The following is a 57,671-nucleotide window of genomic DNA, read 5'->3' on the forward strand; positions in this document are numbered from 1 at the left end:
TGTCATGGATCCAATAAAGGTCGCGCCGGTAAGAAAAATAACCCCGCCAACGCCCAGGGAAATCATCGTCAATAAGGTTTTTTTGCGATTCCTTTGGGCACTCATCATTGCCAGATGCAACGGCGTCATTTTTCGCTTGATGTTTTTGGACTCTTTTTTTTGGCTCTGGCGGTACTGTGAAAAAAGCGATGCCTCAATCGACGTAACAGAGGCTGCCAGTTTTGCCGGTTTTCGGATCGAGATCAACACAGTGAGTAAATCAGCCAGCAGGATGATCAAACTGACAATCAGAGTACGCTCCCAATCCCAGCCGCCCGGCTTAATAGAATAGGCGATCGGCCAGGCAAACAAAAATCCTACCATCGACCCGATCATACACAGTAGAATCCCTTCCCGGGTGACTAAGGCTTTAATCTGTTTTTTCGTTGCTCCCAGTGTTCGCAGCTGCCCAAACTGACGAATTCTGCCGACCACTGAAAGATAGAACACGCTGTAAATAACCAATACACTGACCAGCAGGATGCCGATGCCAACGCCGACAACCACCCCAATATTCATGGCCGACATCGTCAGTGAACTGGAAAAATTATTGTTTTCGTTGATGTTTTTTCGTTCGACTCCGGCCTCTGCGCCAATGCTACGAATGGTATCCAGAAATTCCTGCTCAGACATACCCTCGGCCCCCTGAATTCGACACAGTGCATGAAAGGCGACATTCTTTAATTGTGGTCCGTTCTCGGCATATTCCCGGGAAAAGATTAGCGGATAGACCTTGGTAACCTCCGCTTCTTCTAAAAACCCACTAACAATAAAGGTTTCTGTTTCCCCATCCAGAAAGGTCAACGAAACCGTCTCCCCGATCGTGACCGGCACACCCAGTACCTTCATCAAGGATTTGTTAACCGCAATTTCATTGAATTGATGGGGATAGCTGCCCTCGATAACCGCAGTTGTTTTAATCGGCGCCGTCATTTCCTCATAATAAGCTGGCCGGATCATTTCTCCATTTAATTCAAAACCCTGACCCAATTTATCCAGAGTCATAAATTCAATCTGTTCTTCACTTTCCAGTGCGGCAATCTGCGCCGCATTCACATTCATATAGGTGACATGCTGCATCATCGCTACCTGTCTTTTTTGTTCAATACCCTGGGCCGAGGTGAACAGCGCCATCACCCCCAGCAAACTGACGGACAGGGCAATGGTCATGAGGATAAAGAGATTTCTTGTTCTACTGGTTTTGATACTGCGCATGGCCAGATGACGAATAATGGCCTGATTGTTGTTTCTGATTTTTTTTGCCGTTTTCATCGATCTACAATCTTTCCATCCTCAATGCGAATGATGCGGTCCGCAAGTTGAGCAATTTCATTGTTGTGAGTGATCATCACCAGCGTCTGTCCGAATTTTTTGATGCTCATTTTTAAAAGACCCAGTACTTCCTGGCTGGTTTTGCTGTCTAAATTTCCCGTCGGTTCATCCGCCAGCACAATTGAAGGTTTTGATGCCAGCGCCCTGGCCAGGGCGACCCGCTGTTGCTGTCCCCCGGATAGATTATTAGGGAAGCGCTGCGTCATCGTCTGCAAGTGTAGTAGCTCAATGATTGCACGGATATAGTTGTGGTCCGGCTTGTTACCATCGAGTTCCAGGGGCAAGACGATGTTCTCATAGACATTCAGCATCGAAACCAGATTGTAGTTTTGAAACACAAAGCCAATTTGTCGCCGTCGAAAAATAGTCAACTGCTCATCGGACATTTTCGAAATTTCTTTTCCACCGATTGTTACATTTCCGGCGGTAGGAACGTCTAGTCCGCCCAACATATGGAGCAGTGTCGATTTTCCGCTGCCTGATGTCCCGACAATCGCTAAAAACTCGCCTTTCTCAACTGCGAGTTCGATGCCATCAAGGGCTTTGACGCAATTGTCTTCTGTCCCATAATATTTTTTTAGATTTTTCGTTTCCAGTATTTTCATCAAATTGATTCCTCCTGTTTGCGCCAGTATAGCAAGAGAAACTAACCAAAATATAACAGTTTTCATGAAATTAATACGAAATAAACTAAAAAAGAGCGTCAATTCTAACAAACCGGTTAGGATTAACGCTCTTTTAAACATTTTAAAAGGCATTGGGCAAAAACACCGAAAAGGTTGAGCCCTCGCCAACAGCCGAGCGCACCATCATATAGCCATTCTGCTTTTGAATGATTTCACGAGCCAGATAAAGACCGATCCCGATTCCCTCAATTTCCAGATTAGTTTCTTCCCGATAAAAGCGCTGGAAAATCTTCCCGTAATGGGCTTCCGGAATCCCTTTGCCCTGATCGGTGACAGTGATTCGGGTATACATTTCGCATCGTTTGACATCAACGGTGATAAAACTGTACTCCGGTGAGTACTTCACCGCATTCTCCAGCACATTAAACAAGGCTTCCGCCGTCCATTTTAAATCATGATTTAAGCGGTATTCCTCTGGACAATTAACAGTGATCTGGATCTGCTTTTTTTCGGCCGGAACGGTGATGTCCGACAAGGCTTCGGCCAGCGTATCAAACAAATTGCCTGACTTCTTTTTTAGTTGAATCAGGCCCGCTTCCAATCGTGACGCTTTTACCATGAAGGATAATAAAAATTCCAACTTTTCAAGCTGAGTTCCCATTAATTTGAGCAGTTCATTTCTGGTCTGCTCCGGCAGATCCCGGTCCTGGATGGTTTCGTGCAGCATTTTTAAATTGGTCATTGGCGTTTTTACTTGATGGGATATATCTGAAATAAAACCCTCCAGCACCTTCTTTTCAGTGGTTGATTTTTCTGTCGCTATTTTTAATACATCGGCGATGTCGACAATTTTCTGGTTAATCTTTGAAATCAGGGTTTCATCTAATAAATCCAGGGCATTGACGTTTTGATAATCATTATTAAACAACAACTCCAAATTATCGCTGATTTCATCCGTGATCGCGCTGATTAATTTTTCATTCCTGCGTTTCTCAAAATAGCCACCCAAAATAAAAAAAAGACAAAATAGCACCGAAACTGCGGTTGCCAGGGGATGACGGAATAGCAAAAAAATAATAATACAGTAGGCAACGCTAAGTAAGATGGTCACAGCTCCCCAATGCTCACTTCTCATCGGACACTCCCATCCATTGATAACCCATCCCATAAATGGTTTTGAGATGTTTTTTGTCCCGGGTATCAATTTTTGATCTGATCCGGCTGATCATCATGGTCAGGGCATTTTCATCGACAAAGTTCTCGTTGTAATCCCACAACTTTTCCAACAGTAACCGTCTTGTCAGCACCATCTGGCTGTTTTTAATAAAAATGTCAAGCAGCTTGTATTCGTTGTTACTGAGCTCAATGGCATTTCCACCAAGACTAGCTTTTCGCTCTGAGAAATCAATAATCAGATTGCCGTCGTTATAAATATGCTTCTCCGTACTACCGCTATTTCTTTTGATAATCACAGCGATCTTTTTCAGCATGACGCTGGTCAGAAACGGCTTGGTGATGTAGTCCTCGGCCCCCAGTTCAAAACCCTTTAAAATATCACTTTCGAGATCGTTGGCGGTTAAAAAAATAATTGGTGTATCGATTTGGTCATGCCATTTTCTACATAAATCAAAACCATTGCCATCGGGCAGATTCACATCTAGAACAATCAGATCAACCTGACCTTGTTCAAGCGCACTGTCAGCTTCGTTTAAATTGTAGGTCGAAATCACCTGGTATCCCGCTGAAATAAGATTATAGGCCAAGGTGTGATTCAACACCTTGTCATCTTCGACTATCAATACCTTTATCATACCATTCCCATCCCTTTAATGCATTTACATTTAATTCACTTGCCATTATTGGTCTGCACTCTGATCATTATTCTTTGTTATTTGATCAGTGCTATGCTTTTTAAGCTATCATTTTCCAAGCGCAATTGCAAGTTATCTTTTCTGCGTTCTTTTTTTACTGTCGTGGGAGAAAGCGGGATGGTTCTCCCCGATACAGCAGTGTCAGTCGGTGCATCGCTCGCGTTGCAGCGATATAAAGTAGCCTTCGGTCATCTTCGCTCTGGTATGTATCACTGTTCGCAGTAGGAATAATCACCTCGTCGAACTCCAGGCCTTTCGACATCTGAATCGAGGTGACCGAGATGCCATTGGTAAAGCTGGTGCTATCAGGCGAAATTAACTTGATTTGATAATCTTCTGCGAGTAACTTATGAAAGACCAGCGCCGCACTGTTTGTTTTCAAAATGATTCCCAGCGATGCATTTCCGCTTTGGAGAAAGGCATCAAGCATCACTTTGATTTTAGCTATCTCATCCTCTTTGTCACGGCATGCTATCATTACCGGTGCATCCCCATGTCGTTCCACCGGTTCTAAACGATCCACCGGCTGGATTCCCTTGGCGAAAGAGATGATTTCGTAGGTTGAACGGTAGCTCTTTGTCAATTCCACCAACCGTACATCGCTGTAAAGCTGCTGTATATCTGCTATCGTATGCCGATGATTGGGGTTGATCAGCTGTCCATAATCTCCTAATATTGTTTTTTGACAGGGAAAGAGGCGGTTGATAACGGCGTATTGTATGGGCGTATAATCCTGCATTTCATCAATGACCAAATGCTTGATGACTTTGCTTTGCGACAAGCCCTCAAATGCCGCATGGAGATACATAAACGGGTATACATCTGACCATTCCAGGGTTTTCCTGGCCGGCAATACAAACATCTCCGGCAACCCCAGCCACTGGTAAAAACCCCGGCATAATGACAGGCTGTTTTTGATTTTCAGCATCGCCATCAAGCTTTTCAGAATAACTCTTGGTCGGGGTATTTCCTCATCCCTGAAGTTGTCGGCTTCAAAATGGTCATGGATATCCTTGGCAATCAGACACAGCCGCTTCTTGATGGGATAATCTTGATAGCCATAAAAGCGCCTCTGTATCGAATCCGCCGTTGCTACAAAGTTCCCGCAAGAATAATCGACAAACTCAAAAATCATGGCAGGAAGTTCCTGTACATATCGATCCATCTGCTTTACAAAATCCAGTGTTGACTTAAAACCCACCCGTGCTGTCCATTTTGCATCCTCCGTTTCAAACGGGTCTTTATCTGCTTCAAAGGCAATGATGCCTTCCAAATAATCTTTGGCAATGTCCACAAAACTCTGTTCATCAATGGGCTCCTCACCCAGCTCCGGTAAAACGGTGGATATGTAATCGCTAAAGACCTTGTTGGGTGAAAGAATCATTACGTTTCTTGCTTCCAGTTTACCCTTGAAACGATAGAGTAAAAAAGCTATTCGATGTAGGGCAATAGCAGTTTTACCGGAACCAGCCACACCTTGAATAATGATAGTACCGGTTTTTTCATTGCGGATGATTTTATTCTGCTCTTTTTGAATGGTGGCGATAATGGATTTCATCTTTTCATCTGAGGTATGGGAAAGTTCACGCTGTAAAACATCGTCGTGAATGTTAACCGAGCTTTCCAGAGCATATTCCAAAATCCCGTTTTTTACTTTGAACTGGCGCTTGCGCGTCAACTTTCCCTCAATTCTACCCATTGGGGCATCATATCCTGCCAAACCAACCTCACAGTCATAGAACATGCTGGCAAAGGGGGCGCGCCAGTCAATGATTAAAAGTTCGTTCTCATGGCTAAATGCGAAACGACCAATGTAATGCTTTGTTGCGACTGGGCTTTCACATGTCTGAAAATCGATGCGGGCAAAATAGGGGGACTCTTTCAGCTTGGTTAACTTCTCCCATCTTCCGACCGAAAAAGCGCCAGTTCTGTCGATTTGCTTTAACGCCAATTCATTTTGAAACATTTCATGGGGATCAATCTCGCCACGATAGTCCGCCATATACCGTTTTGCATCCATATACTCTTTGTCGATACGGTCAACGTTCGCATTTGCTTGTTGCAAAGCAGTGTCGATTTTATTGTTGATGAGCTTAAGATGCGCAATTTCATCAGGAAATGGGATCAAGTCAATGGTGTCTGAGATCTTTTCTTTGTGCCTGGTGTTTTGTTTTTGATTTGTCATCTGCAACCTCCCTTGTTAAAACAAAGCGTTGTGTCGGATAATCAAACTCCGTAAGCAGCTCCGCTTCCATAAAGCCTAAGCTTTTAATGGCACTGCGATGTCCGGTATCCGCTTTATCTCCCGCTCTGTAGGTAGTAATACTAATTTCATTTCTACTAATCAGCTCTCTCATCACCTTATCAAGAAATGCCTTGGGTATCCCTTTATTCCGATAAAACGGATGTGTGCCCATAAAATCAATGTTGCCGGTTTCAGAAGAGAACAACATGACTCCCACCGCAATATCATCATCTTTTAAGATCAGCGCCTGCTTACTTCTGATCCGCAGTTTTAATTCCATGGCGTACTCCTCCTCATCTAAATAAGGAAAGCCATCTATAATAAGCCGGACTAAATTCATCCAACAAGCAATATCGTCTTCGGTTGCAAGGGTAATGTGCCATTTGGGTAGCTCTTTGCTGTGGAGTATTCCATAATTACCTTCTACTCTGAATCTTAATTGCAAGGGGTAAAATTTTTCGTTTTCCCGATATTTATTAGGTGATTGCTTATACATTGCGGTAAAAATATGTGTAAAGGCCTGCTGACTTTCATATCCGCCCACTGCGGCAATATCAATAATTGGTTTACTAGAAAAAACCAATAACCATGCTGCTTCCGTCAGCCGGCGGCGCTGAACATAATCATGGATCGTTAAGCCCACCATACTCGCAAATACCCGATGCAGATGATATTTTGAATAATGGACAGCCGTTGCGACACGATTTAAATCCATTTTCTCCATTAAATGCGTTTCGATAAATTGAATTACTGCTGAAATTTTTGCGACACTGTTCTTATCCACATCACCCTCCTTATTTTGCTTAGATATTTTATCAGATTTTGTACGTTTTGTTTTGACCATTCTTGCTATCTTTTATCACTGATTGTTCTCACCCATCGTTTTCATTGCGAATACAATGTGACGACGTTGCATAAAGCAACCAAAGCTGACATTTTTTGCACCATTATGTTAACATCAATTGATGGATGTCGTTGCGCAAAACTGGTAGAATAAGCTCAGGTGGTGAAAATATGAAAAATATGATTAGTATGAATTTACAGACCCTGCGAAAAACCCATCAGTACACGCAAGAAGATGTGGCTGAGAAGATCGCCGTTTCCCGACAATCAGTTGCCAAATGGGAAAATGGCGAGAGCTTACCGGATATGAATAAATGCATTGCCCTGGCAGCGCTTTATAACATTTCCCTTGATACCCTTGTCAACGGTACCGAAACGGTTGGCGTACCCTTACCGCCAAAAGGCAAGCACGTTTTTGGCACGGTGATTGTCGGTGAACGCGGACAAATCGTCATACCCAAAAAAGCCAGGGACGTCTTCCAAATCAACCCCGGTGACAGCCTGATGATTTTAGGTGATGAAAATCAGGGCGGTCTGGCCCTGATTGATACCAATCAATTCATCAGTCAGTTTGAATTTGTAAAACAAAGTTTGAGCAATGCCGATCAAACCGCGAAGGACAACGAAAGTGAAGATTAAAAAAATGCAACTAGCCCTGATTGTTCTGGTATTTGTGGTAATCGGCATTGCCGTTGCCCTTGGTTATTTTTTTTACAGCAACTTACATCCGATCGATGATCACTATCTCAAACAAACCCTTGCCGCCGGCTTTACCGAGCAAACAGTCACGCTTGATAGTGGTTCGGTTATTAATTATGGTGAGGGCCCAGATAACGGCCCCGCTCTGCTGTTAATCCACGGTCAAGGCGTATCCTGGGAGGATTATGCGGCAGTTCTGCCTAAATTGTCGAAGAACTATCATGTCTTTGCAGTGGATTGCTTTGGCCACGGTCAATCCAGTCATGATCCGGCGCTTTATTCCTGCGCGGTAAATGGCCAAGCGCTAATCTGGTTTATGGATCATGTCATCGGTGAAAAATGCTTCGTATCCGGTCATTCTTCTGGCGGTATTCTGGCGGCCTGGCTAGGCGCCAACGCACCCACACGGGTTAGCGGCCTGGTCCTTGAAGATCCCCCGCTCTTTTCCGTCACGCCAGCGGAAATGCAAGAAGGTGCTGGCTGCTTCGCCTGGAAAGATACCTTTATGACCATTCACAGCTTTCTAAACCAGACAGAGGAAACCGATTTTGTTGTATACTATTTTAAAAATGGTTACATGACGTCCCTTTTTGGTGGTCTGAAAGAACGGGTGGTTCTAGCCGTCGAAACATTCCGCCAAGAGCACCCCGACCAGGGGCCCCGAATTTTCTGGATTCCCTATTCCTGGATGCGGTTGATGAACACCATTGATCATTATGATCTGGCCTTTGGCGAAGCCTTTTACGACGGTTCATGGATGCATGGGATCGATCAGGAAACCCTGCTAAAAGCGATTCCAAGTCCGACGATTTATCTCAAAGCCGAAACGAATTATGGTCAGGACGGCGTTTTGTATGCCGCCAATAGCGATGCCGATGCCGAAAAGGTTCAGACTTGCCTCGCCAATTACGAAACCATGACCATTAAATCCGGTCATGACATCCACTATGAACATCCCGACTTTTTTGTTTCTGCATTAAAAAAACTGCAGGACAAAACAAAATAATTTGCCCTCCTAACCAACCTGATGGCTGGCTTAAAAAATTCAGAACTTCTTGTTGCTTAAAAACCGGCGATTGTCATTGACAATCGCTATTTATGTTGTTTAAAATATAATTGTCTAAAATATTGTCTGTTTTGTATTTCAGGCAATGACGAACGTACTGCAAATGCTGCATTCCGTTTGTCAAACGCCAATGGATCATTATTCGAAGGAGAATCATCATGAAGATTAAATTTCCAGTTGAAGAAACCGTAAAAAAACGCTATAGCGTCCGAAATTATCAGGAACGAGTCATTGAAGCGGATAAAATAAGCGCCATTGCTGCTTTTATTAAGACGTTGAATAATCCTTTTGGCCCAACTGTCACCTTTCACACCCTTGATATTAAAGCCAACCAAACCAGCCAAAAGCTTGGCACCTACGGGGTCATCAAGGGTGCCAGTCACTATATTGGTGTAACAATTACCCCGGAACCCATGGCACTGGAAGCGCTGGGGTATGAATTTGAAGCCCTGGTTCTTTATCTGGCTGATCAGGGTCTTGGCAGCTGCTGGTTAGGGGGCACCTTTGACCGCCGCAGTTTTTCTACGGCAATGCATATCGATGACGATGAACTTTTTCCGATTATCAGCCCCTATGGCTACGCTGCCGAACACAAACATTTTAAAGAAAAAGCAATGCGTAAACTAATCAAGGCCGATCAACGTAAAAACTGGTCGCAATTGTTTTTTAAGGACGATTTTCAGACCCCACTGGCCGAAGCAACCGCTGGCGATCTGTCCTTTGCTCTGGAAATGGTCCGGTTAGGGCCATCGGCCTCCAATAAACAGCCCTGGCGGATTGTCTTACTCGATGGTAACTGTCATTTTTATGAGGCAAAAGAACCAGGCTACAGTAAGGCCTTTGCCTACGATATCCAGCGGGTTGACCTGGGCATTGCTGCGGCCCACTTTGATTTTGCCACCCAGGAAGGCAACATCAACGGGCATTTTGTCACCACTGCCGCGCCGGAACTGACCTTGCCGCAGCACCTGGAATACGTCTTTTCGTGGATCCGGGAATAGTGGGACCGCTGCAAACCTGTTTTAGCATCATCGGATCAGCTCGGTTTCGCTGTCGTAAAAAGCCTTTTTTAGGGCCTCAACCCGTTTTTTAAGACTTTGTCTGACAATCGCACTATCTTCAGCGATTTCAAAGCCGTGAATGGTGCCTTTGGTCTGGTGCAATTCTGCTGTAATTCCGTTTTCCTTTAGGGTCTCAGCAAAAAGAATGCCCTCATCTCTAAGACAATCAAACTCTGCCACTTCCACGTAGGTTGGCGGTAAATTAACAAACGAAGCAGCTTCCATCGGCGATGCATAGCCCCGTTCCAATGAACAACCATCCTTTAAATAGAGTTTCCACATCTTTTCGTTCTGCCTGGCATTCCATAGTGGGGTATCGATGTATTCTTTCATCGAATGGGTATTAAGCCGGGCGTCCGTAACCGGATAAATCAGCATCTGAAAACAAAGCTCCGGCGCCCTTCGATCTCGGGCCATCAAACACAGACCGGCGGCCAGAGCGCCACCGGCACTGTCCCCGCCAACCCCAATCCGCCGCGGGTCGATACCAATTTCAGGGGCATTCTGGTAGACCCAGTGAAGGGCAGCATAACAATCCTCTAGCGCAACCGGAAACGGATGCTGGGGCGCCAGCCGGTAATCCACAAAGACCACCTTACAGGGGGTGTGGCTGGCGTAATCGCAGATCAGCCGCTTATGAAAAGCGGCTGATTTCAATACAAAGGCACCACCATGAAGATAAATCAGACAGGGTAGCCGCTCCTCTGACGCTTCCGGCTCATAAATAATCAGCTCCACCGGTTCATTTTGATAGCCGTTGATTACTTTTCGGGTTTCACGAACCCCTGGCTCCGGCGGCCGTTTATTGAAACTTCGTTCAATCACCCCATTCATTAACGGCAACAATCTTTCGGGAATTGGCGTTTTTATTTTTTCATATTTTTTAAAATCCGGATGGATTGGGTATTTGGTCACGTTTTCTCCCCCCTGGGTTAATACAATACTGCAAACTTCATCGCTTTTTCTAACTCATCGTAGCCTTTATCATTTCATTTTCAACTACTCACTGCCACTAAGGCCGGACCACTTTAAATCGTCAGTGGCCGATAAGCCGCTGGCAGTTCTTCTTCAGCCAGAAATTTAAAGCCATCGTCCCGCAAAATCGGCAGAAAAAAGGCGTAGGGAATCCGGGAAAATTCGCAGTCATAGTTACTGGCCCCAAACCACATCCCGGTTTTTCCACTTACATTTAACCCTCTGGCAAACTTGGTATCATTTGAGCAATCATGAACCACCAGATCCCAGTTTTCGTTATCGGCAATGGCCATCAATTTCAGGGTCAACTCACGACTCCAGATTGGGGAGATATAACCCCGGCGGGCAATATACATCAACTCACCCATATAGTTGTCAATATTATTTGGATTCAGGTGCAGCTCGGCGCAATTGATAAAATCAAGTCCGGTTTTTAGAATAGCAGCTTTTTTCTGGAAAAAGGCGTCAAAAAATTCGGGGGTCATCGGAGTTTCGATCCCCACCTTGGCAATGTGTTTTTTAGCCGTCGCAATCATTTCAATCACCTTATCGGAGCAGTTGGAGGCTCCCAAATTAAAGCGGATCTCGCTTAAACCGGCAGCGCCCAGAGCCTTTAAGGTTTCTTCGGTGGCCAGGGTTCCATTGGTGTAAAGATGCTGATAAATGCCGGCCGCTCTGAATTTTTTAATCACCGGATAATACAATTCAATTTCCATAAATGGCTCTAAAAAGACGTAAGCAATCCCCGTCGGGTGTTGTTGGATTGAAAGCAGCAGGTCGAGATCTTTTTCATAGAATTTAGTGCCGCCAATTTCCCACAAGCCTTCACCCACCGGGGCAATATCGTCAAGTTGGCCGTAGTTATAACAAAATTTACATTCGATATTGCATTTATTGGTTTTGCGGATCGCACTTAAACCCGTCCCCAGCAGGCAGGAACGGCAGCCCGGAGGAAACTTGCTTTCCTCCCCAACATAAAGGGTTCGTTGCTCCAGAGATTTCAGGTTTTTTATGTCTTTTTTCAGTTTGGCGTTACGGTGATCGATGGCCGCCTCAATCTGGGCAAAGGTCGCATATACAATTTCCTGCTGATTAGCCATCAGTTCTTCATCTTCCGGCAGCATCGCAAAAAATTCAAACCACATCAACGCATCTTTTTTTGATATTTTCAAACTATTCTCCTAATCATTGGCTTCTTCTTGTTTTTCAATGGTTCTGAGGGCATTGCGCAATGCATCCCGAACCGACTCTTCGATATGGTTGGGAATTACCATCACCGCATCAATGGCATCGATCAAAATTCGTATTTTATCTTCCTTGCTCATTCTCATGTGTTTGTTTCCTCTCATTTTTCCACAAATATTTTCATTATCCCTATTCTATTGGTTTATCCTGAAAAAATCAACCCTTGGGCTTAACCCAAATAACTGCGCCATCGCCATTGCTTATCAGCCGGTTGGTGGCGCTATAAATTATTGCTGTTCTTCAATATATTCACCATATCAAGGATAATCCCACACCGACTTCTCGGACGGGAATCTTCTCATTTATTTTTGCTTTCACCGCAAAAGAAACACAATGACAGGGGTAAAGGCTTTTGACCCGATTTTCGGCAAAATAAGCCAGGGTTTTAAAGAGCTGTTCATCAAGTTCAAAAAGATGAAAGCCACCAATCACCCCATTAATCCGATGATCCTGACAGATTTCTTTGGCATACTCAATAATATTGCAGATACCGCTGTGGGAACAGCCGGTGATAATATATAGTCCCGTCTCACTCTGATAGACCAGCGCTGAATCATCCAAAACCGCATCTGCAACCCATTGATCATTTTCACAGCGCATCCCAATTGGCTGCTGTCCTTCAAAATCAAACCGCCGGGGAATTTCCCCCAGAAACAGAAGCTTCTCACTCAGCCAGGTAGGCTGACTTGTCAATGACAACTGGCAGAACTGATCGAGCTGCTCCCGTGATAGTGGTGAACCAATTACTTCGCCTTCATCCTGTTTTTGATTAAAACACTGGGGATGGGCTACGAGCTTTGTGTTTTGGAGACTCATCTGATTCACCAAATATGCTAATCCACCAGTATGATCATTGTGCCCATGGGACAATACAATGGTATCCAGCTGATTCAAATCAATTCCCAATTTTTTAGCATTGTGAATCAAAACGTCGGAATATCCGGTATCAAACAGAATTTTCTGCCCTCCCTCCTCAATATAAAAACTCAAAGCCGGTTCACCCAGAAAATACTGATCAATATAAGTATTGTTATCAACTAATACTGTTAATTTCATCTTTTTCTCCCGATTCACTTACACAAGCCCTCCCGTTTGGAAGTGCTTTTATTTCTAATGATCACCATGCCACTATTGATGATGATCCGTTTGCCTCACCGCTACCAGTGCGAAGGCCGCACCAATTTTTTTGGTAGCTTTGTTTTTGAATTTCCGCTGGCTGCGTTAATCTGCATCTGGGTTAAAAACAGACTCTTGCTTAAATCCGTATTTTTGATATTTGCATCACGAAGATCTGCACCCAAAAAATTGCTTCCGCACAGGCTGGCCCCTTCCAGATTGGCCGCGATCATCAACGCCATACTGAAATCGCTGCCATCAAAATTCTTCCCGCTCAAATTTTTACCGAGAAAATTTTTGCTCGCCTTTTTATCCGCGGACATTACCGCCACCTGACTGCTGATCTGTTTAAGCACACCATTAACCTTTTCCCGGTAAGCTGCGACATCCGTGTTTAAAATTGCATCCGCTGCTTTCGCGGTCAGCTGTTCATTCTCCACAATCAGCGCCGTAATCTCTGTTTGTTGCTTCTGATCAGAGCTTAGCGCCCAGGCTTCAAGCAGGTACCAGGCCATTTGATGGAGCTGAAACACCACCGTAAAGGTCTGAAACAGCTCCTTCGCTTTTTGAGGATTGGTTTTCCAATTCCCATTTTTACCCATCTTTTGTGTCACCTTCTGACCAGCACCAAAGCAGTCGTAGCCCAAACACCCTTTCATTTTTTGCTCTGCCAAACGGTCATGGATATCACAACGAAAATCTGAACGCAGATACCGACAGGGCACCCCCGCTGCTTTATTGTCCGGGAATCCATCGGTTTTCATGCAATATAAAGCGACACAACACAAACCGCAACATTTTTCACAGTCAATGTTAAGGGATTTCTGTAAGTCGGCTAATTGATCCATCATTTTTCTGTTTGTCATTCTTTCACCACCGGTTCATTATTTTTTTATGCCTTGATGAATTCATCAAGTTTCGGCCATCTCAAACTGCCTGAAAACTATGGTAACCGTTGATCCGCCTCGTCTGCTTTACTTTTCTATCCTACCACAGCTAAAAAAATCGCTCAACAGCGGATTTAACACCGCTGGCATTCGCAGAGGAAAATCATGTCGCCCCCCTTTTAAAAAAAGCGTCTGACAATTATGATTGCGGTTGCCCAGCTCAACAACCGACGTTTTAATCTCACTGAATTCTTTTTCGCCACAAACTGCCAGCATGGGAATTTTCACCTTCGCATAATTTGCTTGTTCATCAAGAAAAATTCGATCCTTAAACCAGGCCACATACTGTTCGGGGGTAATTTTTTTTGTGTAGTCAACCAGAAAATCCTCCTGCACCTTGGACAAATGCCAATATTTTGCCTGTAGCCGCAGCAGTCCTGACAGCCTCGACGTCCGTTGTGTCCAGATCCCCAGCCGCACAAAGCGATCAATGGATTTTTGGGTAGCGCACACCCAGGGACTTAAAAACACGGCCCGCTCAAAAAGCTCCTGATACTGTGATACCAGAGCCACGGCCAGTTCACCGCCCAACGAGTGACCAACGAGTATAACCGGTTTTTTATTTAAAGATCGGATTAAATCAACTAAGGCCGCAATTGTCTTTTGCGGTTCATAACTTTCTTCTACTTCCCGCCCCGACCCATAAAGATGGGGAACAACCAGATGATAGTCCTGCTGAAAAACATACTGGTTACTGAAGGTATCGGTTAACGCCGCCCCGTGTAAAAAAATAATGGTTGCCTTTTCTCTGTTGCCATATTCGTCAAAATACAATTGCTTGCTCCTTTATTTAAATTAGTCTTCTATTTGCTTTGCTATTTTCCCAGTCACTCAAAAAAAACGGGCCAGGTATCAATTGGACGCGACAGGCACCGAAATTGATGCGCTGCACTATATCAGCAAACCGTTTGTCAAATCCATCGACGGACACACCATAAAACGGCGAAGTGGTTTGGCTATTACTTCTTTCCCCAACCGTCGCTTTTTAAAGACTATCATATCACGCTTTTTGCTATAAGACCAGATCACACTTTGTCATTGCCAACCAAAACCATCCGGCATTTACAGCTATTGTTGTGATTATCATATTTATTACCTATAAATTAATATTATCAATTTAATAATTAATTATTTTAACTTTTTCATTGACATATTTAATTATTCGCTGTATATTATAATCAAATAAATCAGAGGATTGGTGAAACTTATGAAGTACAAAGCTCCGGGCAAATGCCCTGTCTGCGGTGAAAAACTTTCGATAACCAAATTAAACTGCCCAAAATGCACCACCACCATCGAAGGCGATTTTCACCCCTGCGAATTCTGTCGCCTACCCGATGACGATCTGGAATTTATCAAGGTATTTATCAAGTGTCGGGGGAACATCAAGGATGTTGAAAAGGAACTGGGAATTTCCTATCCGACAGTTCGTGGTAAATTAGACGCGGTGATTAAGGGTCTCGGCTATGAGGTGCCCTCAAAAGAATTGATTAAAGAGAAGGCGGCCATTACTGCGACCCGAAACGAAATTCTCGATCAACTGTCAAAAGGTGAGATTTCTTCAAAAGAAGCAACGGAACGTCTTAAAAATTTATGAAGAAAAGGGAGATTTAATAATGAGTGAACAACAACGTATCCTAGAAATGATTGAAAAAGGGCAGATTACCGCTGCCGAAGCGATGGAGCTGCTTGAAGCACTGAATACGACGAATGAGGTAATCCCGGTACAAGCTGTTGTCGGCCTCAAACACGATTACAAATTTTTTAGAATCAAAGTGACCTCAGACAATAATACGGTCAATGTCAACGTCAATATCCCGATCCGGCTACTGACCACCATCGGTGAAATGGCCGACCGCATGACTGCCATGGTACCTCCGGATGCCCGCAAGGACATGGAAGCCAAGGGGATCGATTTTTCCAGCATTGACTTTGCCAAAATCATTGAAGAGATCATTAATGGCACCCTTGACGAACCCAACATCATTGATGTCGAAGCCTGGGATGAAAGCAGTCAGTCGATGATCAAGGTACGGGTCTATGTCGACTAGGGGATTTCGCTGCTTATGGATTCGCCTTCAGCTAAAGGACAAACGGTTCATAAAAATGCCCTTCCCCATCCAACTGTATATTATTGAAGAATTACTCGACTGCTGTCTTGATCTTTTGTCGATTGCCTGTTTATTTATCCCCCAACGATCACCTAGCGGTTCATCCGAAATCTCTGTCCACTCAATAAAAGAACTGGTGCTCGATGTGATGGCGCTTTTACGGGCCTTAAACGATGATGAACCCTATGATCTGATTGATATCCGCACCGATGAAGTCCAGCTTTCAATCCGAGTCAAATAGTTATTAAGGAGGTTACGATGACAAAACTGTTTCTTAAATATCTGTCTATTATCCTAACTATTTATTTGCTGTCACTGGTTTTTCCGGCTATTTGGGTCGGCAGCATCCCAGCGCTGCTGGCGATGGGCCTGGTGCTGCTGATCGTCAATCTGATCTTAAAGCCGATCCTTTTGCTGATCACGCTGCCTTTGAATCTCCTGACTCTGGGCTTATTCAGCCTGATTGTCAATGCCTGGACAATCATGATTGCCGACTCTTTTGTCGCCAATATCCGTATCGATGGCTTTCTTTATTCATTCCTCGCCGCATTCATCATTGTTTGCTTTAATCAGGTATTCACCGGAATGATGGTAAAAAATGCCGGTTATACTAAATAAAAGAAAGGGTCTGAAGCGATCACAAAGATGTTTGTGATCGCTTCAGACCCGTGTTTACTACCCGCTGCCGGTTTCGAAAGCGTCGCTCTACTAAGAACTGATCACTCCGTGCTGCCACCCTCACCGATGGCAATTTTTTTGTTAAAGTAAGTATGTCTGATCTCTGCCGCCTGCTCAACCCAATTGTCGAGACCAATTTTTTTCATCTGGCAGAGGTTATATAGTTTGATATTCTGGGGAAATTTTCCCGCCCCATCAGCCAGCGGCATCAGATACTGACACGGAAAATCAGAACAGTTAAAGCAATAATCAATGCCTTTTTGTTTAACACAATCCAGGGTTTTGCAGCTTTTCCCCTGCATCTTCAAAAGCAGACAGATATTCCCATCCGTACAGCCTGCACAAGTTATTTTTTCAGCTGGTATCTTCGTTGTCCCTGACAGTCTTTCCTGAAATTCAGGGGTAACATTCTCTGCGTACATTTCACAATTAAAGCAATCAATCCCGCATGGTGCAACAATTTTTTCATTCATAAATCGATATCCTCCAAATAATTTTTTTCGCAATTCTTTTTAAATTGCTCTATATTAGTTTAGATACCGGTTTTAAAAAAAGGTTACATAATATTTGCCGCAATTTTTTTTATTTTGTCAGAAATTTCTTTTTGATCATATTTTTGATCAACTGTATACAAGTAGTCGATTTTCTCCAATAATGACAAATTCTTAAAATGGGTTTTTCGCAGTTCATCAGTTTTTATCTGCTGATAGCCAGTTGGAAGGGGAAGACTGTGATCCTTCATGAACTTTATCCAGAGCTGGCATTTACATGGCTTTTCGGGGTCAATCAGGCTGCACCGCATTTCAAATAATTCCTGCAGTTGCTTTCTTCCTCTGAACAGAGTCACCTTGACGTTTTCAACCGACATATTAAGGATCTCGGCAATTTCTTTGTATTTGAGACCAGTACAGGTTTTTAATAAAAAACAGACCCGCTGGTTCTTGGGCAGGCATTTTAAAAACGCCTGCAGACATTTTTCTCGCAATTCGTCGATAACCAGATCATCGTCAAAATTATCCGTGTATTCGATGCTGTCAAAAAATTCTTGTTCGGTAACACCTAAATCCTCAGTAATTTTAACTAAGGGCAGTTTGTTTATATAATTGAAATGCTTGTAGCACTCATTGATAACAATCCGGTATAACCAGGTGAATAATTTTGCTTCGCTTCTGAACGTGCTTAGGTTTTTATATGCCAGTAAAAACGAATTCTGCAGCACATCCTCGGTATCCTGATGATTGCCGATCATTCTGAATGCGCAGGAATATAGCTTATGATAATCCTGTATGATCAGGTTTTCCAGTTCCATTTGCAGATTATTGTCATAAGAATTGTTACTCATCATGATCACACTGTTTCCGTCGGAAACAAACCTCCTGTATTTTTACTGATCCACTATTAAATACGTCTGCAACAAGCCGACTGTTTTACAATAGCGCCTAATTTATATGCTACCTGAAACGTGGGAATATTTTGTTTATCCGAGGTTAATCACCTCAACCGAATTGCTGTGAGACCTGATCAGTTCGATCAGATTCTCTGTTTTCAGCCACAACGTCATTGTGTTTTCATTTGGATGAATCCCAATTAAACGATTGCTGAAGCGTTCATCAATAAATACTTTAACTCTTTTGTCCCGGTCATTTAAAACCCCTAAGGGTGTTACCGAACCTTTCTGTAATCCCAAAATTTCATTCAAATCCTTTTCGGAAGCAAAACTAAGCCGCCGGGAACCAATCGTCTGCTGTAGATTCTTAAGGTTAACCAGCTTTTCTTCACAAACAGAAATCAAATAAAAGTGCTTCTTCTTATCATCCCGGATAAACAAATTCTTCGCAATGCAATCGGCATGCGGTAAATTTATTTTCTTCATTTCCTCGATTGTATATACCGCCTCATGCTCAACGGATTCATAAATAATTCCAGAATCATCCAATAATTTCAGTACATCTTGCTTATTAACAGACATTAACGGTCACCGTCCCTATTTTCAAGACTGATGGTAAGCGCATCCATCTCACCATCAAAATATTTATCCAGCACTGCTTTAAATACCGGATTGCCACTTACAAGATAAAACAGGGTCATGGATGATTTAAGTTTCAGATCATCAGGTCGGCCAAAGACCGCATGGGCATCACTGGTATCAAGCTTTAGCAATTCACCGCAAATTTCCAGCAAACGGGATCCCAACACCGGATGCGCCAGGTATGCCGCAGCTTCCGCCCGATTTTCTATTCCATAATACGTTGCGGTTTCACTCCGACCCAACCCTTTAAGCTGGGGAAAAATATACCACATCCAATGACTGCGCTTGTGGCCATTTTTTATTTCCTGCAATGCGTAGCCATAGTCATGTTCCTGGGCTTTTACAAAACGTTCTAATCCATCCATTATACCTGCCTCCATTTCTGTTTTATGCATTCTTAAGAGCATAAACCTTGTCCTGGTAATCCTTTACAAAATACTTTTTCCCCTTCTGTACAATGGTGTGGCCTTCCGCCTCAAGTCGACATCTTTGACCGGCTATTCCTCCCGGATATTTCTCATTCAGCTCACCATCTTTTTTCAGTGTCCGCCAGTAGGGTGTTTCGTCTTCTTCCCGCTCTTCAGAAGCCTTCGCAACGATGTTTATAAAAATCCCAGCCGTGAGTGGGCAGGTATTATCCGCACCATACACCTTAGCCAAATAGGCTCTGATATAGTCTGATGTAACAATTTTTCCCTCAGGAATTTTTTTCATGATTTCATCATAGGCAAGGGCCGGCGCAATCAGTAATTTTGTTCCCCCATACCTTGAGATTGCTTTTGGATCCGTGAGTTCTGATATTTTTGGCAGATCTTTGCTGTCTTGTAGTTTTTGATTAAATGTTTCCGTTGCCATACCAATCATCTCCTCTGTTTTTAGTCAGTATACCACTGAACCAGTGGAATCACAATCGATGCTTGAGTTTAAGCGTCGATTCGATGTATAATGAAAACGATTCATCATGATAAGGAGATATGATTACAATGGCTAATAGACCGTATACCAAAAAAACGATTTTCCTGAAACTATCAACATTGTTCATAACCGGGATTCTCATGGGCGGATTGCTGCTGGGGTGCAGCACCCCAAAAACAGAGAGCAAGACCGAATCCCCTTCCACTCCAAATTACACCCTCATTACCCTGCCAGATGATGGCTATCAGAAGATTTATGATTTTATCGATTCCGCCAATAAAAGCATTGATATGACCATGTATGCATTGATCGATTCCAATGCTGAAGCGGCTTTGATTGCAGCGGCGCAGCGGGGAGTTAATGTCCGGGTCCTGCTGAATTCCAATGCATCGGATGGTGGCACTGTGGGAATGAATCAGCCGGCCTACGATAATTTATCGGCTAACGGGGTTCACGTTGTCTATTCCTGGGACGGTGTTTTGTGGCATCAGAAAAGCATCGTAGTGGACAATCAGAAAGTGGCCATCATGAACTGCAATCTGGTCGCTCAATATTATCCGATTCTGAGGGACTACGTGGTGATCACCGACAATCCAGCCACCGTGGCAGGGGTTTCCACTACCTTTGAGGCGGATTATACCAATAACACCGTCGCTCCTGTGGCCGGCGATGTCCCGGAAGGCTCTGAACTGGTCTGGTCCCCCGGCGCCGAGAAGCAATTTACCGAGCTGATTGATGCTGCCCGAGCTGGCACCACCCTCTATGTTGAAACCGAGCAACTTGATAGCACAGTTCTGGAGAACGCCCTCATCAATGCGGTCAAGCGGGGCGTAACGGTTAATTTTACCATGACCAATACCGGTGAGTTTACCGACGGGTTCAATACCCTAAAGGCTGGTGGCGTCAATGTCCATCTCTATCCACAAAATGCGTCCATCTACATTCAATCCAAGGCCATTTCAGTGAATAATGAAACGGTCTATATTGGCAGCACCAATTTTACCACGACCAGTACCAATGCGGATCGAAATGTGGGCATCATCACCCAAAAGAAGGACATCATCGATGGTCTGACCGCCACACTGATCCAAGATTTTGAAGAAGCCACTGCATACTAAAAATTCACCAGAAAAGCCGGATCTTTTTAGATCCGGCCTTTCTGGTTAAGCACTCAATAACGATTAACAAACCGCCTACTTTTTGCCAATATAGGGGTCATTGCTACTGCCATATGACCACAGTTTCTGATCAGCTTTATCCATTCTCTCTACGCTATTGCTTTATCACCCAACAATCAATCCTGATGTTTACGCATTTTATTGCGTTGCAATTCGGTCAGCGTTGATCATTGGTTTTTAATGACCAGATCGCCAACAATAACGCCAGCCCGAGAAAGCCGGCTAGCACGAACAAACTTAAGCGCCACTTTCTCCTGAATTTTTTTGTTAATCCCTTCGCTTCAATTAAATTCATGGTTTTCTCCTTATTATTAATTGTTTATTCAATGTTGAGTATATCGGTATTTTTTCTCCCTTAATATACAGAAATCGGGACATGGTTTTTCAAGTAACCTTGAATCCATGTCCCGTTCTTTATTGATCGCTCTTCATTTTAACGTCGATCAGGCTGCTGTGTCATAAAAAGCAGCGCTACCAGTGTCAAAGGCCGTGCCTTTTTCCACGATTACAATTTCAATCCCTTCCAGTCGGTATCCGTATCCGGCCGTACCGGACTCTGCGCCATTTGACGCCCAGCCCAACCAGCCCAGATTCTCAACCTGAACCCGGTAATAGACATCATATTCATCAGCTTGTGTCCCGGTTAACTCGATTTTAATGGCTTCCAGTCTTAAACTCTGGCCTTCCGTTCCAGACACTGCTCCATCCGCAACATAATCCTGCCAACCAATATTCTGGACATGGGTGGCATATTCAATCCCCAGCCCGTCAATCCCGCTTTCAATGGTAATACCTTCCAGTCTCAAACTCTGGCCGACGGTTCCTGACAGAGCGCCGTCAGATACTGCATTTTGCCAGCCGACATTCTGGACATGGGTGGCATAATTAACATTCCCGGTCGCCTCCAAATCGCCATCATAGGCTACACCGTTAATATACAAGGTATAACCATTTGTGTCCAGACCGCTTGCATCGCCGTCAAATTCGGTGATGTATGAATCCCCTGTGAGCTTCCAGGTACTGCCCTTTTCCACGGTCACCTTCAGGGTTGCAGCAGTGGTTTTATCACTGTTAATTGAACCCGTGAACGTCGAACTATCCTGAAGGGTCAAATCCAAGGTGGAGATGGCATCCACAACGATATCCCCGGTGAGCGTCTGCTTTGATGCGGTCAAGCTGCATTTCCCACCGTTTGAACCAGCCGTTCCCCAACCCCGGCTGCCATCATTTCCGGCAACGGTTAAGAGATTACTGTTTTCCGCCAGAGTCAGATCAACATTGCTTAGTGTGATTTGGGATTCCGTATTGGTGACGTAGAACATATCACCACTATTGGCTGTCAGTGAGCCATCGGTCATCTCAAAGCTGCTGTTTCCAACTTCGGCATCCCCGGACATACTCTGATACAGCATCACGTTATGGATGTTATCTGCATCGGAGCTCCCGGTGGAGCCGGTCATATTTCCGCTGACGATACAATTGTTCAATGTAACTGAGTTTAGCCCCTCCACCACAATGGCTTCGGATGTTTCAGCATTCAAGGTGGCGTCATTGACAGTGATATCCGCTGTGCTGTAGACGGCCGGAGCGCCGGTGCTGCCGCTGGTAGTGTAGGTACCGCCATCAACAACCATGGTTCCGCCCCCACGGTCACTTCGGATCGCCGCTTTAACGGTTGAATTAACAGTCAGGTTGCTGGCATAAAGATTACCTCCGCCAGCTACTTCGATGCCGCCGGCATTTCCACCGGTGACATTAATGGTGGTATCTTTAATATTAATGGTGGCCCCGTTATAGGCAAAAACCCCATTTGCTCCTTCGGCCGTTGCGGTCACACTGCCTCCGGTAATATTCAGGATTGCATTGTCGAGGGCCAGAATGGCAGCATTGAGGCCGTAGAAGCTGCTGGCATCACTGCTTGAAGCGGTGCCAGCAGTTTTTTCAACGCTCACCCCATTCAGATTGGCGGTGATGGCTCCTTCAGCCCGCAGGGCATTTTCATCATCGTTGGTTGAACTGTAGGTACCGCCACTTAAGGTTTCACCATCAGCCAGCAGGTATGCCCCGGCGCCGGTAGAAACCGTGGAACCGCCGCCACCCCCAGGAGCCGCCCCGGGAGCTCCCGAGCCTGACAGAATTTCAATGGCAGCAATGGTATCAGTGCCAGTGGTATAGGTGATTTTAAGCACCGCTCCCACCACAATGTCAGCCTCCGTGGCATCTGTGCTTGTAGCTAATGTTTCGGCCGCTGTAGCAGAGCTACTGGTGGTGCCTGCTTCTGGCGGCTGTCCCGGTGACGACTTCGTCATTGCAATATCATCCGTCAGAGTGAAAGTTGCGCTTTCACCGGTCAGGGTCAGCATTTCTGGCATTGTACCCGGCGTTTCTCCCGGTGTTCCCGAATTCTGATTCAGTGTCCCGATGGCGATGGTTACTTCTTTTCCATCCACCTTCGTTACCTTGCCATAAACAACATCATCTGAAGCGGCACTGACCGGAAAGGCCGTTAATGCCAGACAGGCCGTCACGATTAAACTGGTTAATAAACACTTTGACTTCTTCATTTTTATCTCCTTTATCGATGAATGAATTGTCTCTTTAGCATTTATTGTAATCAGCCAACGTGATGATCAGGTGATTAATCTGTCAAAAATACGTGATTTTTCGTAAAGCCATTTCATGTTTAATGACACCGTCTATATCAGCAGCACCAATGACGATTGGCACGTGGAGATTATCACTCAAAACAGCGATATCGTCAAGGATCTGACCACCACACTAGCGAGGATTTAAAGGTGCCACCACTTACTAAAAACTACGAAAAAGGCTTGATCCTTGCGCAGTGCGATGCAACGATCAGGCCCTTTTTCTTGATGACCGGGTAATCGGCGCCAAGTCCCTTTGCATAAGAAAACCAACCTTCTTAGTTCAACAGATTCAGCCAAGTTCCAGAAAAAACTTGAAACTAACGGTTAAAAGCATTAGAATAAAAATGTACAAACAATGAGATAAACAGCTTTTGATCAGCACCTTGTAAAAAATTCACTCTGACAAATACTCTGTTTATCATCCTGTTTATTTGCATTTATCGTCAGATTGAAAGGAGTTTTTATGTTAAAACAAAATAAAGCAGAGAGTGTGGCAGACCGGGAGGTTTGCAAAATCTAATCTCTGCAAAACCTCCCGTATCGTATCCAACATACTTTCAGGAGGAAAAATAATGAAATATTCAAATAGAGAAAAAAACGTTTATCAGCATCAACCCTGTCAGGAGAGCTTCTTCTGCCAAAATTGTGGCCGTGTCGTTTCATTTACCGGTGCCGGAACCAAACACCGTAATCATTGTCCCCATTGCCTATTCAGCCTTCACGTTGATGTATTACCTGGCGACCGCTCCGCCAATTGCAGTGGTTTGATGGAACCGATTGGCGTCTGGATTCGCAAGAATCAGGAATGGGCGATTATTCATCGCTGCCGCCGTTGTGGGCAGCTTAGCTCCAATCGGATTGCCGCCGATGACAACCCCCTTAAGCTGATGTCCATCGCCGTCGCCCCTTTGGCCAGCCCACCCTTCCCACTCGAAAAAATGACCCAGGCTCTAAACGATACCACTGGTGACAACAATGAACAGGATTGATCTGAGCACATACGGTTTAAGCCCTTCATTGGGTTTGGAAGCCTCTCACTATCCGGAACTTTTTGTCGCCCGCATTCTTTCCCAGTCCAAGGGAATCTACCGGGTTATTTCCGAACAGGGCGAGTTTTTCGCTGAATTGTCGGGCCGGCTGCGCTACGAAACGATTGAGGCCGCCAATTTTCCGGCTGTTGGCGATTTTGTGATGCTTGATCGTCCCACCGGAGAACAGGGCAATGGCATTATTCACCATCTGCTGACCCGCAAAAGCGTCTTTATCCGCAAAGCGGCCGGTTCATCCAGTCAGGCACAGGTGATCGCGGCTAATATCGATTCCGTCTTTATCTGCATGTCCGTCAACAACGATTTTAATCTGCGTCGGCTGGAGCGCTATTTAAGTCTGGTCTGGGAAAGCGGCGCAACCCCGGTAGTCGTGCTGACCAAAATCGACTTGACTGAGGATCTGCTGGCCAAATGCCGGGCGGCAGCAGCAATCGCCATCGGCGTTGATATCCTTGGTATTTCAACCCTGCAAAATGAAGGCTTTTGGGATCTCATAGCCTATTTGTCTGCAGGTCAGACCGTGGCTCTGCTCGGCTCATCCGGAGTTGGAAAATCAACCCTGATCAATTGGCTAAGTGGCGCCCCACTCTTTGATACCCAGATGATCCGAAATGATGACCGGGGCCGTCATACCACTACACGACGAGAATTGATCCGTCTAGCCGATGGTGGCATGCTGATCGATACCCCTGGCATGCGTGAAATTGGCATGCTTGATGTTAACACCGGCTTTGATCGAACGTTTCGTGATGTGGAAGCTCACCTCGATTCCTGCCGCTTTCGCAACTGTACGCACACAAACGAGCCCGGCTGCGGAATCGCAACTGCCATTAAAGCAGGACAGTTATCTGCCCAACGCTGGCAGGCTTATCAGAAGCTGACTGGCGAAAACGACTATTTCCAAAACAAAGCAGCCTTCTTAAAAAAGAAGAAGGAAAAATTTTATCAGATCGCCCGGATAAACCGAAACAATAAAAAACAGTGATCGCATCAAGAATTAAACCACCACGCTGGCGGCGGATTTTGACGATGTCACAGCATACTAAAAATTACGATAAAGGCCTGATCCTTGCGCATTGCGACGCAACGATCAGGCCCTTTTTCTTGGAGACCGGGTAGTTCTTTAATTTAAATCATATTTCAGCGTTTCTTTCTTGCCGGAGCTTAAAGCATCTCGTCTTTTAGAATATCATGGTCTCTTAATACTTTTTCAATCACGGTTCCCTTGGTAAAATGAATGATTGGTTTTTTTAATAACTCCAGAGGCCCCGGCAATTTAATTTCCAATGGTGATTTTCCATCCATCAGTTTAACACTGCTGTCAAGCAGCTCTCTGATATCATAGACACTCCCCCAAACTTCCGGAACACCTCGATCAACGCCAAGCAGGCCATAGACCGATTCCATTGCGGTTCTTACCGAATACTCGGTTGTAAAAACGGTATCTCTGGGGGTTTCGGCAAACTGACCCAGAAAAGCAAAATTAACACAGCCTTCCGGAATGACATCGGGTCGATCCCCTTTGGTTCGTGGCATGAAAAAGGCGGTAATATAAGGCATCATGGTTGGTACACAAATGGCACTATTTTCAGCCAGTTCATCAATTTGATTGACTGGCACACCCAAATGATACAACCATTCTTTAGTAATTTCTTTGCCGGTACACTCTTTCATTGGTTTTTTTACGTAATCTCCCGGTACATCTGAGAATAGACCATAGACCCATACACACACTTTGTTTTTATCCTGATCTTTAAACTGCCCCTGTCTGTTAATGGTCCAGCTGAGCAGCCATGACGAATCCATACAGCTGACAATCCCACCGGTTACGACTTTGCCGCTTTTCGGATCGCGCTTACAGATATTTGTGAGATATGGCATTATTTTATCGTCTAATGTTGTGATCGTTGCGGATTCCCAATTTGTTTTGTTGATATCCGAGCAGAATTTTTCCGGATGTCCAAATGCCGGATCCTGCTGGGCGATGTTTTTCCACAAGCTCCAGCTGCCACTGGTTCTCACTTCGGCATCCCCGTTTGGCGCATGATTCTGATCCCCATAAATGGTGCCCTCGGTACAGCTTCCGTTTGTCACAAAAACCAGATCATTTTCTGTCAGCACCAGCCCTTTCTCTATCCCATTTACGTTATATTCAATGGCCTTGGCGACCTTTTTATTTTCAGCGATCTCAAAGATGACATTGGTTACCTCGGTATTAAATTCAAATTTAACGCCGGCTGCTTCCAGATATTTCTGCATCGGTAGAATCAATGATTCGTACTGGTTATATTTCGTAAATTTCAAGGCGCTAAAATCGGGCAATCCGGCAATGTGATGAATAAAACGTTGAAAATACAGTTTCATCTCCAGCGCACTGTGCCAGTTCTCAAAGGCAAACATCGTTCGCCAGTAAAGCCAAAACGTCGAATCGAACACCTCTTCATCAAAGACATCCTCAATGGTTTTGTCATATAAATCTTCATCCTTTGTCATGAAGAGTTTCATGATTTCCATGCAGCCCTTCTGACTTAAGTTGAATTTCCCGTCTGTATGTGCATCGACGCCCTGGTTTCTGGTGGCACGGCACAACGAATAATTGGGATCTTCTTTGTTTAGCCAATAAAATTCATCCAACACTGAGGCCCCCGGTGTTTCAAGCGACGGAATACTGCGAAACAAGTCCCACAGACACTCGAAATGGTTTTCCATTTCCCGGCCTCCCCGCATTACATAGCCTCTGGTCGGATCTTCAATGCCATCACAAGCCCCGCCGGCGATGTCCATTGCCTCCAGAATATGAATGTGCGAGCCCGGCATTTGTCCATCCCGAACAAGAAAGCAGGCCGTTGCCAATGCTGCTAAGCCACTGCCGACAATGTAGGCGTTCTTTTCATCGACACCTTCCGGTTTTCGGGGTGTTGCAAACGCTTCGTAGTTACCATTGGTATAATAGATCCCCTTGCTGTTTTTTTCATCTTTACCACGTTCGGTGTTCCGGTAACTGGATTCATAGGGAATTTGCTTTTTCTCATTATTTTTTTTCAGCTTGTTTTTTACCACCATTGCAGTTGCGCCAGCGCCTGCCACTGCCACTGTTGCCAATCCGACTTTCACTTTTTTATTTGCCATTAAATCATCCTGCCTTTCATCATGCGTTAACGCTAACGAATTTTTTCTTAATGGTACAGCTTTTTTAACGATTTAGCAATTTACAAAACAGGCCGAATGATAAAAAACTCATCATTCGGCCTGTTTTGATAAAAAATACTCATTCGTGACGTTTGGCTGCAAAATTCTTTATTGAATTGGCGATATTACCACTAAGGGTTGTGCTCATTTTGTCAACAATGGCATTCGGATCCTCGTTCATGCCCTTTTTAATCCAATCCAGCATCATTCCCACAAAACCGTATTTGTAAAACTCGGCGATAAAATTCATCTCTGCCTCAGTAATTGCCGTATCCTGGGCCTGTTCTTTAACCACCCCTTCCAGAAGTCCATAGGTCAACTGATATAAATAATTTTCTATCTGCTCTCTGCTCACCGAACGATAAACATTTAAAATAAAGGGTTTGTTCTCTAAAACTGCTTCAAACAGCTGCAGCAGACCTTCTTGCCAGGTATGATATGTTTTTTTTCCCTGCAAGGCCCTTTTGCCGTCTTCTTCACAACTCCATTCCACTAAATCATAGATGTCTTTGAAATGATAGTAGAATGCCATTCTGCTAATTCCGCAATCCGTTGCCAGATCACTAATTGTAATCTTATCAAACGGTTTTATGAGTAATAGTTTCTTTAACGACACTTCCAAATCTGCTTTTGTAGAATTTGACATAATCGGCCCTTTCTGTTCTGTAATTTTTTAAACCGTTATTTGTTTATGTGTTTTTTTATCGATCCATCTAAAAACCACACATTATCATTTTGTTTGCTCCCATCATATTCGTTTGACAACTCTTAAATTGATTTTTTATAACACGTCTACTCATGGGCCTCAGTATCGTTTTTTGTTACCTTATAAATCAAAAGTGGCTTAGACGCAGATCTCGAACTTTCCCTTTGTCAAACCCAGAAACAGCAGACCCTGCATCCACTACGCGTGCACCGCTTTAAGCCAATTATCGAGTTCCAACGCCGAATCGCCACCTTTTCTAAGCTCCTTACTGGCCGCAATCTGACCATCCCGTATGTAAAGGACTCTTTTGGCTTTTGCTGCGACTCTGGGGTCGTGGGTCACGATCATGATGGTCGTACCTTCACTGTTCAGTTCTGCCAGTATCCCCAAAACCTGCTCTGTCGCCTCCGAATTCAAGGCCCCCGTCGGTTCATCCAGAAAAAGAATGTCCGGATTGTTAATCATCGCCCGGCAAATCGATGCGCGCTGTAGCTGCCCACCGGAAACTTCGTTAACATCACGATTTTCAATTCCGCCAAGCTCCATCCGCCTCATTAGTTCCGTTGCCCGTTTTCTGATTTTCTCAGGCAACTCTTTTTTGGCGACAAGTCCCGGCAGGATAATATTATCATATATCGTCAGATTTTTCAGCATTTGAGCATTCTGAAAAACAAAACCCATCTTCGTCAGTCTGAAGCTGGCCAATTCCTTTTCTGATAATTCACTGATATTTATCCCTTCAAAGATTACCTGACCCGCACTGATTTTGTCCATTCCACTGACGCTGTAAAGCAGTGTTGACTTTCCTGAACCAGAAGGCCCCATCACGGCCGTAAAATCACCATTTTCGATTCCAAACGAGACGTCGTTCAATACTTTTGTGTCCTTAAAGGACTTATTGATCCCTTCAATTTTAATCATTTTCGGCTCCTTATTCCATTATTTGATCTCTGATGTGATAGCTTCTAACCGTACTGGTTCCCATTATTACAGTCATTACCACGACCCCTAATTGCACGGCTGGACAAAGCAGATAAGCCCAGACCGGCGCTACCAGCAGTTTTATTTTAGCAACCCCGACAGTAGCAAGCATGCCTGCAAAAATAGCTTCCCCCAGGGTATTGGCCAGCAGCGTTCCGGCTATAATCGCGACGAACTGAATGACCAGAAGCCTGATTCCCAACTGGATTCGAATATCCCGGGTGGAAAATCCGATCGCTTTTTTAACGGCAATGGCGCTGTGTTCCCTGGCCATCATCAGTTGAAGAAACATGACCGTAATCAAAATGGTCAGCATTAAGGAAATCATCACCGCGATCCCTTGCACCCGATTCATATTTGAAATAACGCTACTGAGGGTCTGGAAAACAAACTCATCGCACGGAGTAATCTTACTGTTTAGTAATACCGTTCGCATTTGGGCAACTTTATTATCGATGTCGATGCCCTCCCGAAGATCGAGATAGAACATATATCCTTCGATATCCTTACTATCAAAGTCGATGGCTGCTTTGGCGGTTTTTCCGCCATAGGTAATATCCTGATAAATACCACAGACGTTAAAGACGTGTTCTTTTCCCTGATAAATTATTGTTATCGAGTCGCCGACTTTTTTACCCAGATCAACCGCATTCAGATATGAAAGCGCCAGATCATTTTTTTCCATGGGGGCCTTCCCTTCCAGGTATTCTAATGGAAAAATCGCATTATCGCCGTTCTGCACCCGTAAGTACTCCCATTCACCCTCGACATTTTGGGACTGTACATACCCATTCTGGTAGACTGCGTATCGATCAATATCCGGATCATTATCCAGATAAGTCAGCACCGCCTCATTTTGTTGTGTCAACTTATCGCTGTATTGAATGTCAATCCGGACATCACTCTTGCCAATGCCCATATACGTTAGAAAGACCGGATTATTAATGGTATTATTCATGTTCATGGGGAGCAGAATCAAAAAGGAGGAAAAAACAAATATCAAGAGTATTACCACATACTCTTTCCACTTGCATTTTAGCTCCCCTAAAGCCATTAAAAGGTTCCCGACCGGTATCCCATTTAAAGGAAGCCTGTAATGACCTTCTTTTTTTATTTTCTCTTCCCCTCGGATTAATTCCATCACGGTCCGCTTCAAATGCTTCTTAATAATCCGATGGCACCGACAGACAACAAAAATGCTGAGCAAAACGACGCCTACCAACGGAAATATCCATTGCATCCACTGACTGCTGCCATCACCGCAATAGCGAATGACCGTTGCCGAAAAAAAATCGCCAAAAGGAATCGCCGCCAAATAACCGATCACCCCGGCAATCAGAACCAGAATGGTATATTTGATTTGGTAGAGTTTTATTATATCTTTTCCGGGAATTCCAATTGCCTTCATTTCTCCAATTGAATGGTTTTCTTCTGCCAAGGTCGCCCGGATAATATAAGAGAGACATAATACCGACATGGTGATCAATAAAATACTGATCACCATAATGACCAATGCAACCAACCCATAAGAAAAAGCATTAATCATCTTGAAAATCGCTGCGGTAACGGCCACACCGTTAGACGGCAGGCCGGCTGTCAGGTAGGCATTTTCCAGCACCGTTGTCGATACATCTTCTGCTAAAAGAAATTCAAAACAATATTCCCATTCACCCATATGAAGCGCCACTTCCTGCTGATCGTTGGGACTGATCAAAAATCGTTTTGAGTAAGAAAGCGATGAATTCATCGTCGCATCACGGATAATCGTCGCGACCTTGAATTCCTTTTGATACGCTCCGTTTTTCAATACCATGGTGTCGCCTGCTTTTATGTTTAAACCTTCGGCATAGTAAACCGGCACGCCGATTTCTCCGTCTTTTACAATAGCAATCTCATTATTTTGATCAAGCAGATAGTCAAAGTTTTTATTCTGAGCAACAAAGCCATTGTCCATCAGACACTTTTCCAGCGATTCGCCGTTGCAGATAATTTGGGCATTCTTTACATCCAGCATCGTGACAACCAGGGCATCCTCCAGATAATCTTGCTGGGCGACAAAGTCTGCAAATGCCTGTTCATCATAGTCGCCCTTGTGCATCTGCACATATTCAGGCGGCACGGCCATCTTATTCAAACCATTTAACGACGACAGCATGATTCCGGTAACCCTCAGTCCGCCGGCCATAAAAACAGCTGAAAGAATCAGAAATACGGCCAGAGCCGTTGTGATAACCCGGTTTCTTTTAAAATCCTTACGGACAAGATTCAGCAAAAGTTTCATATTCAACCTTTCATATTGTCATTCACCTATCGACTCTCGGTCGGTAGGTGTCTAAAAAAATAACCGACTCTCGGTCGATATTGAAATATTACCTTCTCTCGCTAAAAATGTCAAGCTACTTTTCATGATTTCAGAAATTTGTATTCCGGAAGTGAAATGCGCTTGCCCTCCTTACAGTCACAATAAACGGCGTTTTTCGCCTGCCATAATGAGTTGTGTGCCTCGTTTCGTTCCTGTAACCTTTATAAAGCCATTTTTTTGAAAGAAATCGGTCAGCTCTTTTGGGCTGTAGCACTTGACATCACCCATTTTTAAAAAAGGCAAGATCAGATTCTCAAGCTGCCTCAGAACAGGCGGCAGACAAGGATCGGCAATTATCAGACGACCACCCGGTTTTAAAATCCGATCGGCTTCTGCCATAAATGCTGCTGGCTGCGTGAAATGATGAAAGGCACAACAAACCGTAACCAGATCAAACTGGTTATCCTCAAAGGGCGTTGTCTCGGCCGAACCAACCAGAAAACCCATTCCCGGATTTGCCGCCCTCGCTGTTTTAATCATCTCTTCCGATACATCAATCCCATAAGCTTTAATCCTGGCTTTCTGGGCCAGCATCTGTAATAGACGACCATTTCCACACGCCACATCCAAAATTGTATCACCGTTTTTTAGCTCCACCTGCTCTTTGATCAACAGATTGTATGAAAGGGTAAAGCGGCCTTCTGGCGTATCCTCATATGTTTTTGCCTTCTGATTATAGCTCTGTCTTGATTCTGCGGTCTTTTTATCCATCGGTTACTCCTTACTGCTAAAACTTGGTCACTACACCGTTGACGATTGTTACTTTGGCAGGGATCACCCCCAAAATACGCTACTCAGACAATAAATAATGCAGCATTTTTTCCGGATTTTCAAGAAATCGCCGGGTTAACTGATAGTGTTCGGTCTCCCGGTAATCCACTGAATGAATGCCCGTTTCGGATAGCTGATAGATTTCTGCCCCCGGATAAGCCATCAGAATGGGCGAATGCGTGGCAATGATAAACTGTGAATGCTGCTGTACCAGCGTGTGGATATGAACCAGTAAGGTCATCAATCGACTGGGCGAAAGCGCAGCTTCAGGCTCATCCAACAGATATATTCCGTTACCACTGAAGCGGTTTGCTACCAGAGCGAGAAAGCTCTCCCCATGAGATTGGCTGTGAAGCGACCGATCACCATAGGCCGTTTTTTCTTGATTTCGGAATTCCGCTTCATAAACCTCGTCCAGATAACTGGCTGCATTGTAAAAGCTTTCAGCTCTTAAAAAGAAACCATCCTTGGGATAAGCATTCCGCGATATGGTCAGATGATGATACAAATCAGAATGCGTCGCACTGGTTGAAAAGCTGAAATTGCGGGTGCCACCCTCAGCGTTAAAGCCAAAGGCCACTGCGATTGCTTCCAGTAGCGTTGATTTTCCGGTACCATTTTCGCCGACTAAAAAAGTCACCGGCTTGGGGAAGCATAGTTCCTTCATTTGTCGCAGATGCTGCACCACCATCAGATGATTAAGATAAGAATCTTCCGCTACTTGCGAACTGAGTCGCACACTGCCAATAAAATTTCGTTTCAACTGTTACTCCTTTAAACCCGCATTCTGACCTCACGTCCCGCAATAGGTCTTATAGGGATGATTCGATGGTTCCGGTGGGGTCATAAACTCCGGATTAAGCGAATTGTAATCGTATGGTGCTTGCAGAACTGCCAATAACCGCTGCAACGGCTTAAAATCATCCTGCTCGTTAGCCGCCTGCAACGCTTTTTCAACCTGATGATTTCTGGGGATGACCACTGGATTTGCTTGTTTCATTATTATCTTGATGTCCTGATCTGTCTGCTCCTGTTTTTCCAGACGGGCTTTCCAGCGATCCCGCCAAACATTAAAGGCATCACTTTCATATAATTCAGACGACTGAGTTCGGTCAAGGGTTAAATCAACAAAGGTATTGGTATAATCGGCTTGGTACTGCTTCATTAATCCCAATAAGTCGGCGATCAACCGCTCATCTTGCGGCTCTTCATTGACAATACCGAGCTTTAAGCGCATTCCCTGGAGCCAGTCTTCCTGATACAATGACGGATAGTTTTGCAGCGCGGCTTCGACTAATTTAAGCACCTGTTCCTGATTGTCATTAACTAACGGAATCAGGGTTTCGGCCAAACGGGCCAAGTTCCATAAGCCAATATTAGGTTGATTCCGATAGGCATACCGTCCCTGCAGATCAATGGAACTGAATACCGTGGTCGGATCATAGTGATCCATAAAAGCGCAGGGCCCATAATCGATGGTTTCGCCGCTAATGGTTACATTATCCGTGTTCATAACCCCGTGAATAAAGCCGACCTGCTGCCATTTGGCAATCAGCGCCGCCTGTGCTTTGATGACTGCATCCAGTAAACCCAGATATCGGTTTGGTTCCGATAAAAGCCAGGGGAAATGACGGCTAATGGTATAATCGGCCAGAGCTTTAACATCGGCAGTGGTTCCCCACTGCGCGGCGTATTCAAAGGTTCCGACCCGGATATGACTGGCCGCCACCCGGGTTAAAACGGCCCCTTTGAGAATGTTTTCGCGATACACCGGTTGGCCGGTTGTCACGACCGCCAAACTGCGGGACGTCGGTATGCCCAGATAATGCATCGCTTCACTAATCAGATATTCCCGAAGCATCGGGCCCAGCGCCGCTTTGCCATCGCCACTGCGGGAATAGGGGGTTTTGCCAGAACCCTTCAGTTGAATATCAAAACGCTCACCCGCTGGTGTGATCTGTTCGCCAATCAGCATCGCCCGGCCATCACCAAGCATCGTGAAATAGCCAAACTGATGACCGGCATAGGCCTGAGCGATCGGTTTGGCCTTTGCCGGTAAGGCCTGACCAGCTAAAATGTTGATCCCGTCCTGCTCCATCAGGGCAGCGGCATTCAGACCAAGGTTTTCTGCTAAACGCTGATTTAAAACAACCAGTTTTGGCGCACTGACCGCTTCTATTTCAAGCGGGGTGTAGAATAACTTAGGTAGTTCTGCATACGTATTTTCCAAATTCCAACCGCTGTCATTCTTTTCCATCGTAATAACATTCCTTTCGATTCTCTCACAACCCAATCGACCTGAACCAATTTGGCAGATCTGATTTTGGATTAAGGCGTTTACAGCCTCTTCACAATTCCTGGCGCATAATCAACAGAGCAAAATGCTGGCCAATCTTTGCCTATCGCTAATAAAATTATTGCAGCTTTTAAGCGCTTCTGTGATGATTTTAATTTTTATGAACCGATTGTTGCAGTTTATTATAGACTTTTCCGACCGTCAGTCCCTGAAATACAGTCGTGAAAAAGACAATACCATAGGTTGCCACCACAAAGATATCGTAGACATCTGTTGCAAGCGAACCTTCGGTTCCCATAACCAGAGCCAGACAAAGGCCGCCTTTTAGTCCCGCCCAGGAAAAAAAGATTGTGAAGTTCTTTTTTGATAAACCAAGTGGCACTTCCTTTGTTAATACCACATTCCCTGCCACTGAAACAATCCGGGCGATTGAATTAATCAGGATGGCTCCAATAATGACGACAAAGATGGGCATCCTCGAAATATCTTCCAGCGAAATGACTGCGAAGAACAATAGCCCAACCATCAGAAAAAGAATCCCATTTAACAGATTATCAATAACGCCCCAGAAGTCATAAAACATATCATGCAGTTTGCGGGTCGTTTCATCCATTCCTTTGCGTTCAAGATCGGCAATGACAGTTGCATAATAAAGACCGCAGATAACAGCTGCAATCGGGCCGGAAAAATCCAGGTATTCACAAATCAGATAGGCCATCATCACAGTTAAAATGCTGGTGAAAATTTTGATGTATGTATTTTTGGTGTGCTTAAAAATCTGAAACATCAGTGCACCAATCACCAGACCAATGATAATGGCACCGGCAATATCTGTAACCAGTCCGCCAATAAAACTGCCCAAGGTAACTGAAGCCAGTGTTTCCTCCTGAATCGTCAGCAGGGTGGCAAAAACGGCCACCGCGATCCCGTCATTAAACAATGACTCCCCTTCAAGAATCAGTGCCAAACGATGGGGCAGCCCCACATTGCCAAGAATTGACATTGCCGAAATCGGATCGGACGGTGCCACAATGGAACCCAAAATCAGTGATTCAAGGAAACTTAAATTAAAATGAAATAAAAGGCCCAATCCATAAAAAAGAACACCATAAACAATGATCGCAATCAGCGTTCCCAGAATTGCCATTCTGCCAATCAGACCCTTATCCTCATTAAAATCATTGAACTTGATGCTTGACGCCCCGGAAAAAAGCATAAAACACAAGATCCCGTGAATCAGAAAATCATTGAAATCAAATTGATTGATCAGTCTTAAAAATTCTTCCGGAATCAATGTAATATTAACCGCTTGAAGCATAATCAGTATCAGACAAAATCCAAAGCCGAAAACAACCAGACCAATTTCATACGGAAGCTTGACTGTTTTTTCATTGATAAAACTAAACAGCACCACCAGAAAAAGTGTCATTGTAAATAGAATCAGTAATTCACTAAAATTATACATTCTCTTTATGCTCCTGTTAAACTTATTTTAACCTTTATGTGATTGAAATAATTGCCGTTTCTGCATCGTTTTATGCTTACCTTACCACAGCTTTTGTCTTTTATCAATCGAATGCATCAATCAAATGTCGGCTTTTTTCGGAATGCTAATCGCTCCTTTAGCATGACGCAGCAGCCCGTTTCGCTCTGCTGTTTTAATAGCCGCATGTTTACCTCTTACCTCCAGCTTTTTGTAAACATTCTGAAGATGTGTTTTGACGGTTCCAGAAGAAATAAAAAGTCGCTCAGCTATTTCTTCCCGCTTGCATCCTTCTGCTGCCAATGACAGCACCTCCTGTTCCCGTTCCGTCAGCTCCACTCTCAGAATCGATTGGGTTTTCAAATTGCAGAGATACGCTTCACTTTCATCCGATATTTTTTGGATGAACGGATTTTCCGGCTCCTTTTTGCGAAGCGCCGCTAAAATTGGCAGCAAATTTTCGGCATTCTCCAAAAACGGCAGTATGATTCCATCCATTTCCGCGTTTACCAGCGTTTGTTTAAGAACCTGTTGCCCGACATCCACGCCCTCAAGCTTAAAGCTTGCAATGGCCTTAAAAATACCATTGTGAATCAGACCAAGCTGATTATGATAAATGGAAAAGTACTCGACAAAGGTTTCCGCGAGCATTTCAAGCTTTATAAAATCGCCTGCCGCCACAACCGCCTTGCCATAAACCAGATAATTAAAAGCAATTCCCTGATAAAAAAGTTCACCCTCATTCATATCCCCGATCTGCAGCCAATACGGAATTTTTGTTGGTTGACCCAGAATGGCATAAAGATAGCCTTTGCACAGATCGAGTGTGGTGTTGTAGATCGGATTATTGCGGGCCAGGATTTTTTCTTCGAGTTGGTAATAGCATTCGAGCGCTTCCTGTATTTCTCCGTTTCTCAGTTTCAGGCGAATCTGGACAAATTTAGCACAAAGAATCACGCTATATTGATCTTTGGTTGCGGCCTTAAAAAACGCTTTTTCACTGTTAAGTGCTGCTTTTTCCCAATCTCCTGTTTCCAGGGCGTATTCAGCCAGCGCCAGATACTCGGAGCCAGTTCCACACCCATCGGCATATTTGGGGTAAACCGGAAATTTAGAAACAATCAGTTCAGTTGTGTATTTCAGTTTTCCCGAGTCCCTGAAATACATATAAAGCAGATGAGGGGAACCAAACGTAAACTCATTTTCCCGGTGCATGATGTAGGACTGTTCACCATCAAGCAAATGGATAATCCGGTCATTGATGACGGTGGATTCTTCTATATAATTAAACACCGTAAATTTCCGGATAATACTGATTTCTGCCAGTATTCGGTTCCGGTATTTGGTGTCTTCAAGGACTTGATAATATGCTTCCAATTCATCCAACCGCTGACAGGCCATTATCGCTCTTTGCTCATTCCCTCGCAGCAGGTCGACCATAATATACTGCAGATAGGCGATGGGATACTGATAAAGCAGACCGTGCGGCAGTGCTTCAAACATATTGCTCGAGCCTTCAAACTCACCCAGTTCATTACGGATGTTTTGAGGCCTATTCAGGTGTTCCAGAATCCTCACAGTTTCACCAGCCTGATATAAAAACCGGTAACCTGTCTGAAATTCCAGCTGTCCCAAAAACCATTCTCCCAAACTTTGATAAAGCTGTTTTCGGCGTATTTCCTGAAAATCCTGCTTTTTCCTCAAAAAATCCAAGAGCACCGCGTGGATGACATATTGCTTACGCGATTCATCATAAGCGATAAACGAATTCTCACGAACAAGCTTTCTTAACGTGATCTCAGCCTTATTAAAACCAGTCACAAACCTAGCCTGCTCCCCGGAAAAGCCGTCCATAATGGATAGCTCAACCAGAAATTGTTGAATAGTTGGTTCATAATCGCTAAAAAGCGTCTGTTCAATCAGATCCTCAATAGTTAAACTAAAACCAATTGGCATCCCTCTTTCCAGACCTAAAAGCAGCATATAGGTCAGGGTAATCCAGCCGCCCCCGTAACTGCAGATCTTTTCCAGATCATCCGATAAAATATCTGCACTCAGCAATCGGCAGTAGTCCCCAATCTCGGCCGGGGAGAATTTCAAAAATTCCCGGGTAATATGACGACACAGTCCTTTGGCCACCAGCTCGGAACAATTAAAATGGACGGTATTTCGGGTGATCAACAGCAGATGCAGGTTTTCAATCTGTTCATAGACAATCAGCTCAATCAAGCGGTTCAGGCGTTCACTGTTAACCCAATGATAGTCATCCAAAACCACGATCCGCTTTTGATTGCAGGTAAATTGGGAAATCACTGCAACGATCTGCTCCATCTGAGTGGCATTGGCCGGAAAGCCCAGCTGTAAAAGGGCCGCTCCGGTTTTTTCATCCACCTTTGAAACTTCCCGGGCCAGTTTTTCCCAATCATTTTCAGACAGTTCCGATTCCCGGTGAAACGTCATCCAGACAGGCAGGACTTTTTCAGTTTCCAAAAACAGGCGCACCGCTGTCGTCTTCCCGTAACCCATCGGCGCTTCTACAATGGTCAGGGGATAATCGTACACATCTTTAAGTAATTGATTCAATCGTTGGCGTTTTAATAATTTTAGCTTCACTGGTATCTCTCTCAACATCAAAGTTTGTTGAACCCATTATAACTTAATTGTTAAGTGCTGTTAAGTTTTTTGCGGAGATATATAATGACTGCTGTATTAAAACGCTTTAAGGGTTAGAAAAATACGCGATTGCAAAACAAAAAACAGCCGGTGATGACTGTTTTGTTTTACCCAAAATTACTACTTACTCCAGCCATTTGAAAGATCATAGGTGTACCACCCGGCAGTGTCTTTATAAACAGTCTTAAACGCTTCACCAAACGATCCAAATGCGTCCTTTACATTTGCGACGCTAACCCTTATACTCTACATATGCTCGTTTGACCGGCTCCTGGAAAAGCAAACCAGATGGCGTCATCACATTAATCATTGAGAGGTAGACATGTTTCGACTATGGTGCAAAATCATAACCAAAAATAAAATTCAAGACGACAAAGTTGTTGAACTTGATAACAACACCCTGGAGGTAGATGAGAAAATCCACTCCGCTTTAGAAATCTTCTGCCATGACTTTGATCTGGAAAAACCAATGTGGTTTGAAAAAAATACAAAAGAACTGGGTCAGATTTCCAAAACATCGTTTCGTAAAGACCAGTTCATCGAATCTGTTTGGTTTGATTATTTAGAGATCGTACTGATTGACGATGGTAAAAAGAAAGCCTAACGACGCCAAATCGACACGCCCTCCACGGTTATTAAAGTAATCCAGAATTTAAGCGATCAGGATAGTCGCATCACGGTATTACTCAGTTTATACATGGTTAGCTATCCACGTATCCCCCCACTTCGATGACTTAATAAGATAGGGGCAAATCTATCAGCCACAGCAGTCAGTTTATGGCGTGCATAAATAATCGGATTTTAGCGCCTTATTTATTTGTAAGTTCTTCGATGATGGATTTTAGTTTATCCTTAGATTCACCAAGGGTTTTAACATTCTCATCGATCAACGCCGACGCTTCTTCGGTCGACATTTTGAACTGCTCATCACCATTATTAACTTCAACATAATCCAGATTCTTAATTAAACCCAGCAGCTGTATCGCCGATGGCACAAAATCACTTTCATTAAAAGATCCGTCCTTTTCAGCAATATTGATGATCAGCCCATAAGGTTCCTGACTGGTTTCCAGTTGGATGGTGTAATCTTTTATTTTTCCCAAGCCCGTCTTTTCGATTAATGCATAAACGGCGGCATTGTCTCCCACAAACTCAACTTTTGCGGCATAGAGATCGTCCGCAGTTTGTTTAACTTCCTGCGATAATTGACTACATCCAGTCGCACCAAAAAGCAATACTATCATACACATTAAAAAAACAACTACTCGTTTCATTGGTTTCTCCCTGTTCATTCCTAATCGGTTACCAGCGCATTTCCACTGGTTCGCCCCATTGATTGATTTTTTTGATCTTCTTTTCTAAATTAACTATAGTGTTTGTCATCACCCATTTAAAAACCATCAGAATCAGGTTCTGGAATGATCATCCGAAACATCCCTGCAAAGTCTAATGAACCTCGTCTCATACTCCTGGGAGTATCATCAGTGAGTAAGCTTTTTCAATACGCGATGATAAAGCGGCATATCTTTGTCACCCCCAGTCACCATTTCCAGCTCTCTGTCTCTGATCATTTCTTCGATGCGTAATGCAACCCATGAATCACAAATTCCAAGTTGGTATTTCCCCAGCACATGTCCGACAATCATCGCTTCATGAAATTTTTCGTCTTCCGCTTCTATTTCGCAACGAATAAAATCATCATAGAGTTTTTCTGACATACTAACCAACTGGCCATTAAGTACGGCTCGCAAAGGCGCGTTCTCTGCTTGAAGCGCCTGCCAGTGCGATGCACAACATTGAATAAATACAGATGATACCGTCTTTTGAAAAGCAAAATACTGATACCATTCTTCTGGAGCCACTTCAGCCCAACTATTTTTCTGCACGATATTTCCATTCCCGTCAGATTCCCATTCGGGGAGTTTTACAATAACCACTTGTCCATCGTTTACGTTCCACTGATTAAACTGACTCATAAACCAGTAAAGTCCACACATATCATCGGGCTGATTGCTATACCAGACCCGGAAAGTTTCTCCCGTTTCCGCACACTCACGAATTGTCTGCAAATCTTCAATTGCCTTATTAAATATTTCGCTCGCAACCTGATGCTCTTGGCCATCTAAATAAACACTAAATAAGTGTTCCAATACCTGTTTTCGCTTGACACCGGGCCGATTTTCGGAAATATCTCCGATGCTCAGCAGCAAATTAAATCCATAGATGTCTGATGTTTTTCCATCCAAGGGCGTCGCATTTTCCCACTCCATGCGTGCCTTTTCCTCTTCTTCCTTCCTGGCCGTTTCAATTTCATCTTTACTTGGCTTACTTCCATCAGTATGACTGACAATAATGCTCATACACCCAACCGGATATTTTCCTTCGCCAAAATGTTGCGCTATTTTAAGGCTTCCACACGCACTATCACTGAATAGGATATCTATCATAACCGTTAACCTCCAAATCTCTTGTCTGCCTATCGGCAAGACCATATAACCACCTTGAGTCCGGAACAGTTCAAATTATTCAAATTTGAGTAATCCTAACACTTGACTGAATCTGTTCATCCGGCTCAGATCATTGTGATCAATGCAAAGAGCTGCTATTTTTCAAATGCGATTATTTTACCACAATTTTCCTTCACAATTCTTCAACCGAACCGTCCTCCACCCCAAAAATCAATTCATCCCAGATGGCAAAGCATCTCCGTGTTAATCCTGTATCATTGTTTGATGGAAGCTTTCAAGCGCTCCCCATAATTAAACAGAAAAACGCCCGCTAAAATAATTATCCCACCAATCACTGTCGCCTGCTCAGGGATTTCACCGGCAATTAAAAAACCCAATATGCTGGTCAGAAAAGGGGTTAAAAACATATAGTTACTGACCTGCGAGGTCTTACGGGCCAAGGATAGTGCCTTTGTCCAGGCTACATAGGCAATGGCACTGGAAAATACTCCCAAAATAAGGACATAGACCCACTGTAGCGGTGGTGCATTGATTGCCTGGTGGATTGACCCCGGCAGAAAAACCGCCAGCAAAATCGTTCCTCCCCAAATACTGTAAGTCGCCGTTTCGAGGGGCGCATACGATTTAGTGAGCTTCCGCTGCAACAGATTGTAAAAACTCAAAACCAGTGCAGCCCCAAAAAGCCATAAAACCCCAATGTTTATTGATAGCGCACCATCAATCAGCGTTAAAAATGCCACCCCCAAAAATTCCAGACCAATCGCCAACCATTGCCGCCATGTCAGCTTTTCATGATAAAGAATGCGGGCCAATAACGCCGTAAAAACTGGTGCGGTGGCAATGATAATACTACCGGTGGCTGCCGAAACCATCTGCTGACCCTGATTAAAAAAGATCATATAGAGAAAAAATCCCAACGCCCCGGACAAGAGAAACATCGGCCAATCACCTTTTGCAGGCATTTTCATCTTTACCACAACAGCCACACCCAATAAAATCAGTGATGCGATCAGGTAACGCAAAAATCCCAGACTATAAACCGAAAAATAAGTTAAAGCCAGCCGGGTCAGCACATAAGCCAGTGACCAGCAAACAATTGTGATTAGCGCATAGAGATGATATTTTTCCTTTAATCGCATCGATTCCTCCCTTTTAGGTGTCCTGATATCACAGTGATCGGTCCGGGGGATGTTGTCATTCCCCTTACTCTCCCGCTTTTTATAGTGCTTTATTTTAGGATTCTCTTTAAATAAGCGCAAGCTAAAAAATTTATGATTTCAAGTTTTCTTTGTAAAATACAACTCCGTTCTTAAAAACACAAGGCAATTACTTGCTTTTTTAGCATATCTTATTGAATTAACAATACCACGTCCTCATTTTCTTCACAAAATTGTTATATCAACTTTAGAAAACTAGGAATAGCCCTTTTCAATGGCCACGATTTTGTCATAGAGCATGGCATTTACCGGAGTTTTGATCCCATGTTTTTGCCCAAGAGCCACCACCGTTCCGGAAAAAAGTGCCACCTCACTGGGTCGCTTGGCTTCAATATCCTGTCGCATGGACGGCTTTCCGGTGTCACTCAGGGCATCCACCACGCCCAGCCAGTAGGTGATATCCGCCTCATCCAGCGCTACCCCTTCCTGCTGCGCCACCGGAATGACCTCAGCCATAGCAGCAATCATCAAGTCCCGGGCTTTTCCGGGTTTTTTGACGCTACCAAAGTTTTCGCCATAGACTGAAACCACCTGATTAACCCCCACATTTAGCATAAACTTAGACCAGATTTTGCGATCCATCCGGTTATCAATTTGATAGGCGATACCCACCCGATCAAAAAAACGTTGAACCAGCATTATTTTCTCAGTGGGCTGATCATCCGCCCGATTGCCAAAACAGATCATCCCGGCATTGGTATAACTCAGGGCATTGCCTGATTTAAGGGTGTCCATGCCTTGGGCACAGGACCAGATCAGATTTTCTTCTCCAAACGCTTCCCCAATAATGGTTTCACTGGTAATCCCATTTAAGAGCGACACCATCAGGGTGTCCGGCCCGACACAGGGTCGAACGGCCTCGATGGCATCGCTTAACCCATTTATTTTAACCGCAAAAATAATCAGATCGGCTTGCTCAGCCTGTTCCGGGGTTTCATAGTGAAACCGACAAGGTACACCATTACAATATACGCCATGCTTCTGATAGTTATTAATCCGCTTTTGATCGGCGATGATGGTCAAATCGTCCCCAATTTGTTGAGCGATCCGGGCACCGAAAAGAATCCCCAGTGCACCCAAGCCAATGATTGCCACTTTCTTTATTTCCATGCTTACCTCACTTTTCAACCACATCGGCTCATGTCACTTTAACCTGATCTTCAAAATCAGGTGTGCATGTCAATATACATTTTGCGATAGCCTCACGATTATTACTGTCATGAAATCAATTTCGTTCACCGATATATATTTTTTTACATGATACGAATCTTAGTTGTTTTGAACAATCAATATAAACTATTTTCTTTTACTGAACTTTTCTTTGGAATATCCATATGCTTCTTCAATAAAAGTTTTCAACGTTTCAAAAGTTTCTATCGATGGGTTGAGTACACTAATCCAGCCCATCCAAGCATAGACAGGGTGTGGAATAATCTTATCAACTTCAGCGAAATCATAATTCATATCAACAATGTCGCCTGCTGAAGGGCGTTTTGGAATCTCACCAAATAGCCCTTCAAAAGTTTTTTTTCTTATTCCCAAGTTTACTCGAAACGTATTATCCCGATTGAGATTAGAGCTTTTATCATTATCACCATCTTTTTCTTTAATCGTCAATACATAAACACCACGTTTTAATGTTTTAAAAGGATTGTAGAAAATTCCTTTTTCACCCCAACTTTCCACAAGAACTGTCCCCTCAAGATTAGATATGCAGTAGTTCAAAATATCATCTGGCTTCATCCTGTCTCCCTATAAAATTATTCATATATTCTTGCTGATGGTTAATGTATATCCTCTTCTTGATTGATAGCTCAGATTCAATTATTTTTCAATCATCACTAAAAACAATCTATGTCATCTACATTATTACCTTTTTCGTCACAAACAGATAATATTTTCACCTGTTTTTTCGCTCCTAAATCGCTATACATCCTGGTTTTCAATCCAATTCCTGAAAAATTCCAATTGTTCTTCCGTATGAAAATAATGTTCGCCCTGTTCCATTATGGTTAGCTCGCAATCAAATTGCCGGGTGAAGTTTAAAACCGTATCAACTTCACATAAATCATCCTTTGAGCCGTAAAGAATGGCCGTCGGTTTATTCCAGCAATCAATGGGATGCTCTTTGACATAGCAATAATAATCCCAATAGAGTGGCTGGCCAATCGGCGTAGCCACTTCCTTTTCAGTTTGCAACTGCTCCTCGCTGATGTTGAACCAGCCCATCATATTATTGATAATTCGCTCCATATCAACAACTGGCGACAAAAACAGACATTGTTCCAAATCGACCGTTTTATAAGCAAGTAAACTAAAATATGCGCCCATACTACAGGCGAACAAACTGATCTGATCCCACCCCGTTTTTGCAAACTCCATAATACGTGTAAGCTCTTTAACGCACGCTTGAACCTTGCAGGGCGTTGGATCATTCTTGCGCTCGCCATGCTCCGGCAGATCGAAGCTCAGCACCTGGTATCCTAATTGTGTCAGTTTTTCTGCAAATATCACGATGACTTGATCCGCTTTGCTTGACATATTGCCATGAACAGCGATAAATATCTTGTAGGAATTTTCGCCCCAAATAATTGCCGGAATTCCCGCTATTTCTAAGTTTTGTGTTCTCATTTTACCCTCAATTATCTGTTTTGTTAAATCAGACCTGCTTATTTTTGTGGTCTTTAATCACTTCACTGATGATCATATATCAATAGCCCTTCTTTCCCAAAGCGCATCGGACATACCCGGCAACAGGTATTGCATGTCACCGTTTCAATACTTGTTGCGGTTGTCCCATCGGCATTGTTCCGGCATAACTATTGAATTCTTCAGATAGCAACCGGATTATCTTTGTCGCCATTATTAAATTAATTGTATCATTTTTACTATGCCGTGTAAGGTTATCTTAAAAAATCGCATCTCATGATTTTACACCATGCTGTTTTCAAATGCCGGTTCAATCATCGTTTTGATCAATTCGATGCTATCCCGGGCATCCGGCACTAAAAGCGATGCAATCGCAATCACCATGCCGTTTTTGCTATTGACGTAAATCGCATTGCCGCCATCACCCAGGGCGGCGAAGCTGTGGGCCTGATCATCAATGATCCACCACAGATAGCCGTACAAAAGTTTATCCCAACGGCTAGATTCCTTTGTGCTATTTGAAATCCACTCCGCCGCAACAAGCTGTTTTCCCTGCCACCTGCCACCGTCGAGATACAACTGCCCGATTTTTGCCATATCCTCCGGTGTCAGAAATAAGCCCCAGCTTCCCGTGTTGATTCCCTGGGGATCAACCACCCAACCACGGGTGTTTTTATCATTCATCACTGCCAGATGCTCTTCTTCGTTACGCAACAACAGATTATGGGGAACCGTGATTCCCATCGGCGTAAACAAATATTTCTCAGCAAAATCAAGAATTGACTGACCGGTTGCCCGCGCCAGAATCCCTGCCAAAATGTGGATACCACCAATGGCCGAATAATTGAATTCTCCGATGATGCCATTTCCGCCTAATAAATCAAGCGCATCCCGAATCGGATTTTGACTTGTAAAGAATAATTCATACGGTTCAGTTTCGTACTTATAGGGAGCAGTCATCGTCATCAGATGTTTTAGGGTAATCTTCTGAATGGTTTTTTCATCGTCTTTAACCTGATAATCCGGAAAAAACGCCAGCACCTTCTGATCCAAACTGTCAATATAACCTTGATCAATGGCAATTCCGATCAGTGTCGAAAGTACGCTCTTTGTCACCGAGTAGACGTGCACTGCATTATCGGCCGTATACCCATTAAAATACTGTTCATAAACTTTGATGCCGTTTTTTTGCACAATCATACCGGCAATATTCCCATAATCTCGGTTTATTGCTGTTTCAATTTCATTAATTCCTATTTGATTCATTTAATCATTCTCCTTTAAGTGATAAAGGATATCCTTGTAATTTAGGATAAGTTGATTAAAAATTATTTGCAAGCTATATTTTAAAAAAGATGAACCCCTCTTACCCCATCGTTCACTGGTTTTGGTTTAAAATCAGTTTTCTTCTGGTCATGCCACGATCATTCATTCCAGGTGCCTTTTATGTTTGCCTGGAGTTTATTGAAATTAATACCCGCTAAGTCTTTTTTTCATACCACCATTCACATTAGCTTATGCCAGGCCTAATCCCATTGGGCAAACAGTCCGGCATTGATTGCATACGACGGTGTCATGGCCTCGTTTGGTCTTACCAAAACTGTTTACTCGGCACGGTTTTTGTCTGACATGACCTTCTCCAATTGCCGCTGCGGGACAGCTTTTGATACATAAATCACACTGTTCCAGGCATACTTCAGCAGCCAATTCATCGGATTCGATTTGAAGATCGGTCAGAACACATCCGATTACCAAGCGGTTACCATATTCGTTGTTGAGCAACAATGTACTTTTGCCAAACGTCCCGATTCCGCTAAGATATGCCACATGCTTCATTGACAATAAACCTCGACCTTCCATTTTTTCTTCATCCCAATAGTCATAAGGGACATCACAAGGTAATGGCACACCAATCCCCTGATACGTCTTTTCTAAAAACATCGCGGTCTGAAAGGCAAGCTGATCAACCAGAGGCACCGCAAAATTATTAAAGTACGCATAGATCAGTTGGGCCTCAGCCATGAAGATGCCTTTAGGAAGCGCGATTCCGAAAGTAATCACACTTTTACAGTCCGGAAATAGATCAGCCGGATGAAATCCGTCTGGTGCTCCTGCAAATCGTTCAATGCCTGCAAATCCACAAATGTCCGCTCCAAAACTGAGCACTTTTTCACGTAATTCTGTTTTCATATCACCCTACTCCTTTTCATATCCATCTTAGTTACTCCTTATTTTGTATCAGATACGGGATTTTTATTGTCCCGACAGTAGGTTTATGTTACTATAAAATAATCAATCTGTTAAACAAAGTATTTCTATTATAATAATCGAAAATTTCGATCGTATCGAGAAAGGCGTTTACTCTCGTGGACTTAAAGCAACTAAAAACCTTTGTAGTTTTGTCAAAGAACAAGAACTACACCCGAACAGCCGATGAGCTCGGCTACGCGCAATCCAGTATTTCTGCTCAAATTCAGCAATTGGAGCAGGAACTAAACACAAAACTCCTTGATCGGATTGGAAAGAAGGTTTTTCTTACCGAGTCAGGGGAGCAATTGTTGCCATACGCCATTGAAATGTTGGCACTGGCTTCAACTATCAGAGATAAACTTGACAACGACCATTTGTCGCGTAGCCGAATTGTTGTTGGCGCCTCCGAATCTTTATGTGTTTTTAAGCTTCCGGCAATCGTCGAATCGTTTCGACGCTCCCATCCAAACATTGAACTTCATTTAGCGCTCATTGAAAATGCGCAGGTCGTGGAGCAGTTGACAAATAACACCATCGATGTCGCTTTCACAATCGGAAATTCCATTGAACATCCTACAATAACCTCATTTTTAAAAAAGCGTGAGGAACTTCTGGTTCTTTCTGCACCAACGCATCCCTTGCAATCAAAGAAAGCGTTGGCAATAACAGATTTCGCCAATCAGCCCTTCCTGTTGACGAGCACGAGCTGCAATTATCGCGAGACCTTTGAATGCGATTTAAAATCGCATGGCATTCCTTATCAAGTAACTCTGGAATCCGGAAGTGTTCAAGCAATAAAAAAAATGACAATCAGCGGTTTGGGCCTGTGCGTCCTTCCCAGTCTGGCAGTTCAGGAAGAACTAAACGCAAACTTATTAACGGCGTTGCCCTATAAAAATGACTATAAACTATACACCCAGCTCTTCTGCCATGCTTCAAAATGGCTCTCCCCCAACTTAGCCGACTTTATTGACCTTATTATTAAATCGATTTAAAAGCGCTATCCCATCTCCGGGTAAAACATCGCTATAACCAGCGCTTAAGTGGTTAATATTGTCTGATTGCAAATTATTATTAATTATAGTAAGATAAAATTAAGTTCATTCAAATATCTGAAACCACAAGCCTTTTCTCGCCCATTGCCAAGTTAAAAGCAGTAATCGTAGCGGTTCCAACATTTTCGATGTCTGTCAAAAAATAGCCCTCGGTACCGTTTTTTATCATTACTGTCGCAGCTAATTGCGGCATGGAGTCTGCCACCTGAATCTAGCTGAAACTTACAGCAATGCGGTATCAGATCACCTTATTAGAAAACCGAACCGTGAAGGTTCGATGATTTAATTTAGAAGAAAGGATATGCAATAATGCGAAAACGATTACTTGCGCTGGCCATCATCAGTTTGTTCCTGCTAGCTGGTTGCAACAACGCAACGAACAAACCATCCGCTAAACCCCAAATTTCAGAGGACTATTATGGCTTTATTAATTATGACCTGCTTCAGCAAAAAACCATCCCTGCCACGGAGGGGGCATGGTCTTACTTCTATGAATTGATTGAAAAAACGTCGGGGCAGCTTCAGGAAATTGTCACCGAACTGGCCGATGATCCGGGAGCATACCCATTAGGCAGCAGCGAGCAAAAAATTAGCGATTTATATCACTGTGCCATGAACCTCGATTTGCGCAACACTCAGGGTCTGACGGCGATTGCGCCCTATCTTACTCAACTTGATGCCGCGCAGACCCTCGATCAATACCTGGACGCACTAATCGCCCTGTCCGACATTGGTGAGTCCAGTCTGATTGAATATGACTTTTATCCCGATGACTTAAATTCGGATATCATGATGGTCGGATTTGAATCGATGTCTGACCTGATCGGTAAACAATACATGGAAAATGACTCAATGCAGGAATACTGCGATGCCTATCAGACCTATATTGCACAGATGCTGGTTCTTTGTGGCGAAGACGAACGTTTGGCTAAAACAGATGCCGAAGCGATTTACAGTTTTGCCAAAACGGTGGCCGCCAAAAGTCTGACACCTGATGAATTCTTTAATCCTGAGAAATACTACAATGTCTATAGCTATGACGAATTACAAGCTCTGTATAGCAATATCAACATGAAAAAATACCTCGACGCTCAGGGGCTGACCGCAACCGATCGTTATGTGGTTTTTGAGGTCGAGGCGATCAAACAGCTCAATACGATGCTGACTGAAGAAAATCTGCCTGTTTTGAAAGCCTTTAGCAAGTTTGTGCTGTTGGATCATCTGGCACCTTATGCTCCGGTCGCCTATCGTGATTTAAAACTTGAAATGAACATGAAACTCGATGGCTCAACCGAGAAAAAAAGCGATCAGCGACTGGCTTCGGACAAAATCCAAACGCTGCTGAAATGGGAATTCGGAAAGATCTACTCAGAAAAATATTTTAACGCAGCTGCCAAACAGGATGTCGAAAACATGGTTACAACAATCCTTGATCAGTACAAAACCATCATCAACAACCAGGATTGGATGAGCCCGACAACCAAAGAAAAAGCCCTACTGAAGCTTGATACCATGACACTAAAAATCGGCTATCCGAACCAGTGGCCGACCATTGGCGATTATCTTCAAGTCACACCGATAACCTCCGGCGGTGGCTACCTCTCAAATGTTGTCGGTCTGCAACAGAAAACCCGACAATACGAATACGATCAGTACAAAAAAGGTGTCGACCGTCAAACCTGGTATATTACCCCACAAACCATCAATGCCTACTATAACCCGGCCTATAATGAAATTTGTTTTCCGGCTGCCATCTTGCAGGCACCGTTTTATGATGCGCAATCTAGCCGGGGAAAAAATCTTGGTGGAATCGGCGCGATTATTGCCCATGAAATCAGTCATGCCTTTGATAAAACAGGTTCTTTGTATGACGAGAAAGGCAATTACAATATCTGGTGGACAGATGAAGAGTATCAGCAGTATGAAGCCCTGTCACAAAAAATCATTGATTATTACGGAGCCTATACCATTTTCACTGGTGATCCGGTTAATGGAACACTGACCCTGTCAGAAAACATTGCTGATTTGGGGGCAGTCACTGCGATCACTGCCGTAGCCAAAGAAGAGGGGGCATCCCTTGACGATGTTTATAGCAACTGGGCAACCATCTGGGCAAATCTGACCACCCCCGATCAGGCCAAAGAACATATCATCAATAATACCCACGCTCCGGCAGAGATACGGGCCAATGCCGTACTCAGTTCAATGGATGGCTTTTATGAGTGCTATGACATAAAAGCGGGTGATCAAATGTACGTCGCCCCGGAAAATCGGGTTGGTATCTGGCAGGTTAAATAAGCCAGTGAAAAATCCCTGACTGAGCCTCTCGATAAATGGCTACACCAACTAATTGTTAATCTGTTAGCAAGTTGCGCAATTGATGTGCATTTTTTCATAACTTTCGCAAGATTGATACCGTTGGTCACTGTGGAATTAAAAGGAGAACAGCATGCAAAAAAGACAGTTTAAACCGTTTGGAATGATTTTGATTCTTTTGATCACTTTGATTGTGGCATCAACCAGTGTGTGGGCCGAATCAATAGCAACGCCGATTGGTGTCCAGTATCGTGCCCATATTCAGAATGAAGGAAACATGCCAAAACCAGAGGGGTCTTTTGTAACAGGCTCGGATGCCATTGGAACGACCGGCAAAAGCCTGCGTTTGGAAGGGGTCTGGATCGAATTGACCGGCGAGGTGCCAGAAGGAGCCAGCATTAACTATCAGATCCACGTTGCCAATAAAGGTTGGCTGGATCCGGTCAAAAACGGCGATTTTGCTGGAACCACTGGTCTGGGACTACAGGTTGAAGCGATTAAAATCTGGCTTTCGGATTTTCCCGGTTATGATGTTTATTACCGCGGCCATGTCCAGAACAAAGGTGATACACCCATAGAAAACGGCCAATGGGGCTGGGTGAAAAACGGTGAAGAACTGGGAACAACCGGACTTGGCCTGCGTCTTGAAGAGCTGGAAATCAAGATTGTCCCTCAGGAAAAACCAACCAAACCGTTGTCGGCACCGACTGATTTAACCGCCACGGTGTCCGGAGCACATGCCCTACGCTTGACCTGGTCTGCACCCGAAAATGCCGAGTCCTATGCTGTCTATCAGTCAGACTCTGCAAATGGTCCTTATTCCCAGATTGCCTCGGCAGTTACAGATACAACCTTTGCTGTCGATACTCTGGCAAGTGGCCAAACTTATTATTTTAAAGTCGCCGCAGCAGCGAATGGATTTACTTCCAGCGATCTTTCGACGGAAGTCTCCGCCATCGCCGATATCGACAGGCAAGGCACGATCTATTTCGGCTCATCGCTGCTCATCGTAAATACCTCATTAGACTTCACAACGACTGAGTCAACCGGAAACCTGCCTGAACGCACCACCATTCAAAGTTCAGAAGCCTACAATAGCACTCCTTCCGAAGGCGGTAGGATTGACGCCGTTGTGCCCTATGAACCAACCGCAGAGACCCAATTTATTACCGATCATGAATATGTCCAAACCCAAACAGCCGTCGGTGATATGACAACTTTTTATGTATATAATTTTGCTACCGATTCTTCTGACCAGCTGGACGCGAAATGCGTTTATAATGAAGGGAACGTTGAAATCTGGGTGGACAACACCACCGATGAAAACGGAAACCTAGCCGTTCCGGTGAAGTCCCAATTAAGCCAAGATCAGATTGAGGTTCTGGGTCAGGAATATAACAACACGATTTATCAGCAAATGATTGAAAATTTCGGTGTTTTACCAGTAGTTAATAACAGCAACAAAGTAACGATTTTGGTCTACGATATCCAGGATGGTTATAGAAAAGAAAATAAATTTAAATGTGGATACTTCCAACCACTTGATCTGACCACTGATGCACAGTCAAACCGGCGATCGATGATTTATCTGGATACCTATCCGTCGATGACCCCTGATCCAGAGACCCCTTCTGAAAAAGATGCTTCAACGAGCTATTCGACCATCGCCCATGAACTCCAGCATGTCATTAATTATAATGTGAATGTCCTCCAACAAGGAGGATCAAGAATGAGTGCTTGCCTTGATGAAGCGTTTTCCATGGCAGCCGAAGACATGCTTTATGGAACACAGTATGGCCGGATTGAGTACTTTAAAAGCTCAGAGGCCGTTCAAAACGGGCTGTCCCCATTGATCTGGCAGAACGGGAAGGATGACGATGCGCTGTCAAGCTATGCCATGTCCTATATGTTTGCCATGTATTTGGAAGCCCAGGCTGGTACAACAGCCGTCTTTAAGGATATTATTGATGAACCCGGAGACGACTTTAGCGCACTACAGACGGTTATCTATCAGGATATTGACCCATCCTTATCCATTGTTGATCTGCTGACCAACTTCCGCATCGCATTACTGGTAAGTGCCGACTCCGGCCCCTACGGATTTGGTGGCAATCCCGATTTTGATGATGTCAAACCGTTAAGTTACGCCGGTGAGCCACTTAATCTTTTTGGCGGGGGCGCCATTGTAACCGACATCGCCTCTTCCCCCTTTACCGATGATCCGGCCGACCAAGGTGTTGATATTCAACTGATTGGTGTCTTTACGCCATCACGGGAAGAAATCGCCCAGAAGAATAAAGAAAAGGTGATTGCCCTGATCAACGAAATACGTCAAACCGCTGGACTGATCCCGTTGGTTGAAGATTCAGCGCTTGATCAGGCCGCTGCCGTTCGGGCGGAGGAAGCCACAATTCTTTTTTCCCATGACCGTCCCAACGGAGAAAGTCTGGCTGATCTTTTGAATGAAGTCGGGATCAATGATTTTACGGAAGTTAGCGAAGATATTACAAAAGGATTTAGCATACCACAACCCTTTTTAAACGCAATTAGTCAGGAGAAGCTGATGAATCAAGCCTATACTAAAATCGGCGTTGGCACTTATTCTACAGATAAGACCACGTACTGGGCACTGATCTACCGGGATGAGTAGATTATGAAAAACTACTGGCTGAGGTTGTGAATAAACGACCATACCGCCTAATTTGTTGTTCCCAGCCCCGGTAATCGGGGCTGATTTGTACCATGTTTTAAATATATCCGTCTTAGCGGTTTGGCGGCACCCAGCCGGTTTCGTCGCCAAAATAGGTAATTGATCCATTGGGACACAAATTGCCGCATCCATGGCATTGGTCAACACAACCTTCCGGGTAAACAACATGGGCCGCAGGCGCTTTCTTCTGATCATACACATCATGGGTGCATTTCTCAGTACAGCTGCCACAGCTAACACAAGAATCATAATTAATCATAGGATACCAATTTTTTGCCATTTTTAATCTCCTGTCTTTTTTTAGTCAACTTCATTAAACTATAAAACTGCTTAAGAATCAACCGATACTTTAGAAAATCAAATGACAATCGTTCACTTATTAAAAATGATCGGTTTCTGAAGATCGGCGAAAGCTGTTCGTTCTGCCATAATAGCATTTTAACGGGCGGGCTTCAATTCCAATGACACAGTAATTACAGTTGATGCATTTCGACTCCATTTGTGCTCCGGATTTGAATTTTTGTACCAGATTCGGCTCGATGATAAAGGGTTTGGCCATTGAAACAAAATCACAACGGTCATTTTCTATGATATCTCTGATCTCTGACAGTTTGCGAATTCCACCCACAACAATAACCGGGATATTTACCGCTTTTCTGATCTGCTCGGCACTTTTTAGATTAAACAGGCTGTAGGGCTGCGGGCTCTGCAGCTGTTTTTCTAATACCGGTTTAATCAGTTGCCGTAAAAAACCCGGCATATGTTTCAAGCGAAAATTATCTTCAACAATGATGTCAAAGGGGAACTTTCCCCGACTGAACCAAAACCCGTCTTCAATAATACCATTGGACACTTCAATGCCATCGCAGCCATATTTCTCAAGATACTTGGCAACCACGACGGCTTCCTCAAGCTGCATGCCATCCGCCGATTTTTCATAGGCGTTGATTTTAGCAAGGATTGGATAATCGCCAACAATTGCTCTGGCTTGTTGAAGAATTTCCTTTACAATTCGAAAACGGTTTTCGGTACTGCCACCCCAATTGTCGGTGCGTTTATTCATATGCGGCGATAAAAAAGAGGACAACAGGTAACCATGTGCCAGATGTAGCTGAACGCCATCAAAGCCGGCTTTTTTGCCCCGTTCAATGGCCGCTGTAAAATGGCTGATGATGTCAGATATTTCGCTATCATTCAGGGCATGGGGCTTATCTTCCCGATACATTCCGTCTCTGATAGCTGACGGAGCAACCGTGGGAAAACCGGTGATTTTTGATCGGGTCTGTCTACCGCAATGCGCCAATTGCAGAATTACTGGGGTATCTTGGGCATGAACCCGATCAACCAGAGTTTTGAAAGCCGGCAATTGTTGATCATTATCCAGCATCGCCATATTATAAAGCGGTGATTTTCCGTTCGCCATGATCCCTACGTAGCCTGTAATAATGGCTCCGACCCCACCCTTAGCCAAGCGTTCATAGAGCTTAATACACGCTTCTGTTGGCCGACCCTGAGCATCATTTAATCCTTCATGTGTCGCTGACCTTAAAATTCGGTTAGTTAGAGAAATTCCGGCAATGGTTGCGGATTCAAAGACTTCGTGCATTTAATCACATCCCTTCAGAATTTGTTATGCACAAAATATAAAACAAAAGAACTCAAAGATAAATACCACATTAAAACCGATTCTAACAGCATTGATATTTTTTTACGCCGATGACAAGGGGACGTTTCGTTTGTCATCAAGCAATCTCACTGGATAATCGAATGGCTGTGAATAAAAAATTCTTCCTGACTTGGCTGATATTTTTTCTCCCAACTTTCCAAACCCTCATCAAAACGCTCCGCTTCTTGTTCCTCGAACTCAAATACCGAACTTTGACGGTAAACCCATTTTCTGCCGTCCAGGACTTCCGGCTTGAGTTCTTTTACCATCATTGCCGTTGGATAGATCTCATTTTCCAGACAGATATTATATCGCTTACAGCTCTTAAAGCCACGGCTGACGTAATTATTCGGATTCCCAAAGATGACAATCACATCATAACCCAGTGCGAGAGCCTGTTCAAAGGAATACTCAATTAGTTTTTTCCCATATCCCTTTCGCTGATACTCTGGCAAAATGCAGACGGGGCCGAAGGTCAGGATCTCTTTTTCAGCCCCAGACTCATCAATCAGTTTTGTTTTCGTACACATGATATTCCCGATGATCTGCTTATCAACTTCAATCACCAGATCCAACGCTGGCAGAAAATCTTCGTGGGATCGCATCACATGAACCAGATAGTGTTCATTACACCCCGGGAAATATAAATTCCAAAAACATTTTCGGGTGAGTTCTTCAACTTGCTGATAATCGCTTTCTTCTTCATTCCTGATTTTAATTACTTTGTCCATGTGTCTATCCATTCCTTTCTTTTTATTAATCGGATTCATAACCTCACTTTTTATGCTCCGGACGACTTAGCCGTTGCAGTTGATACTTTAACGCCCCCTGTTGGCAGACAGTAATTTATCCAGATAAATTGATTTAAACTGTTTGCTGGCCAGAATCTGTTTAATTGGCGGCAGTTTTAGAATCACACCAAATACCGCTGCCATCGCCCGATGATTGGCAAATGCCTGATTGTCGAAGATCAGATTCTGAAGCGTTCCCTTTTCAATCGCCTGCAGAACAAACCGATGGGTACTGTTTACCGGGGTAATGACTTGGATCACTCTTCGCTCTAAACGAATCACGTCCTTCGGACAACTTCTGACACAGACACCACAGCCAAGACAGACATTCTGATCGACCACGGCTACGCCTTTGCCTTCTTTTTTATTTTGCATGGATATTGCCAGTACCGGGCATACCTTTTCACATTTACCGCATCCGATACACCCATCCGAGATAACGGGTAAATAATTCGTTGTTGCGACTGGCTGCATGGGGCTGAACTTTCTTGCCGTTTGTAAGGCTTCGCAGCAGCAGCCGCAACAATTGCAGATAAATGCCGGGAATTCCCGAACATTTTCACCGATCTGTACCAGATTCGCCGCATACGAACGCTCCAATACATCCATGGCCTCCGCTTTGTCAATTAATCGGGCGTGCTGTCCATTTTCTGCCAGAGAATGGGCAACATCGCCCAAGGTTAGACAAACATCTAACGGCGCATCAATTTCACAGGGGTGACCGACATGTAACATCTTATGGCGACAATAGCAGGTTCCAAGCCCAATATATGCTGCTTCTTCGATAATATGACTGGCTCTTTCATAATCCAAAATATGAATCGTATTATCATTCGTTAAAACTGGTTCCTGAATATAGACTCGTCCCAGAAATGTTTCTGTTGCAAAGAAAAGATCTTTGACAAAATCTTCTTCAACATTCATATACTGATAGTAAAGCTCACTTAAATACTTCTGATCTAAATCCCCTCTTGTTCGCATCAGGGCGAATTCAATAAAACCCGCCATCGGTGGCGGCATGACAAATTGACGTTGTCCCTGATAATAAGAATCCACCAGCAAAGCCTTCTCGCACAAACGATCTAAAAAGGTTTCTGCACTTAATTCGCTGATCTTCCAAATTTTTGCCGCCTTTTTCGCAGTAAATGGACGAACCGGCAACAACGCCACCCATTTTGCTTCCTGTTCTGTGTACAGCACCTGTAGTATTTTATAAAGACTCTCCGATGGCGGTGCACCCTGGGTAAACCAGTTAATTCTATCTTCTAAATTCTTGTAGGCATCTTTACTTGTTATATGTCCCATCTATTTACTTTTCCTCACATGTTACTTCATATCCATCCCTGTGATAACAAGGGGCCGCTTCGGGGGTTTTAGTCGTTCACCATGCTTTGACATTAGCAGATAATCACCCC

55 protein-coding genes (1 of these 55 only partly in view) are annotated in these 57,671 nt (G+C 43.9%); 14 read left to right on the forward strand and 41 right to left on the reverse strand.

What is annotated here, in order from left to right; genetic code table 11:
* From Q7P33_RS13590 to Q7P33_RS13615, 6 genes are all read right to left on the reverse strand, one after another.
* A protein-coding gene (locus Q7P33_RS13590; protein ID WP_303871128.1) for an ABC transporter permease crosses the window boundary here: on the reverse strand, window positions 1-1,311 show its 5' portion. The gene continues 1,101 nt to the left of window position 1, outside the view; only the first 1,311 of its 2,412 coding nucleotides appear in the window; it begins with the start codon at window positions 1,309-1,311; the stop codon falls past the left edge of the window.
* The gene (locus Q7P33_RS13595; RefSeq protein ID WP_303871129.1) at window positions 1,308-1,976 is read right to left on the reverse strand and encodes an ABC transporter ATP-binding protein; all 669 of its coding nucleotides are present in this window, start codon (window positions 1,974-1,976) and stop codon (window positions 1,308-1,310) included. The genes Q7P33_RS13590 and Q7P33_RS13595 overlap by 4 nt, the downstream gene beginning before the upstream one ends.
* Before the next feature lie 142 nt (window positions 1,977-2,118).
* Window positions 2,119-3,132, reverse strand: a complete 1,014-nt coding sequence (locus Q7P33_RS13600) for a sensor histidine kinase KdpD (protein ID WP_303871131.1) — start codon at window positions 3,130-3,132, stop codon at window positions 2,119-2,121.
* A complete protein-coding gene (locus Q7P33_RS13605; RefSeq protein ID WP_369693313.1) occupies window positions 3,122-3,808 on the reverse strand; it encodes a response regulator transcription factor in 687 nt (228 codons plus the stop codon). The genes Q7P33_RS13600 and Q7P33_RS13605 overlap by 11 nt, the downstream gene beginning before the upstream one ends.
* Window positions 3,809-3,962: 154 nt before the next feature.
* Window positions 3,963-6,053, reverse strand: a complete 2,091-nt coding sequence (locus Q7P33_RS13610) for an ATP-binding domain-containing protein (protein ID WP_303871133.1) — start codon at window positions 6,051-6,053, stop codon at window positions 3,963-3,965.
* A complete protein-coding gene (locus Q7P33_RS13615; RefSeq protein WP_369693314.1) occupies window positions 5,998-6,897 on the reverse strand; it encodes a helix-turn-helix domain-containing protein in 900 nt (299 codons plus the stop codon). Before Q7P33_RS13615 ends, Q7P33_RS13610 begins: the two co-directional genes overlap by 56 nt.
* 230 nt (window positions 6,898-7,127) lie before the next feature.
* On the opposite strand from Q7P33_RS13615, the gene Q7P33_RS13620 reads away from it, so the two are divergent.
* The 3 genes from Q7P33_RS13620 to Q7P33_RS13630 all read left to right on the forward strand — a co-directional run bounded on the left by Q7P33_RS13620 (window position 7,128) and on the right by Q7P33_RS13630 (window position 9,722).
* Complete coding sequence (locus Q7P33_RS13620; protein WP_369693315.1) at window positions 7,128-7,595, forward strand: helix-turn-helix domain-containing protein; 468 nt, start codon at window positions 7,128-7,130, stop codon at window positions 7,593-7,595.
* Window positions 7,585-8,661 (forward strand): alpha/beta fold hydrolase, encoded by a 1,077-nt coding sequence (locus Q7P33_RS13625; RefSeq protein WP_303871135.1) that lies wholly within the window; start codon window positions 7,585-7,587, stop codon window positions 8,659-8,661. Before Q7P33_RS13620 ends, Q7P33_RS13625 begins: the two co-directional genes overlap by 11 nt.
* Before the next feature lie 218 nt (window positions 8,662-8,879).
* Entirely contained in the window at window positions 8,880-9,722 is an 843-nt protein-coding gene (locus Q7P33_RS13630; RefSeq protein WP_303871137.1) for a nitroreductase family protein, read from the forward strand.
* Window positions 9,723-9,749: 27 nt separating this feature from the next.
* On the opposite strand, the gene Q7P33_RS13635 is transcribed toward Q7P33_RS13630, so the two are convergent.
* The 6 genes from Q7P33_RS13635 to Q7P33_RS13660 all read right to left on the reverse strand — a co-directional run bounded on the left by Q7P33_RS13635 (window position 9,750) and on the right by Q7P33_RS13660 (window position 14,839).
* Window positions 9,750-10,697 carry an alpha/beta hydrolase gene (locus Q7P33_RS13635; protein ID WP_303871138.1) on the reverse strand — a complete coding sequence of 316 codons (948 nt, stop codon included), beginning with the start codon at window positions 10,695-10,697 and terminating at the stop codon, window positions 9,750-9,752.
* A 113-nt stretch (window positions 10,698-10,810) separates the two neighbouring features.
* Window positions 10,811-11,929: a radical SAM protein gene (locus tag Q7P33_RS13640; protein ID WP_303871139.1), complete on the reverse strand. Its 1,119-nt coding sequence runs from the start codon at window positions 11,927-11,929 to the stop codon at window positions 10,811-10,813.
* A gap of 9 nt (window positions 11,930-11,938) precedes the next feature.
* Window positions 11,939-12,088, reverse strand: a complete 150-nt coding sequence (locus Q7P33_RS13645; RefSeq protein ID WP_303871141.1) for a hypothetical protein — start codon at window positions 12,086-12,088, stop codon at window positions 11,939-11,941.
* Window positions 12,089-12,251: 163 nt separating this feature from the next.
* Complete coding sequence (locus Q7P33_RS13650) at window positions 12,252-13,058, reverse strand: MBL fold metallo-hydrolase (RefSeq protein WP_303871142.1); 807 nt, start codon at window positions 13,056-13,058, stop codon at window positions 12,252-12,254.
* Between the two features lie 101 nt (window positions 13,059-13,159).
* Window positions 13,160-13,984, reverse strand: coding sequence for a pentapeptide repeat-containing protein (locus Q7P33_RS13655; RefSeq protein ID WP_303871144.1), 825 nt, complete (start codon window positions 13,982-13,984; stop codon window positions 13,160-13,162).
* Window positions 13,985-14,092: 108 nt separating this feature from the next.
* Window positions 14,093-14,839, reverse strand: coding sequence for an alpha/beta fold hydrolase (locus tag Q7P33_RS13660; protein WP_303871146.1), 747 nt, complete (start codon window positions 14,837-14,839; stop codon window positions 14,093-14,095).
* 433 nt (window positions 14,840-15,272) lie between these two features.
* Here Q7P33_RS13660 and Q7P33_RS13665 point away from each other — a divergent pair, with 433 nt between their 5' ends.
* Genes Q7P33_RS13665 through Q7P33_RS13680 form a run of 4 tightly spaced genes read left to right on the forward strand, consistent with a single transcriptional unit; the run spans window position 15,273 to window position 16,794 of the window.
* Window positions 15,273-15,662, forward strand: a complete 390-nt coding sequence (locus tag Q7P33_RS13665) for a DUF2089 domain-containing protein (protein WP_303871147.1) — start codon at window positions 15,273-15,275, stop codon at window positions 15,660-15,662.
* 19 nt (window positions 15,663-15,681) lie between these two features.
* Window positions 15,682-16,116, forward strand: a complete 435-nt coding sequence (locus tag Q7P33_RS13670; RefSeq protein WP_303871148.1) for a hypothetical protein — start codon at window positions 15,682-15,684, stop codon at window positions 16,114-16,116.
* 55 nt (window positions 16,117-16,171) lie between these two features.
* Complete coding sequence (locus Q7P33_RS13675; RefSeq protein WP_303871149.1) at window positions 16,172-16,417, forward strand: hypothetical protein; 246 nt, start codon at window positions 16,172-16,174, stop codon at window positions 16,415-16,417.
* Between the two features lie 17 nt (window positions 16,418-16,434).
* Complete coding sequence (locus Q7P33_RS13680) at window positions 16,435-16,794, forward strand: phage holin family protein (RefSeq protein ID WP_303871151.1); 360 nt, start codon at window positions 16,435-16,437, stop codon at window positions 16,792-16,794.
* A 101-nt stretch (window positions 16,795-16,895) separates the two neighbouring features.
* Here Q7P33_RS13680 and Q7P33_RS13685 read toward each other — a convergent pair whose 3' ends face one another.
* The 5 genes from Q7P33_RS13685 to Q7P33_RS13705 form a co-directional block, all read right to left on the reverse strand.
* Window positions 16,896-17,327: a DUF3795 domain-containing protein gene (locus Q7P33_RS13685; protein ID WP_303871152.1), complete on the reverse strand. Its 432-nt coding sequence runs from the start codon at window positions 17,325-17,327 to the stop codon at window positions 16,896-16,898.
* An 83-nt stretch (window positions 17,328-17,410) separates the two neighbouring features.
* Window positions 17,411-18,199 carry an RNA polymerase sigma factor gene (locus tag Q7P33_RS13690; protein ID WP_303871154.1) on the reverse strand — a complete coding sequence of 263 codons (789 nt, stop codon included), beginning with the start codon at window positions 18,197-18,199 and terminating at the stop codon, window positions 17,411-17,413.
* A gap of 132 nt (window positions 18,200-18,331) precedes the next feature.
* The gene (locus tag Q7P33_RS13695) at window positions 18,332-18,823 is read right to left on the reverse strand and encodes a prolyl-tRNA synthetase associated domain-containing protein (protein WP_303871156.1); all 492 of its coding nucleotides are present in this window, start codon (window positions 18,821-18,823) and stop codon (window positions 18,332-18,334) included.
* Entirely contained in the window at window positions 18,823-19,248 is a 426-nt protein-coding gene (locus Q7P33_RS13700; protein WP_303871158.1) for a DUF1810 domain-containing protein, read from the reverse strand. Before Q7P33_RS13700 ends, Q7P33_RS13695 begins: the two co-directional genes overlap by 1 nt.
* 22 nt (window positions 19,249-19,270) lie before the next feature.
* Complete coding sequence (locus Q7P33_RS13705) at window positions 19,271-19,738, reverse strand: MGMT family protein (RefSeq protein ID WP_303871160.1); 468 nt, start codon at window positions 19,736-19,738, stop codon at window positions 19,271-19,273.
* A gap of 128 nt (window positions 19,739-19,866) precedes the next feature.
* On the opposite strand from Q7P33_RS13705, the gene Q7P33_RS13710 reads away from it, so the two are divergent.
* On the forward strand, window positions 19,867-20,916 hold the full coding sequence (locus Q7P33_RS13710; RefSeq protein WP_303871161.1) for a phospholipase D-like domain-containing protein: 1,050 nt from the start codon (window positions 19,867-19,869) through the stop codon (window positions 20,914-20,916).
* Window positions 20,917-21,133: 217 nt separating this feature from the next.
* Here the strand turns inward: Q7P33_RS13710 and Q7P33_RS13715 are convergent, their stop codons facing one another.
* Together Q7P33_RS13715 and Q7P33_RS13720 are read right to left on the reverse strand one after the other, a co-directional pair.
* Window positions 21,134-21,271, reverse strand: a complete 138-nt coding sequence (locus Q7P33_RS13715) for a hypothetical protein (protein WP_303871162.1) — start codon at window positions 21,269-21,271, stop codon at window positions 21,134-21,136.
* A 148-nt stretch (window positions 21,272-21,419) separates the two neighbouring features.
* Entirely contained in the window at window positions 21,420-23,540 is a 2,121-nt protein-coding gene (locus Q7P33_RS13720) for a hypothetical protein (protein WP_303871164.1), read from the reverse strand.
* Window positions 23,541-24,196: 656 nt separating this feature from the next.
* On the opposite strand from Q7P33_RS13720, the gene Q7P33_RS13725 reads away from it, so the two are divergent.
* Window positions 24,197-24,613 carry an RNHCP domain-containing protein gene (locus Q7P33_RS13725; RefSeq protein ID WP_303871166.1) on the forward strand — a complete coding sequence of 139 codons (417 nt, stop codon included), beginning with the start codon at window positions 24,197-24,199 and terminating at the stop codon, window positions 24,611-24,613.
* On the forward strand, window positions 24,600-25,658 hold the full coding sequence (rsgA, locus tag Q7P33_RS13730) for a ribosome small subunit-dependent GTPase A (protein ID WP_303871167.1): 1,059 nt from the start codon (window positions 24,600-24,602) through the stop codon (window positions 25,656-25,658). The genes Q7P33_RS13725 and rsgA overlap by 14 nt, the downstream gene beginning before the upstream one ends.
* 179 nt (window positions 25,659-25,837) lie before the next feature.
* Here the strand turns inward: rsgA and Q7P33_RS13735 are convergent, their stop codons facing one another.
* The 9 genes from Q7P33_RS13735 to Q7P33_RS13775 form a co-directional block, all read right to left on the reverse strand.
* Window positions 25,838-27,802: an oleate hydratase gene (locus Q7P33_RS13735; protein WP_303871168.1), complete on the reverse strand. Its 1,965-nt coding sequence runs from the start codon at window positions 27,800-27,802 to the stop codon at window positions 25,838-25,840.
* Between the two features lie 139 nt (window positions 27,803-27,941).
* A complete protein-coding gene (locus Q7P33_RS13740; protein WP_303871169.1) occupies window positions 27,942-28,508 on the reverse strand; it encodes a TetR/AcrR family transcriptional regulator in 567 nt (188 codons plus the stop codon).
* 258 nt (window positions 28,509-28,766) lie between these two features.
* Window positions 28,767-29,489 carry an ABC transporter ATP-binding protein gene (locus Q7P33_RS13745; protein ID WP_303871170.1) on the reverse strand — a complete coding sequence of 241 codons (723 nt, stop codon included), beginning with the start codon at window positions 29,487-29,489 and terminating at the stop codon, window positions 28,767-28,769.
* Between the two features lie 10 nt (window positions 29,490-29,499).
* The gene (locus tag Q7P33_RS13750; protein WP_303871171.1) at window positions 29,500-31,830 is read right to left on the reverse strand and encodes an FtsX-like permease family protein; all 2,331 of its coding nucleotides are present in this window, start codon (window positions 31,828-31,830) and stop codon (window positions 29,500-29,502) included.
* Between the two features lie 177 nt (window positions 31,831-32,007).
* Window positions 32,008-32,622 (reverse strand): class I SAM-dependent methyltransferase, encoded by a 615-nt coding sequence (locus Q7P33_RS13755; RefSeq protein ID WP_303871173.1) that lies wholly within the window; start codon window positions 32,620-32,622, stop codon window positions 32,008-32,010.
* Window positions 32,623-32,701: 79 nt separating this feature from the next.
* Complete coding sequence (locus Q7P33_RS13760) at window positions 32,702-33,445, reverse strand: AAA family ATPase (protein ID WP_303871175.1); 744 nt, start codon at window positions 33,443-33,445, stop codon at window positions 32,702-32,704.
* A gap of 30 nt (window positions 33,446-33,475) precedes the next feature.
* A complete protein-coding gene (locus Q7P33_RS13765) occupies window positions 33,476-34,939 on the reverse strand; it encodes a YdiU family protein (protein WP_303871176.1) in 1,464 nt (487 codons plus the stop codon).
* 190 nt (window positions 34,940-35,129) lie between these two features.
* Window positions 35,130-36,443, reverse strand: a complete 1,314-nt coding sequence (locus Q7P33_RS13770) for a sodium:proton antiporter (protein WP_303871178.1) — start codon at window positions 36,441-36,443, stop codon at window positions 35,130-35,132.
* 120 nt (window positions 36,444-36,563) lie between these two features.
* On the reverse strand, window positions 36,564-39,074 hold the full coding sequence (locus tag Q7P33_RS13775; RefSeq protein ID WP_303871180.1) for a LuxR C-terminal-related transcriptional regulator: 2,511 nt from the start codon (window positions 39,072-39,074) through the stop codon (window positions 36,564-36,566).
* A 382-nt stretch (window positions 39,075-39,456) separates the two neighbouring features.
* Here Q7P33_RS13775 and Q7P33_RS13780 point away from each other — a divergent pair, with 382 nt between their 5' ends.
* Window positions 39,457-39,738: a hypothetical protein gene (locus tag Q7P33_RS13780; protein ID WP_303871181.1), complete on the forward strand. Its 282-nt coding sequence runs from the start codon at window positions 39,457-39,459 to the stop codon at window positions 39,736-39,738.
* A gap of 205 nt (window positions 39,739-39,943) precedes the next feature.
* Here the strand turns inward: Q7P33_RS13780 and Q7P33_RS13785 are convergent, their stop codons facing one another.
* From Q7P33_RS13785 to Q7P33_RS13820, 8 genes are all read right to left on the reverse strand, one after another.
* On the reverse strand, window positions 39,944-40,408 hold the full coding sequence (locus tag Q7P33_RS13785) for a DUF4825 domain-containing protein (RefSeq protein ID WP_303871183.1): 465 nt from the start codon (window positions 40,406-40,408) through the stop codon (window positions 39,944-39,946).
* 207 nt (window positions 40,409-40,615) lie between these two features.
* Window positions 40,616-41,581 (reverse strand): DUF3658 domain-containing protein, encoded by a 966-nt coding sequence (locus tag Q7P33_RS13790; RefSeq protein ID WP_303871185.1) that lies wholly within the window; start codon window positions 41,579-41,581, stop codon window positions 40,616-40,618.
* 275 nt (window positions 41,582-41,856) lie between these two features.
* Entirely contained in the window at window positions 41,857-42,741 is an 885-nt protein-coding gene (locus Q7P33_RS13795; protein WP_303871187.1) for a DMT family transporter, read from the reverse strand.
* Between the two features lie 273 nt (window positions 42,742-43,014).
* Window positions 43,015-43,929 carry a ketopantoate reductase family protein gene (locus Q7P33_RS13800; protein ID WP_303871189.1) on the reverse strand — a complete coding sequence of 305 codons (915 nt, stop codon included), beginning with the start codon at window positions 43,927-43,929 and terminating at the stop codon, window positions 43,015-43,017.
* Window positions 43,930-44,115: 186 nt separating this feature from the next.
* Complete coding sequence (locus Q7P33_RS13805) at window positions 44,116-44,562, reverse strand: DUF6194 family protein (RefSeq protein WP_303871191.1); 447 nt, start codon at window positions 44,560-44,562, stop codon at window positions 44,116-44,118.
* A gap of 183 nt (window positions 44,563-44,745) precedes the next feature.
* Window positions 44,746-45,450 (reverse strand): carboxylesterase, encoded by a 705-nt coding sequence (locus tag Q7P33_RS13810; RefSeq protein ID WP_303871192.1) that lies wholly within the window; start codon window positions 45,448-45,450, stop codon window positions 44,746-44,748.
* A gap of 300 nt (window positions 45,451-45,750) precedes the next feature.
* Window positions 45,751-46,734, reverse strand: coding sequence for a serine hydrolase (locus tag Q7P33_RS13815; protein WP_303871194.1), 984 nt, complete (start codon window positions 46,732-46,734; stop codon window positions 45,751-45,753).
* Between the two features lie 249 nt (window positions 46,735-46,983).
* Complete coding sequence (locus Q7P33_RS13820) at window positions 46,984-47,658, reverse strand: epoxyqueuosine reductase (protein WP_303871196.1); 675 nt, start codon at window positions 47,656-47,658, stop codon at window positions 46,984-46,986.
* 176 nt (window positions 47,659-47,834) lie between these two features.
* On the opposite strand from Q7P33_RS13820, the gene Q7P33_RS13825 reads away from it, so the two are divergent.
* Window positions 47,835-48,713, forward strand: coding sequence for a LysR family transcriptional regulator (locus Q7P33_RS13825; protein ID WP_303871198.1), 879 nt, complete (start codon window positions 47,835-47,837; stop codon window positions 48,711-48,713).
* A 109-nt stretch (window positions 48,714-48,822) separates the two neighbouring features.
* Here the strand turns inward: Q7P33_RS13825 and Q7P33_RS13830 are convergent, their stop codons facing one another.
* Window positions 48,823-48,966 carry a hypothetical protein gene (locus tag Q7P33_RS13830; protein WP_303871199.1) on the reverse strand — a complete coding sequence of 48 codons (144 nt, stop codon included), beginning with the start codon at window positions 48,964-48,966 and terminating at the stop codon, window positions 48,823-48,825.
* A 116-nt stretch (window positions 48,967-49,082) separates the two neighbouring features.
* Between Q7P33_RS13830 and Q7P33_RS13835 the strand changes: the two genes are divergently transcribed.
* Together Q7P33_RS13835 and Q7P33_RS13840 are read left to right on the forward strand one after the other, a co-directional pair.
* Window positions 49,083-51,071, forward strand: a complete 1,989-nt coding sequence (locus tag Q7P33_RS13835; RefSeq protein WP_303871201.1) for a M13-type metalloendopeptidase — start codon at window positions 49,083-49,085, stop codon at window positions 51,069-51,071.
* A gap of 151 nt (window positions 51,072-51,222) precedes the next feature.
* A complete protein-coding gene (locus Q7P33_RS13840) occupies window positions 51,223-53,739 on the forward strand; it encodes a CAP domain-containing protein (RefSeq protein ID WP_303871203.1) in 2,517 nt (838 codons plus the stop codon).
* A 112-nt stretch (window positions 53,740-53,851) separates the two neighbouring features.
* Here the strand turns inward: Q7P33_RS13840 and Q7P33_RS13845 are convergent, their stop codons facing one another.
* The 4 genes from Q7P33_RS13845 to Q7P33_RS13860 all read right to left on the reverse strand — a co-directional run bounded on the left by Q7P33_RS13845 (window position 53,852) and on the right by Q7P33_RS13860 (window position 57,561).
* A complete protein-coding gene (locus Q7P33_RS13845) occupies window positions 53,852-54,079 on the reverse strand; it encodes a ferredoxin family protein (protein ID WP_303871205.1) in 228 nt (75 codons plus the stop codon).
* Window positions 54,080-54,178: 99 nt separating this feature from the next.
* Complete coding sequence (locus tag Q7P33_RS13850) at window positions 54,179-55,405, reverse strand: NADH:flavin oxidoreductase (protein ID WP_303871206.1); 1,227 nt, start codon at window positions 55,403-55,405, stop codon at window positions 54,179-54,181.
* A 146-nt stretch (window positions 55,406-55,551) separates the two neighbouring features.
* Complete coding sequence (locus Q7P33_RS13855) at window positions 55,552-56,196, reverse strand: GNAT family N-acetyltransferase (RefSeq protein ID WP_303871208.1); 645 nt, start codon at window positions 56,194-56,196, stop codon at window positions 55,552-55,554.
* 87 nt (window positions 56,197-56,283) lie between these two features.
* Window positions 56,284-57,561 (reverse strand): 4Fe-4S dicluster domain-containing protein, encoded by a 1,278-nt coding sequence (locus Q7P33_RS13860; protein WP_303871210.1) that lies wholly within the window; start codon window positions 57,559-57,561, stop codon window positions 56,284-56,286.
* Window positions 57,562-57,671: the final 110 nt, after the last annotated feature.

It is taken from the genome of Acetobacterium wieringae (assembly GCF_026646375.1).
Taxonomy (GTDB): domain Bacteria; phylum Bacillota; class Clostridia; order Eubacteriales; family Eubacteriaceae; genus Acetobacterium; species Acetobacterium wieringae_A.

Coding starts and splice junctions, on each gene's coding strand:
- Q7P33_RS13595 (WP_303871129.1), bottom strand. CDS start 1,976: ATGAAAATACTGGAAACGAAAAATCTAAAAAAATATTATGGGACAGAA.
- Q7P33_RS13600 (WP_303871131.1), bottom strand. CDS start 3,132: ATGAGAAGTGAGCATTGGGGAGCTGTGACCATCTTACTTAGCGTTGCC.
- Q7P33_RS13605 (WP_369693313.1), bottom strand. CDS start 3,808: ATGATAAAGGTATTGATAGTCGAAGATGACAAGGTGTTGAATCACACC.
- Q7P33_RS13610 (WP_303871133.1), bottom strand. CDS start 6,053: ATGACAAATCAAAAACAAAACACCAGGCACAAAGAAAAGATCTCAGAC.
- Q7P33_RS13620 (WP_369693315.1), top strand. CDS start 7,128: ATGAAAAATATGATTAGTATGAATTTACAGACCCTGCGAAAAACCCAT.
- Q7P33_RS13630 (WP_303871137.1), top strand. CDS start 8,880: ATGAAGATTAAATTTCCAGTTGAAGAAACCGTAAAAAAACGCTATAGC.
- Q7P33_RS13645 (WP_303871141.1), bottom strand. CDS start 12,088: ATGAGAATGAGCAAGGAAGATAAAATACGAATTTTGATCGATGCCATT.
- Q7P33_RS13650 (WP_303871142.1), bottom strand. CDS start 13,058: ATGAAATTAACAGTATTAGTTGATAACAATACTTATATTGATCAGTAT.
- Q7P33_RS13655 (WP_303871144.1), bottom strand. CDS start 13,984: ATGACAAACAGAAAAATGATGGATCAATTAGCCGACTTACAGAAATCC.
- Q7P33_RS13665 (WP_303871147.1), top strand. CDS start 15,273: ATGAAGTACAAAGCTCCGGGCAAATGCCCTGTCTGCGGTGAAAAACTT.
- Q7P33_RS13670 (WP_303871148.1), top strand. CDS start 15,682: ATGAGTGAACAACAACGTATCCTAGAAATGATTGAAAAAGGGCAGATT.
- Q7P33_RS13675 (WP_303871149.1), top strand. CDS start 16,172: ATGCCCTTCCCCATCCAACTGTATATTATTGAAGAATTACTCGACTGC.
- Q7P33_RS13680 (WP_303871151.1), top strand. CDS start 16,435: ATGACAAAACTGTTTCTTAAATATCTGTCTATTATCCTAACTATTTAT.
- Q7P33_RS13685 (WP_303871152.1), bottom strand. CDS start 17,327: ATGAATGAAAAAATTGTTGCACCATGCGGGATTGATTGCTTTAATTGT.
- Q7P33_RS13690 (WP_303871154.1), bottom strand. CDS start 18,199: ATGATGAGTAACAATTCTTATGACAATAATCTGCAAATGGAACTGGAA.
- Q7P33_RS13695 (WP_303871156.1), bottom strand. CDS start 18,823: ATGTCTGTTAATAAGCAAGATGTACTGAAATTATTGGATGATTCTGGA.
- Q7P33_RS13700 (WP_303871158.1), bottom strand. CDS start 19,248: ATGGATGGATTAGAACGTTTTGTAAAAGCCCAGGAACATGACTATGGC.
- Q7P33_RS13705 (WP_303871160.1), bottom strand. CDS start 19,738: ATGGCAACGGAAACATTTAATCAAAAACTACAAGACAGCAAAGATCTG.
- Q7P33_RS13710 (WP_303871161.1), top strand. CDS start 19,867: ATGGCTAATAGACCGTATACCAAAAAAACGATTTTCCTGAAACTATCA.
- Q7P33_RS13715 (WP_303871162.1), bottom strand. CDS start 21,271: ATGAATTTAATTGAAGCGAAGGGATTAACAAAAAAATTCAGGAGAAAG.
- Q7P33_RS13720 (WP_303871164.1), bottom strand. CDS start 23,540: ATGAAGAAGTCAAAGTGTTTATTAACCAGTTTAATCGTGACGGCCTGT.
- Q7P33_RS13725 (WP_303871166.1), top strand. CDS start 24,197: ATGAAATATTCAAATAGAGAAAAAAACGTTTATCAGCATCAACCCTGT.
- rsgA (WP_303871167.1), top strand. CDS start 24,600: ATGAACAGGATTGATCTGAGCACATACGGTTTAAGCCCTTCATTGGGT.
- Q7P33_RS13735 (WP_303871168.1), bottom strand. CDS start 27,802: ATGGCAAATAAAAAAGTGAAAGTCGGATTGGCAACAGTGGCAGTGGCA.
- Q7P33_RS13740 (WP_303871169.1), bottom strand. CDS start 28,508: ATGTCAAATTCTACAAAAGCAGATTTGGAAGTGTCGTTAAAGAAACTA.
- Q7P33_RS13745 (WP_303871170.1), bottom strand. CDS start 29,489: ATGATTAAAATTGAAGGGATCAATAAGTCCTTTAAGGACACAAAAGTA.
- Q7P33_RS13750 (WP_303871171.1), bottom strand. CDS start 31,830: ATGAAACTTTTGCTGAATCTTGTCCGTAAGGATTTTAAAAGAAACCGG.
- Q7P33_RS13755 (WP_303871173.1), bottom strand. CDS start 32,622: ATGGATAAAAAGACCGCAGAATCAAGACAGAGCTATAATCAGAAGGCA.
- Q7P33_RS13765 (WP_303871176.1), bottom strand. CDS start 34,939: ATGGAAAAGAATGACAGCGGTTGGAATTTGGAAAATACGTATGCAGAA.
- Q7P33_RS13770 (WP_303871178.1), bottom strand. CDS start 36,443: ATGTATAATTTTAGTGAATTACTGATTCTATTTACAATGACACTTTTT.
- Q7P33_RS13780 (WP_303871181.1), top strand. CDS start 39,457: ATGTTTCGACTATGGTGCAAAATCATAACCAAAAATAAAATTCAAGAC.
- Q7P33_RS13785 (WP_303871183.1), bottom strand. CDS start 40,408: ATGAAACGAGTAGTTGTTTTTTTAATGTGTATGATAGTATTGCTTTTT.
- Q7P33_RS13790 (WP_303871185.1), bottom strand. CDS start 41,581: ATGATAGATATCCTATTCAGTGATAGTGCGTGTGGAAGCCTTAAAATA.
- Q7P33_RS13795 (WP_303871187.1), bottom strand. CDS start 42,741: ATGCGATTAAAGGAAAAATATCATCTCTATGCGCTAATCACAATTGTT.
- Q7P33_RS13800 (WP_303871189.1), bottom strand. CDS start 43,929: ATGGAAATAAAGAAAGTGGCAATCATTGGCTTGGGTGCACTGGGGATT.
- Q7P33_RS13805 (WP_303871191.1), bottom strand. CDS start 44,562: ATGAAGCCAGATGATATTTTGAACTACTGCATATCTAATCTTGAGGGG.
- Q7P33_RS13810 (WP_303871192.1), bottom strand. CDS start 45,450: ATGAGAACACAAAACTTAGAAATAGCGGGAATTCCGGCAATTATTTGG.
- Q7P33_RS13815 (WP_303871194.1), bottom strand. CDS start 46,734: ATGAATCAAATAGGAATTAATGAAATTGAAACAGCAATAAACCGAGAT.
- Q7P33_RS13820 (WP_303871196.1), bottom strand. CDS start 47,658: ATGAAAACAGAATTACGTGAAAAAGTGCTCAGTTTTGGAGCGGACATT.
- Q7P33_RS13830 (WP_303871199.1), bottom strand. CDS start 48,966: ATGCCGCAATTAGCTGCGACAGTAATGATAAAAAACGGTACCGAGGGC.
- Q7P33_RS13835 (WP_303871201.1), top strand. CDS start 49,083: ATGCGAAAACGATTACTTGCGCTGGCCATCATCAGTTTGTTCCTGCTA.
- Q7P33_RS13840 (WP_303871203.1), top strand. CDS start 51,223: ATGCAAAAAAGACAGTTTAAACCGTTTGGAATGATTTTGATTCTTTTG.
- Q7P33_RS13845 (WP_303871205.1), bottom strand. CDS start 54,079: ATGGCAAAAAATTGGTATCCTATGATTAATTATGATTCTTGTGTTAGC.
- Q7P33_RS13850 (WP_303871206.1), bottom strand. CDS start 55,405: ATGCACGAAGTCTTTGAATCCGCAACCATTGCCGGAATTTCTCTAACT.
- Q7P33_RS13855 (WP_303871208.1), bottom strand. CDS start 56,196: ATGGACAAAGTAATTAAAATCAGGAATGAAGAAGAAAGCGATTATCAG.
- Q7P33_RS13860 (WP_303871210.1), bottom strand. CDS start 57,561: ATGGGACATATAACAAGTAAAGATGCCTACAAGAATTTAGAAGATAGA.